This window comes from Mycobacterium simiae (genome assembly GCF_008370645.1).
Taxonomy (GTDB): Bacteria; Actinomycetota; Actinomycetes; order Mycobacteriales; family Mycobacteriaceae; genus Mycobacterium; species Mycobacterium simiae_A.
Map to the genome: position 1 here is coordinate 1 of NZ_VTZN01000024.1, position 45283 is coordinate 45283.

36 protein-coding genes and 2 pseudogenes are annotated in these 45283 nt (G+C 65.2%); 25 read left to right on the forward strand and 13 right to left on the reverse strand.

Annotated elements, in window-relative coordinates:
- The first annotated feature begins 325 nt into the window (after nucleotides 1-325).
- The 10 genes from F0Q45_RS06335 (at nucleotide 326) to proB (ending at nucleotide 12638) form a co-directional block, all read left to right on the forward strand.
- Entirely contained in the window at nucleotides 326-937 is a 612-nt protein-coding gene (locus tag F0Q45_RS06335; protein WP_149653136.1) for a LysM peptidoglycan-binding domain-containing protein, read from the forward strand.
- Nucleotides 938-1001: 64 nt separating this feature from the next.
- Nucleotides 1002-3665: a valine--tRNA ligase gene (locus F0Q45_RS06340; RefSeq protein WP_149653137.1), complete on the forward strand. Its 2664-nt coding sequence runs from the start codon at nucleotides 1002-1004 to the stop codon at nucleotides 3663-3665.
- Complete coding sequence (folC, locus tag F0Q45_RS06345) at nucleotides 3662-5104, forward strand: bifunctional tetrahydrofolate synthase/dihydrofolate synthase (protein ID WP_149653138.1); 1443 nt, start codon at nucleotides 3662-3664, stop codon at nucleotides 5102-5104. Before F0Q45_RS06340 ends, folC begins: the two co-directional genes overlap by 4 nt.
- The gene (locus tag F0Q45_RS06350; protein WP_149653139.1) at nucleotides 5101-5466 is read left to right on the forward strand and encodes a DUF4233 domain-containing protein; all 366 of its coding nucleotides are present in this window, start codon (nucleotides 5101-5103) and stop codon (nucleotides 5464-5466) included. Before folC ends, F0Q45_RS06350 begins: the two co-directional genes overlap by 4 nt.
- A 67-nt stretch (nucleotides 5467-5533) precedes the next feature.
- Complete coding sequence (gene ndk, locus F0Q45_RS06355) at nucleotides 5534-5944, forward strand: nucleoside-diphosphate kinase (protein WP_149653140.1); 411 nt, start codon at nucleotides 5534-5536, stop codon at nucleotides 5942-5944.
- A gap of 327 nt (nucleotides 5945-6271) precedes the next feature.
- Nucleotides 6272-9172 carry an Rne/Rng family ribonuclease gene (locus F0Q45_RS06360; protein ID WP_149653141.1) on the forward strand — a complete coding sequence of 967 codons (2901 nt, stop codon included), beginning with the start codon at nucleotides 6272-6274 and terminating at the stop codon, nucleotides 9170-9172.
- 177 nt (nucleotides 9173-9349) lie between these two features.
- Entirely contained in the window at nucleotides 9350-9661 is a 312-nt protein-coding gene (rplU, locus tag F0Q45_RS06365) for a 50S ribosomal protein L21 (RefSeq protein ID WP_149653142.1), read from the forward strand.
- 47 nt (nucleotides 9662-9708) lie between these two features.
- Nucleotides 9709-9975 carry a 50S ribosomal protein L27 gene (rpmA, locus tag F0Q45_RS06370; RefSeq protein WP_149653143.1) on the forward strand — a complete coding sequence of 89 codons (267 nt, stop codon included), beginning with the start codon at nucleotides 9709-9711 and terminating at the stop codon, nucleotides 9973-9975.
- Between the two features lie 105 nt (nucleotides 9976-10080).
- Nucleotides 10081-11535 (forward strand): GTPase ObgE, encoded by a 1455-nt coding sequence (gene obgE / locus F0Q45_RS06375; protein ID WP_149653144.1) that lies wholly within the window; start codon nucleotides 10081-10083, stop codon nucleotides 11533-11535.
- The gene (proB, locus tag F0Q45_RS06380) at nucleotides 11532-12638 is read left to right on the forward strand and encodes a glutamate 5-kinase (RefSeq protein WP_149653145.1); all 1107 of its coding nucleotides are present in this window, start codon (nucleotides 11532-11534) and stop codon (nucleotides 12636-12638) included. Before obgE ends, proB begins: the two co-directional genes overlap by 4 nt.
- A gap of 16 nt (nucleotides 12639-12654) precedes the next feature.
- Here the strand turns inward: proB and F0Q45_RS06385 are convergent, their stop codons facing one another.
- Nucleotides 12655-14676: a PE family protein gene (locus tag F0Q45_RS06385; protein WP_149653146.1), complete on the reverse strand. Its 2022-nt coding sequence runs from the start codon at nucleotides 14674-14676 to the stop codon at nucleotides 12655-12657.
- Between the two features lie 152 nt (nucleotides 14677-14828).
- Nucleotides 14829-15684: pseudogene (locus tag F0Q45_RS06390) on the reverse strand (Sir2 family NAD-dependent protein deacetylase).
- 72 nt (nucleotides 15685-15756) lie between these two features.
- Between F0Q45_RS06390 and F0Q45_RS06395 the strand changes: the two are divergent.
- Entirely contained in the window at nucleotides 15757-17799 is a 2043-nt protein-coding gene (locus tag F0Q45_RS06395; protein ID WP_149653147.1) for an NAD(+) synthase, read from the forward strand.
- Here F0Q45_RS06395 and F0Q45_RS06400 read toward each other — a convergent pair.
- Genes F0Q45_RS06400 through F0Q45_RS06410 form a run of 3 tightly spaced genes read right to left on the reverse strand, consistent with a single transcriptional unit; the run spans nucleotide 17796 to nucleotide 20418 of the window.
- Nucleotides 17796-18296 (reverse strand): LeuD/DmdB family oxidoreductase small subunit, encoded by a 501-nt coding sequence (locus F0Q45_RS06400; RefSeq protein WP_149653148.1) that lies wholly within the window; start codon nucleotides 18294-18296, stop codon nucleotides 17796-17798. The genes F0Q45_RS06395 and F0Q45_RS06400 overlap by 4 nt on opposite strands.
- Complete coding sequence (locus F0Q45_RS06405; RefSeq protein ID WP_149653149.1) at nucleotides 18293-19540, reverse strand: aconitase/3-isopropylmalate dehydratase large subunit family protein; 1248 nt, start codon at nucleotides 19538-19540, stop codon at nucleotides 18293-18295. Before F0Q45_RS06405 ends, F0Q45_RS06400 begins: the two co-directional genes overlap by 4 nt.
- Nucleotides 19531-20418, reverse strand: coding sequence for an isocitrate lyase/PEP mutase family protein (locus F0Q45_RS06410; RefSeq protein WP_149653150.1), 888 nt, complete (start codon nucleotides 20416-20418; stop codon nucleotides 19531-19533). Before F0Q45_RS06410 ends, F0Q45_RS06405 begins: the two co-directional genes overlap by 10 nt.
- A 92-nt stretch (nucleotides 20419-20510) precedes the next feature.
- Here F0Q45_RS06410 and F0Q45_RS06415 point away from each other — a divergent pair, with 92 nt between their 5' ends.
- Entirely contained in the window at nucleotides 20511-21311 is an 801-nt protein-coding gene (locus F0Q45_RS06415; RefSeq protein ID WP_262490891.1) for a GntR family transcriptional regulator, read from the forward strand.
- 91 nt (nucleotides 21312-21402) lie between these two features.
- Here the strand turns inward: F0Q45_RS06415 and F0Q45_RS06420 are convergent.
- Nucleotides 21403-21744: pseudogene (locus F0Q45_RS06420) on the reverse strand (PfkB family carbohydrate kinase); the annotation flags it as partial.
- Between the two features lie 118 nt (nucleotides 21745-21862).
- Between F0Q45_RS06420 and F0Q45_RS06425 the strand changes: the two are divergent.
- Together F0Q45_RS06425 and F0Q45_RS06430 are read left to right on the forward strand one after the other, a co-directional pair.
- The gene (locus tag F0Q45_RS06425) at nucleotides 21863-24055 is read left to right on the forward strand and encodes an adenylate/guanylate cyclase domain-containing protein (RefSeq protein ID WP_149653153.1); all 2193 of its coding nucleotides are present in this window, start codon (nucleotides 21863-21865) and stop codon (nucleotides 24053-24055) included.
- Nucleotides 24052-25455 carry a mechanosensitive ion channel domain-containing protein gene (locus tag F0Q45_RS06430; protein WP_149653154.1) on the forward strand — a complete coding sequence of 468 codons (1404 nt, stop codon included), beginning with the start codon at nucleotides 24052-24054 and terminating at the stop codon, nucleotides 25453-25455. The genes F0Q45_RS06425 and F0Q45_RS06430 overlap by 4 nt, the downstream gene beginning before the upstream one ends.
- Before the next feature lie 67 nt (nucleotides 25456-25522).
- Here F0Q45_RS06430 and F0Q45_RS06435 read toward each other — a convergent pair whose 3' ends face one another.
- Both F0Q45_RS06435 and F0Q45_RS06440 read right to left on the reverse strand, forming a co-directional pair.
- Nucleotides 25523-28684 (reverse strand): MFS transporter, encoded by a 3162-nt coding sequence (locus F0Q45_RS06435; RefSeq protein ID WP_373424931.1) that lies wholly within the window; start codon nucleotides 28682-28684, stop codon nucleotides 25523-25525.
- A gap of 132 nt (nucleotides 28685-28816) precedes the next feature.
- The gene (locus tag F0Q45_RS06440) at nucleotides 28817-29161 is read right to left on the reverse strand and encodes a hypothetical protein (RefSeq protein ID WP_188112815.1); all 345 of its coding nucleotides are present in this window, start codon (nucleotides 29159-29161) and stop codon (nucleotides 28817-28819) included.
- Nucleotides 29162-29167: 6 nt separating this feature from the next.
- Here F0Q45_RS06440 and F0Q45_RS06445 point away from each other — a divergent pair, with 6 nt between their 5' ends.
- Entirely contained in the window at nucleotides 29168-30541 is a 1374-nt protein-coding gene (locus F0Q45_RS06445; RefSeq protein WP_149653155.1) for an HNH endonuclease signature motif containing protein, read from the forward strand.
- Nucleotides 30542-30574: 33 nt separating this feature from the next.
- Here F0Q45_RS06445 and F0Q45_RS06450 read toward each other — a convergent pair whose 3' ends face one another.
- Nucleotides 30575-31261, reverse strand: a complete 687-nt coding sequence (locus tag F0Q45_RS06450) for an esterase (protein ID WP_149653156.1) — start codon at nucleotides 31259-31261, stop codon at nucleotides 30575-30577.
- Nucleotides 31262-31572: 311 nt separating this feature from the next.
- Between F0Q45_RS06450 and F0Q45_RS06455 the strand changes: the two genes are divergently transcribed.
- The 5 genes from F0Q45_RS06455 (at nucleotide 31573) to F0Q45_RS06475 (ending at nucleotide 38828) form a co-directional block, all read left to right on the forward strand.
- Nucleotides 31573-33756 (forward strand): adenylate/guanylate cyclase domain-containing protein, encoded by a 2184-nt coding sequence (locus tag F0Q45_RS06455; protein ID WP_262490892.1) that lies wholly within the window; start codon nucleotides 31573-31575, stop codon nucleotides 33754-33756.
- The gene (locus tag F0Q45_RS06460; RefSeq protein ID WP_149653157.1) at nucleotides 33753-35156 is read left to right on the forward strand and encodes a mechanosensitive ion channel domain-containing protein; all 1404 of its coding nucleotides are present in this window, start codon (nucleotides 33753-33755) and stop codon (nucleotides 35154-35156) included. The genes F0Q45_RS06455 and F0Q45_RS06460 overlap by 4 nt, the downstream gene beginning before the upstream one ends.
- Before the next feature lie 83 nt (nucleotides 35157-35239).
- Nucleotides 35240-36487, forward strand: a complete 1248-nt coding sequence (locus F0Q45_RS06465) for a glutamate-5-semialdehyde dehydrogenase (protein WP_149653158.1) — start codon at nucleotides 35240-35242, stop codon at nucleotides 36485-36487.
- Nucleotides 36488-36510: 23 nt separating this feature from the next.
- Entirely contained in the window at nucleotides 36511-37386 is an 876-nt protein-coding gene (locus F0Q45_RS06470) for an AAA family ATPase (RefSeq protein WP_149653159.1), read from the forward strand.
- Nucleotides 37386-38828: a vWA domain-containing protein gene (locus F0Q45_RS06475; protein WP_149653160.1), complete on the forward strand. Its 1443-nt coding sequence runs from the start codon at nucleotides 37386-37388 to the stop codon at nucleotides 38826-38828. Before F0Q45_RS06470 ends, F0Q45_RS06475 begins: the two co-directional genes overlap by 1 nt.
- Before the next feature lie 3 nt (nucleotides 38829-38831).
- Here F0Q45_RS06475 and F0Q45_RS06480 read toward each other — a convergent pair whose 3' ends face one another.
- From F0Q45_RS06480 to F0Q45_RS06490, 3 genes are all read right to left on the reverse strand, one after another.
- Entirely contained in the window at nucleotides 38832-39869 is a 1038-nt protein-coding gene (locus F0Q45_RS06480; protein WP_373424930.1) for a class I SAM-dependent methyltransferase, read from the reverse strand.
- A 141-nt stretch (nucleotides 39870-40010) separates the two neighbouring features.
- Entirely contained in the window at nucleotides 40011-40439 is a 429-nt protein-coding gene (locus tag F0Q45_RS06485; RefSeq protein WP_149653162.1) for a type II toxin-antitoxin system VapC family toxin, read from the reverse strand.
- Complete coding sequence (locus F0Q45_RS06490) at nucleotides 40423-40656, reverse strand: AbrB/MazE/SpoVT family DNA-binding domain-containing protein (RefSeq protein WP_149653163.1); 234 nt, start codon at nucleotides 40654-40656, stop codon at nucleotides 40423-40425. The genes F0Q45_RS06485 and F0Q45_RS06490 overlap by 17 nt, the downstream gene beginning before the upstream one ends.
- 78 nt (nucleotides 40657-40734) lie before the next feature.
- Here F0Q45_RS06490 and nadD point away from each other — a divergent pair, with 78 nt between their 5' ends.
- The 5 genes from nadD to F0Q45_RS06515 are packed head-to-tail and all read left to right on the forward strand — an operon-like array spanning nucleotide 40735 to nucleotide 44003.
- Complete coding sequence (gene nadD, locus F0Q45_RS06495) at nucleotides 40735-41400, forward strand: nicotinate-nucleotide adenylyltransferase (protein ID WP_149653164.1); 666 nt, start codon at nucleotides 40735-40737, stop codon at nucleotides 41398-41400.
- On the forward strand, nucleotides 41397-41774 hold the full coding sequence (gene rsfS / locus F0Q45_RS06500) for a ribosome silencing factor (RefSeq protein ID WP_149653165.1): 378 nt from the start codon (nucleotides 41397-41399) through the stop codon (nucleotides 41772-41774). Before nadD ends, rsfS begins: the two co-directional genes overlap by 4 nt.
- On the forward strand, nucleotides 41771-42442 hold the full coding sequence (gene gpgP, locus F0Q45_RS06505) for a glucosyl-3-phosphoglycerate phosphatase (protein WP_149653166.1): 672 nt from the start codon (nucleotides 41771-41773) through the stop codon (nucleotides 42440-42442). Before rsfS ends, gpgP begins: the two co-directional genes overlap by 4 nt.
- Entirely contained in the window at nucleotides 42432-43169 is a 738-nt protein-coding gene (gene octT / locus F0Q45_RS06510) for a diglucosylglycerate octanoyltransferase (RefSeq protein WP_149653167.1), read from the forward strand. Before gpgP ends, octT begins: the two co-directional genes overlap by 11 nt.
- Before the next feature lie 3 nt (nucleotides 43170-43172).
- A complete protein-coding gene (locus tag F0Q45_RS06515; RefSeq protein WP_149653168.1) occupies nucleotides 43173-44003 on the forward strand; it encodes a DegV family protein in 831 nt (276 codons plus the stop codon).
- Nucleotides 44004-44011: 8 nt separating this feature from the next.
- Here the strand turns inward: F0Q45_RS06515 and F0Q45_RS06520 are convergent.
- The coding region (locus F0Q45_RS06520; protein WP_188112816.1) for a PecA family PE domain-processing aspartic protease at nucleotides 44012-45283 on the reverse strand (1272 nt) is incomplete at its 5' end.

Here is a 45283-nt window from a genome sequence, read left to right on the forward strand (position 1 = left end):
CTACATGCATCCGCACTGGCTTCGGCATACGTCAATGCTACGAGATGAACTCACAAGCAAGTGGCATCAACACACCGAATTCACTGACTACACCAAACCGGAATAAGCAGCCGCCAATCCCTGCTCAACCACCAAAACCGACTACCCGACCGCACTTAACTTCGGGCTAACCGGCAAAAAATAGCTGGCGCCACAACGAGGTTACCTTGAGTGGAAGTCAATAGAGGCCACGCCACGAGCATGAGATTTGGGCACACGGTATCCGGAATGCCGGCCGGCATCAGTAGGCCGGCCTTGGAATCGAACGAGATCGAAAGGGAATTTCATGTCGGACACACTGACTGAGGGTCAGCAGCTGGTGCGGGGGGAATCGCTGGTTTCCGCCAACGGGGCCTACACACTCGCACTGCAGGAGGACGGCAACCTGGTGCTCGCCTCCCGTGGTAATCCGTTGTGGGCCACGGGGACTACCGGTCAAGATGTGGTGCGTGCGGAAGTGCAGCGCGACGGCAACTTCGTTCTCTACACGGCGGACAAGCCGATCTGGCACAGCGACACCAAGGGCAAGAAGAACGTCCGACGCGTGCTTCAGGATAATCGCAACCTGGTGCTGTACGCTGCTGACGGGCCGGCCTGGTCCACCAAGACGGAGACCGACTTCCTACCACCGCCCGGACCCGCTGCCGCGGAAGACACCTCTGCTTCGGAGCCAGCAGAGCCCATCGGTGAAGCCGCCGCAAACCCGGTCGCCGAAGTGCCGACAGAGCATGAGCCGGAGCCTGCCCCGCGGACGTACACCGTCGTGTCTGGCGACACCCTCTGGGCCATCGCCGGGCGTCTCTACGGCGACGGAAACCAGTACCAGGTGATCGCCGACGCCAGTAGCATTCCGAATCCCGACCTGATTTACCCGGGCCAGGTGCTCACGATTCCCTAATCGCAGCTCACCTAGACGTTTAGCCGCCTCAACGCCCGTTCGCGGCGGTTCCTAGAATTGACCGGTGACCGCCAGCGCCCGCTCTGACGCCGACCAGTTGCCCAAGTCGTGGGATCCGGGCGCGATGGAGGGCGCCATCTATCAGCAGTGGCTGGACGGCGGCTACTTCACCGCCGATCCGTCCAGCACCAAGCCCGCCTATTCGATTGTGCTGCCGCCGCCCAACGTGACCGGCAGCCTGCATATGGGTCACGCGTTGGAACACACCATGATGGACGCACTGACCCGCCGAAAACGGATGCAGGGCTACGAGGTGCTGTGGCAGCCAGGTACCGACCATGCCGGTATTGCCACTCAGAGCGTGGTGGAAAAGCAGCTCGCGGTCGACGGCAAGACCAAAGAGGACTTCGGCCGGGAACTGTTCGTCGAAAAGGTCTGGGACTGGAAGCGGGAATCGGGCGGGGCGATCGGCGGCCAGATGCGCCGGCTGGGCGACGGTGTGGACTGGAGCCGCGACCGGTTCACCATGGACGAGGGCCTGTCCCGGGCGGTGCGGACGATCTTCAAGAGGCTCTACGATGCCGGGCTGATCTATCAGGCCGAGCGGCTGGTCAACTGGTCGCCGGTGTTGCAGACGGCGATTTCCGACCTGGAGGTCAACTACCTGGATATCGAAGGCGAGCTGGTGTCGTTCCGGTACGGCTCTCTCGACGACTCCCAACCTCACATCGTGGTGGCCACTACCCGAGTTGAGACGATGCTGGGCGACACCGCGATCGCTGTGCACCCCGACGACCAGCGGTACCGCCATCTGGTCGGCACCAGCCTGCCGCACCCTTTTGTCGACCGGCAGCTGATCGTCGTCGCCGACGAGCATGTGGACCCCGAGTTCGGCACGGGCGCAGTCAAAGTCACGCCCGCACACGACCCGAACGACTTCGAGATCGGGATGCGGCACGGCCTGCCGATGCCCTCGATCATGGACACCAAGGGCCGGATCGCCGACACCGGAACGCGATTCGACGGCATGGACCGATTCGAAGCACGAATCGCGGTGCGGGAAGCGCTTGCGGCGCAGGGCCGCGTCGTGCAGGAGAAACGGCCGTACCTACACAGCGTCGGACACTCCGAGCGCAGTGGGGAGCCGATCGAACCCCGGTTGTCGTTGCAGTGGTGGGTGCGGGTGGAATCGCTGGCCAAAGCCGCCGGCGACGCGGTACGCACCGGCGCCACCGTCATTCACCCGGCCAGCTTGGAGCCGCGTTGGTTTTCTTGGGTCGACGACATGCACGACTGGTGCATCTCGCGGCAGCTGTGGTGGGGCCACCGCATCCCGATCTGGTACGGGCCCGACGGCGAGAAGGTGTGCGTCGGTCCGGACGAAACACCCCCGCAAGGCTGGGAGCAGGATCCCGACGTGTTGGATACCTGGTTCTCGTCCGCGCTGTGGCCGTTTTCGACGCTGGGCTGGCCGGATAAGACTGCGGAGTTGGAAAAGTTTTATCCGACCAGCGTATTGGTCACCGGCTATGACATCCTGTTCTTCTGGGTGGCCAGGATGATGATGTTCGGCACGTTCGTCGGCGACGACGACGCCATCACCCTTGACCGGCACCGCGGCCCCCAAGTGCCGTTCACCGACGTGTTCCTGCACGGGCTGATTCGTGATCAGTTCGGCCGCAAGATGAGCAAGTCCAAGGGCAATGTCGTCGATCCGCTGGACTGGATAGCTGAGTTCGGAGCCGATGCGTTGCGCTTCACGCTGGCCCGCGGCGCCAGTCCCGGCGGCGACTTGTCGGTAAGCGAGGATGCCGTGCGCGCGTCGCGCAATTTCGGCACCAAGCTCTTTAACGCGACCCGTTACGCGTTGCTCAATGGCGCTCGGCTGGCGCCGGTGCCGCCACCAGCCGAGCTGACCGATGCCGACCGCTGGATGTTGGGGCGCCTGGAAGAGGTTCGGGCCGAAGTAGATTCGGCCTTCGACAGCTACGAATTCAGCCGCGCCTGCGAGGCGCTTTATCACTTCGCCTGGGACGAGTTCTGCGACTGGTATCTTGAGCTGGCCAAAGTGCAGCTTGCCGAAGGGATTTCGCATACCACAGCCGTGCTGGCAGCGGGCTTGGACACGTTATTGCGGTTGCTGCATCCGGTGATCCCGTTTGTCACCGAAGCGCTCTGGCAGGCTTTGATAAACGGGGAGCCCGGCCTACAGTCGTTGGTAATCGCCGGCTGGCCGCAGCCTTCCACGATCGCTCCGAATCCCGTTGCTTCGCAACGAATCAGCCACATGCAGAAGTTAGTCACTGAGATCCGGCGGTTCCGCAGCGATCAGGGTCTGGCTGACCGGCAGAAGGTACCAGCCCGGTTGACCGGTCTCGACGATGCGGATCTGACCGGCCAGGTCGCCGCCGTAACATCGTTGGCCTGGCTCACCGCAGCAGATGATGATTTTGCGCCGTCAGTGTCCCTGGAGGTTCGGCTCAGCCGCGCGACCGTCGTCGTCGAACTCGACACGTCGGGTGCTATCGATGTGGCAGCCGAGCGTCGGCGGCTGGAGAAGGAACTGGCGGCAGCCCACAAAGAGCTCGCCGCAACCGGTGCCAAGTTAGCCAACGCGGACTTCCTGGCTAAGGCTCCGGAAGCCGTCGTCGATAAGATCCGTGACCGCCGGCGGCTGGCGTACGAGGAGAGCGACCGGATCACGGCCAGGCTAGCTGCGCTGCGATGAGCCTCGAGTCGCGAGATTGGCCGGCCAGCAGCGTGTCTCCCACCCCCGCCGAGATCGCGTCGCTGTTGCAGGTCGAGCACCTGCTGGACCAACGCTGGCCGGAAACACGCATCGAGCCGAGCCTGACCCGGATCAGCGCGTTGCTGGACCTGCTCGGTTCTCCGCAACTCAGCTACCCTTCAATCCACGTCGCCGGCACCAATGGCAAGACGTCGGTGGCGCGGATGATCGATGCGCTGGTCACCGCACTGCACCAGCGCACCGGCCGAAGCACCAGCCCGCACTTGCAGTCGGCGGTGGAACGCATCTCAATCGACGGAAAGCCGATCAGCCCGGCGCGGTATGTGTCGACCTACCGCGAGATCGAGCCGTTCGTGCAGCTGATCGATCAGCAGTCACTGGCGTCATCTTCTGGGGCTGGGCCGCGCCTGAGTAAGTTCGAGGTCCTCACCGCGATGGCGTTCGCTGCGTTTGCAGACGCGCCTGTCGACGTAGCGGTGATCGAGGTCGGTATGGGTGGACGCTGGGACGCCACCAATGTGATCAATGCGCCGGTGACGGTTATCACTCCGATCAGCCTGGACCATGTCGAGTACCTGGGTGGCGATATCGCCAGCATCGCCGGTGAAAAGGCGGGCATCATCAAGCGGGCCGCCGATGGCTCACCGGACACCGTTGCTGTCATCGCCCGTCAGCTGCCGGAGGCCATGGAGGTGCTGCTGAGCCAAGCGATGCGCGCCGACGCCGCGGTAGCCCGGGAGGGTTACGAGTTCGGCGTGCTGGGCCGCCAAGTCGCAGTCGGTGGCCAGATGCTGCAGCTGCAGGGCCTCGGCGGGGTGTACTCCGACATTTACCTGCCGCTGCACGGCGAACACCAGGCGCACAACGCGGCGGTGGCATTGGCCTCGGTCGAGGCCTTCTTCGGCGCGGGTGCCCAGCGTCAGCTTGACGTCGAGGCGGTGCGGGCGGGTTTTGCCGGTGCCAGCAGTCCGGGCCGGCTGGAGCGTTTGCGGAGCACACCTACGATGTTCATCGACGCTGCGCATAACCCGGCCGGGGCGGCCGCGCTGGCGCAGTCGCTGGCCGCCGAGTTCGACTTCCAGACGCTGGTCGGGGTGGTCAGCGTGTTGGCCGACAAGGACGTGGACGGCATTCTGCAAGCGTTGGAGCCCATACTCGATTCGGTCGTCGTGACCCACAACGGGTCACCGCGAGCGCTGGACGTCCCATCGCTGGCCGCGGCCGCTGAACAGCGATTCGGCCCTGAGCGGGTGATAACTGCCGACAACCTGCGCGATGCCATCGACACCGCGACCGCGCTGGTAGACGACGCGGCCGCGGAAAATGGTGGCGCGTTGTCGGGCGCCGGGATTGTCATCACCGGCTCGGTCGTCACCGCAGGGGCTGCTCGCACGCTGTTTGGTCGTGATCCAGAATGACCGGCCAGACCCCGGCGCCACCGGCGGACCCATGGAAAAGCTTCGGTGCGGTCATGGCCGCGACCCTGCTGCTCGAGGCGATCGTGGTGCTGCTGGCGATCCCGGTAGTGGGCGCGGTGGGCGGCGGGCTGAGTCCGGCGTCGCTGGGGTATTTGCTCGGATTGGCCGCACTGCTGGTCGTGCTGTCTGGGATACAGCGCAGACCCTGGGTGATTTGGGTGAACCTGGGGGTGCAGCTGGTGGTGCTGGCTGGCTTCGCAGTTTACCCGGGCATCGGATTCATCGGTGTGCTGTTCATGGGGGTATGGGTGCTGATCGCCTACTTTCGAGCAGAGGTCCGGCGCACAGAACGCCGGGGCTAGTCGCCGCCATCGTGTTATAGCCAGGCCTGTTTGGGCGTCCCCCGTCGGCCCTCTATTGTTGGGCACCGTGACCGAACGGACGCTGGTACTGATCAAACCTGACGGTGTCGAACGCCAGTTGATAGGCGAGATCATCAGCCGTATCGAGCGCAAAGGCCTCGCTATCGCAGCGTTGGAGCTCAGGACGGTCAGCCAGGAGCTGGCCAGCCGGCATTACGCCGAACACGAAGGCAAGCCGTTCTTCGGTTCGTTGCTGGAGTTCATTACCTCGGGTCCGGTGGTGGCGGCCGTGGTGGAGGGACCGCGAGCAATTGCCGCGTTTCGCCAGCTTGCCGGTGGCACTGACCCGGTGGACAAGGCCGCGCCCGGCAGCATCCGCGGCGACTTCGGCCTGGAAACCCAATTCAACCTGGTGCATGGCTCCGATTCGGCTGATTCGGCCCAGCGTGAAATCGGGCTTTGGTTTCCTGGCGCTTAGCGCAGGGACGCGGGCGTGCGACTCGATTTTCAGCAGTGCGTAGCTCGGACGAGGGTGACCGCGTTCCGTTATATGGGATACTGACTGCGGGTGAACGTCGCCGGACCGGCGTCCTACACCCGAATGAAGACTTAGACAAGCGCGACCATCGCCATTTCGCGATGCGGCGCGGCATGTCAAGCCGTCATTCAGCACGGCGCCGAGTGCGCTCGCCCTGAGCCGCTCGGAGCGAGACCATCACAAGTCCGGGAGAAGTGACCCGGGCACATAGCGAAGCCCTCGCGTGGCCGCGTCAAACTGACGCGCCCGGGGGCTTGAGGAGAACACGTGGTAGACGGTGCCCCACCTGCAGACCCAAGAGAGCCGACACAGCGTGAGGAACTGCCGGACCGCCTAAGAGTCCACTCGCTGGCGAGAACGCTGGGAACCAGCAGCCGGAAGGTGCTGGACGCGCTCAACGCGCTGGATGGGCGAATCCGCAGCGCCCATTCCAGCGTCGATCGCGTCGACGCCGTTCGGGTGCGTGACCTGCTGGCCGAGCGGTCCGGAGAAGAAGAAAGTGCTGCGCCCACTGTCGCCGAGACGGCTGGTCCGCCCGAGCAAGCCGATGTGCCTGCCGAACCCGAGTCCCGGCTGCTGCTGGAAACACAGGAGACGGTGCAGATCGTTGCGACCTGGGTCGAGCGACCGCACTACATGCCGTTGTTCGTCGCACCCCAGCCGATTTCCGAGCCGATCGGCACGGACGACGATGTCGATGATCAGGCTGCCGACGACCTAGACGATGGTGACGACGAAGAGCTGGCTGATCGGCCGACCAGTAAGCGACGACGGCGTGGCCGTCGCGGTCGCGGTCGCGGACGTGGCGAGCAGGGCGGATCCGACGGGCCGTCTGAGGGGGCGAGCCAAGCCGGTGACGACGCTGACGAGGCCGAACAGCAGCAGGCGGGTGCGGATTCCGCCGGGTCCGACGGCCCCGATGGCGAAGACTCCCTGGATGCCGAAGACATCGACAATGGCGAAGAAGACAATGGTTCATCCGAGAGCGGCAGCCGTCGGCGTCGGCGGCGTCGTCGACGGAAGTCAGGTGCGGGCGAGGACAGCGACGAAGGTCCGGCTCCGGATGATCCACCCAACACGGTCGTGCACGAGCGAGCGCCCAGAAACGGCGGCAGCTCCGGAGGCGATGACGCTGGCGGCAACGAAATCAAGGGCATTGACGGCTCGACCCGGTTGGAGGCCAAGCGCCAGCGCCGCCGCGACGGGCGCGATGCCGGGCGGCGGCGCCCGCCGGTTTTGACGGAGGCCGAATTCTTGGCTCGGCGCGAGGCCGTCGAGCGGGTAATGGTGGTCCGCGACAGGGTCCGCACTGAGCCACCGCACCCGGGCGTGCGCTACACCCAGATCGCGGTGCTTGAAGACGGCATCGTCGTTGAGCATTTCGTGACGTCAGCGGCGTCTGCCTCGTTGGTGGGCAACATGTACCTGGGCATTGTGCAAAACGTGCTGCCGTCGATGGAGGCGGCCTTTGTCGACATCGGTCGTGGCCGCAACGGTGTGCTTTACGCCGGTGAAGTCAACTGGGATGCAGCGGGCCTTAACGGGTCCGACCGCAAGATCGAGCAGGCCCTCAAGCCCGGCGACTACGTCGTCGTGCAGGTCAGCAAGGACCCGGTCGGTCACAAAGGCGCGCGGCTCACCACGCAAGTCTCGTTGGCCGGCCGCTACCTGGTTTATGTGCCGGGAGCGTCTTCGACCGGGATCAGCCGCAAACTGCCTGACACCGAACGCCAACGGCTCAAGGAGATCTTGCGGGACGTGGTGCCGCCCGACGCGGGTGTCATCATCCGCACCGCGTCCGAGGGCGTCAAAGAGGAGGACATTCGCGCCGACGTTGCCCGGCTGCAAGAACGCTGGAAGCAGATCGAGGCCAAGGCCGGCGAAGTCAAGCAGAAGGCCGCCGGAGCCGCGGTGGCGCTCTACGAAGAGCCCGATGTGCTGGTCAAGGTCATCCGCGATTTGTTCAACGAAGATTTCGCTGGGCTGATCGTCGCTGGCGACGACGCCTGGACCACGATCAACGAGTACGTGAATTCCGTTGCGCCCGATCTTGTTTCAAAATTGACGAAGTACGAGCCGGCTAACCTTGCTGCGGACCAGACGGCCCCGGACGTCTTTGCGGTGCATCGTATCGACGAGCAGCTGACCAAGGCGATGGACCGCAAGGTGTGGCTGCCCTCGGGCGGGACGTTGGTGATCGACCGCACTGAAGCGATGACGGTCATCGACGTCAACACCGGAAAGTTCACTGGCTCCGGGGGCAATCTGGAGCAGACGGTCACCAAGAACAACTTGGAAGCGGCCGAGGAGATCGTGCGTCAACTGCGGCTGCGGGACATCGGCGGCATCGTGGTTATCGACTTCATCGACATGGTGTTGGAGTCCAATCGAGACTTGGTGCTGCGTCGGCTGACCGAGGCGCTGGCCCGCGACCGCACCCGTCACCAGGTCTCCGAAGTGACGTCGTTGGGTTTGGTCCAACTCACCCGCAAGCGCCTGGGAACCGGCCTTATTGAGGCTTTCTCGACATCGTGCCCCGACTGCAGCGGTCGCGGGATTTTGCTGCACGCCGATCCGGTGGATTCGGCGTCCGCAACGGGACGAAAGTCGGAGTCGGGTGGTCGGCGCAGCAGGCGATCCAAGAAGAGCCGCGCCGAAGAGCCCAGTGAGCAAGGGCCGGTAGCCAAGGTTCCCGCGCACGCACCCGGCGAGCATCCGATGTTCAAGGCGATGGCCGCCGGCTCATCACCGGGTTCCGGTCGAGGTGACGGGGAATCCGCCGAGTCTGATGAGCAGCTCGACGCGCAGACCGATGAGCAGAACGCAGTCCGAGTGTCTGACGAGTTCGAAGACGCCGACGACTTCGAGGACGTCGACGAGACCGAAGAACGCGACGACATCGAGGACACCGACGAGGACGGGGAACTCGATGACGAGGAGCTCGACGAGGACGATGAACTCGACGACGATGAGGACCTCGACGACGATCTGGATGACGAGCTCGATGTCGATGACTCGGATACCGACGATGACAAGGATTTTGATTCCGAACCCGAGAGTGGTCTCGAAGAAGCGCAGCTGCCCATCGATGTCGGCTCGGTTCTCGAACGACCGCGCCGGCGGCGTGCGGCGGGTCGGCCGGCCGGTCCACCCATCCATCTGGGCTAGGTTGACCCACACCGGTTTGACCCTGTAGCTGCTGGTCACGTACCCTGGGTCAGTTGTCGCCTGGCTGCCATACCGTTTGGCCCGGCGACAGCGGGACAGCTGAGTCCGCAAACCAGACCCGCACGCGCAAGCAACCGGTGACGCGTGCCCATAACAGTAAACAGAGGTGCAACCACGATGGCGACCTACGCAATCGTCAAGACCGGCGGAAAGCAGTACAAGGTTGCCGTCGGAGACGTGGTCAAGGTCGAGAAGCTGGAGTCCGAGCCGGGTGCCCAGGTATCGCTGCCGGTGGCGCTGGTTGTCGATGGTGCCACCGTGACCACAGACGCCGGCGCCCTGGCCAAGGTCGCGGTGACGGGCGAGGTCCTCGAGCACACCAAGGGCCCCAAGATCCGGATCCACAAGTTCAAGAACAAGACCGGCTATCACAAGCGGCAGGGCCACCGTCAGCAGCTGACGGTCCTGAAAGTTACCGACATCGCGTGATGGGCCGTCAGGCGAAGAACAGACAACACTGAACGGAGGCGATGTACATGGCACACAAGAAGGGCGCTTCCAGCTCACGCAACGGTCGCGATTCCGCCGCGCAGCGGTTGGGTGTCAAGCGGTTTGGCGGCCAGGTCGTCAAGGCCGGTGAGATCCTCGTTCGCCAGCGAGGCACCAAGTTTCATCCCGGTGTCAACGTCGGCCGCGGCGGCGATGACACGTTGTTCGCCACCGCGGCTGGGGCGGTCGAGTTCGGTGTCAAGCGCGGCCGCAAGACCGTCAATATCGTCGCGGCGGCTATCCGGGAGGCCTAGCCGCGTCCATCACGCGTCCTACTCAGGCTCGAGATCGACGTTTTTGCAGCTGGGCTCTCGCGCAAACAGTGCAGAACGTAGATTTCGTCATGGAAAGGAAGCGCGATGCCTCGATTCGTCGATCGGGTCGTCATCCACGCGCGGGCGGGTTCCGGCGGTAACGGCTGCGCCTCGGTCCATCGTGAAAAATTCAAACCGCTGGGCGGTCCAGATGGCGGCAACGGTGGTCGCGGCGGCAGCATCATCTTCGTCGTCGACCCGCAGGTGCACACCCTGCTCGACTTCCATTTCCATCCCCATGTTTCCGCGCCGTCAGGCAAACCGGGCATGGGCAACAACCGCGACGGAGCCGCGGGCGCCGACCTGGAAGTCAAGGTGCCCGACGGTACTGTAGTGCTGGACGACCACGGCCGGCTGCTGGCCGACCTGGTTGGTGCGGGTACCCGATTTGCCGCCGCGGCTGGTGGCCGCGGCGGTTTGGGCAACGCCGCGCTCGCGTCGCGCGCCCGCAAGGCACCCGGCTTTGCTCTGCTGGGCGAGCCGGGCCAGACTCGTGACCTCACCTTAGAGCTCAAAACCGTCGCCGACGTCGGATTGATCGGTTTCCCGTCGGCCGGAAAGTCGTCTTTGGTATCAGTCATTTCGGCGGCAAAACCCAAGATCGCCGATTACCCGTTCACCACGCTGGTGCCTAATCTCGGCGTGGTATCAGCGGGCGAGCATTCGTTCACCGTCGCCGATGTGCCAGGTTTGATCCCGGGTGCATCGCGGGGCCGCGGCCTGGGGCTGGATTTTTTGCGACACATCGAGCGCTGCGCGGTGCTGGTGCACGTCGTCGACTGCGCCACCAACGAGCCGGGCCGCGATCCGATCTCCGACATCGACGCGCTGGAAGCCGAACTCGCGGCCTACACGCCCACGCTGCGCGGCGACGCAGTGCTCGGCGATCTCACCGAGCGGCCCCGCGCGGTTGTGCTTAACAAGATTGACGTGCCCGAGGCGCGTGAGCTGGCCGAGTTCTTACGCGACGAGATTGCCGAACGCGGCTGGCCGGTGTTCCTGGTATCGACGGTGAGCCGGGAAAACCTGCAGCCGTTGATCTTTGGGCTGTGGCAGCTGGTATCGCAATACAATGCAGCGCGGCCGCAGGCGGTGCCGCGACGGCCGGTGATCCGCCCGGTGCCGGTCGACGATAGCGGCTTTACGGTAGAGCCGGACGGGTACGGGGGATTTGTGGTGACCGGTGCCCGGCCCGAGCGCTGGATCGGCCAGACCAACTTCGACAACGACGAGGCTGTCGGCTACCTGGCCGACCGGCTGGCGCGGCTGGGTGTCGAAGAGGAGCTGCTGCGGTTGGGCGCCCAACCCGGGTGCGCGGTGACGATCGCTGACGTGACCTTCGAGTGGGAGCCGCAAACCCCCGCGGGCCATCATGTCGCCATGTCGGGCCGTGGCACCGATGCGCGACTGGACCGCAGCGAGCGAGTCGATGCCGCCGAGCGCAAGGCGGCCCGTCGGCAGCGACGTGAACGCGGTCCCCAGCACGGTGGAGTCCGATGACCACTTCGCACCGGGAAGCCATCCGAGCGGCGCGTAGCCTCGTCATCAAGGTCGGGACGACTGCGCTGACAACGCCGTCGGGGATGTTCGATGCCGGCCGGTTGGCCCAGCTCGCCGACGCGATCGAGGGGCGGATGAAGGCGGGCACCGACGTCGTCATTGTCTCGTCGGGCGCGATCGCGGCCGGTCTCGATCCGCTCGGATTAGCCTGTCGTCCAAAGGATTTGGCAACCAAGCAGGCTGCGGCCAGCGTCGGGCAGGTGGCGCTGGTGAACGCATGGAGCGCGGCGTTCGCGCGGTATGGGCGCACGGTCGGGCAGGTACTGTTGACGGCGCACGATATTTCGATGCGGGTGCAGCACACCAACGCCGCTCGCACCCTGGACCGGCTCCGGGCGTTGCATGCGGTGGCGATCGTCAACGAGAACGACACGGTGGCCACCAACGAGATTCGCTTCGGTGACAACGATCGGCTGTCGGCGCTGGTGGCCCACCTGGTCGGCGCGGAGGCTCTGGTGCTGCTGTCCGACATCGACGGCCTCTACGATTCGGATCCGCGAAAGTCGTTGGGGGCGAAGTTCATTCCTGAGGTGTCCGGGCCCGGCGACCTGGAAGGTGTGGTTGCCGGCCGCAGCAGTCACTTGGGCACCGGTGGGATGGCGTCCAAGATGTCGTCGGCATTGCTGGCCGCCGACGCGGGGGTGCCGGTGCTGCTGGCCGCCGCGGACGATGCCGCGACGGCGCTGACCGACGCCGCGGCCGGCACCGTGTTTGCGGCACGGCCCGAGCGGATGTCTGCGCGCCGGTTCTGGGTGCGGTATGCCGCCGAATCGGCCGGTGCGCTGACTATGGACGCAGGTGCAGTCAATGCTGTTGTGCGGCAGCGTCGTTCGCTGTTGCCAGCGGGTATCACGGCGGTATCGGGCAAGTTTTTCGGCGGCGATGTCGTCGAATTGTGCGGGCCTGACGCGACCATAGTGGCTCGTGGCGTAGTCGCCTACGACGCGACCGAACTGGCCACCATGATGGGCCGGTCCACCTCCGAGTTGCCCGGCGAGCTGCGCCGGCCCGCGGTGCACGCCGACGACCTGGTAGCGGTATAGCGGCTTGCCGGACGCGCTACCCGCTCTGACCAGAGTCGCCGGAGCCGCCCGCCTTGCCGTCCAATCCTGAGGCGCCGTCAGACGTCGACCCCTTGCCCCCGGCGCCTGCAGCGCCGAATCCGCCGCCGGCTGCGCCGGCACCACCGGTGCCGCCCTGTCCCGGGCCGCCGCTGGCGCCCGCCTCGCCCAACAAGAATCCGCCGGACCCACCGATGCCGCTGGCGCCGCTGGCGCCACCGTTGCCGCCATTGCCGCCCTTGCCGCCGTCGCCGCCGTCGCCGCCGGCACCACCATTGGTGGTGGCACTGCTGGTGGTTATAGCTTGCCCTCCAGGACCCGCGCTCGCGCCGGCGGCGCCGGTCCCGCCGGTGCCGCCCGCACCACCGATACCGGCGTTGCCGCCCTGGCCGCCGTTGCCGATCAGTAGCCCGCCGGCGCCGCCGGCACCGCCGATACCACCGGTGCCGCCGGTGCCTCCGTTGCCGCCGAGTCCACCGTCACCGCCGTTGCCTCCAGCGCCGCCGGACGCGTTCCCGGAGAAAGACTCGGCTTCCGCGCCGCTCCCGCCGATGGCACCCGCGCCGCCGACCGCGCCCGTGCCCCCGGTCCCGCCCGTTCCGCCGGTCCCGCCCTGGCCGCCGTTGCCGATGAGCAGCCCGCCGGCACCGCCGGCACCGCCGGCACCGCCGATACCGCCGATGCCTCCGTTGCCGCCGAGTCCACCGTCACCGCCATTGCCTCCGCCGCCGCCGGATGCGCTCCCGGTTATAGTCTCAGCTCGCCCGCCGTTTCCGGCGATGGCACCCGGGCCGCCGACCGCGCCCGATCCGCCGGTTCCGCCCGTTCCGCCGGTCCCGCCGGCACCACCATTGCCGATCAGGAGGCCAGCACGACCCCCGTTGCCGCCTGCGCCCCCAGTGCTGGCCACACCACCCGACGCGCCGGCGCCGCCGTCGCCGCCAATACCGCCACCACCCCCCGTGGCAGCACCACCACCCAAAGAGACGCTCGACCCGCCACTGCCGCCGGCACCGCCGGCACCTCCGGCCGCTATCCCCACAGTCCCGTTGCCCCCGGAACCCGCTATGGCATTTGACTCGGCCTGAGCGGCTCCGCCGTCACCGCCAGCACCCCCGATCCCGCCGACACCGCCGGCGCCGCCATTACCGGCGAAAGCACTGCCCGATGCGACGGCGTCGCCGCCGGAACCGCCGCTGCCCCCGATGGCGGCGAAGGCGCCGTCCGCGCCGCCTTGACCACTGCTGGCGACGGCATCGCCGCTGACGGCGGATACGCTCACTCCAGGGGTCCCGGTGGCGGCTTGGCCGCTGATCGTGGGGTTGACACCGTTGGCCCCGGTTAGCCCGCTACCCCCTTGCCCACCGGCGCCGCCGTCGCCGAACAGCAAGGCACTGCCGCCGTTGCCGCCAGCCGCGCCCGTCCCGCCCATCCCGCCGGCGCCGCCGTTGCCGAACAGCAACCCGCCGCTGCCCCCGTTGCCGCCGACCGCGCCGGCCCCACCCAATCCGCCATTGCCGCCGCTGCCGATCAGCCCGGCGCTGCCCCCGTTCCCGCCGGCCTGGCCGGCCACCCCATTTCCGCCATTGCCCCCATTGCCAAACAACAAACCCCCAGCTCCGCCGGGCTGGCCCGGGCCCCCGTTGGCCCCGTTGCCGATTAGCGGACGCCCCCACAGCGCCTCAGCGGGCGCGTTCACCACGCCCAATACACCCTGCTCAAGGCTTTGCAGCGGCGATGCGCTGGCGGCCTCAGCGCTCGCGTACCTACCGCTTGCGCTGCCCAATAACTGCGCAAACTGCGCATGAAATGCCAACATCTGCTTGCTGAGCGTTTGATAGGCCTGCCCGTGCTGAGAAAACAGCACCGCGATCGCCCCCGACACCTCGTCGCTGGCTGCAGCTAACACCTGCGTGGTCGGAGCCGCCGCCGAATTCGCTGCGCGCAGAACCCCTTCCAAGCTTTCCAAATCTCTTGCCGCTGAGGCCAACAACTCCGGGACCGCCACCAAGTACGACATTGCACTCCTAGCTGTCATTATCGCCGCGAGCGAGCAAATACCCCTTGAGGGCAGCTGACAGCGATCGTAGTGGGCCAACCAGATTCTGTTTGCCAAAAGATGAATTGCCCCAACTCAGCCGACTGCGGCGTCCCATGTCGAGCAATTCTGGGTCAGGAGCCCAGGCGAGAAGAGACGCCCGGCATGGGCTGCGCTTCGACCAACTCACCAGCCAGCAACACCAGCAGTTCGGAGCAGCCCCCGTCGACCTTTGACGTTAGCCAGACGGTCACCGCGGGTTGGGCCCCGATTGACGATCGCGATCGGCAAACCGAGGGCAGCGGCGTGGCGCGCGAACCGGTAGCCGGAGAACACCGTCAACGACGAGCCGGCCACCGGCAATGCCTCAGCTTGGGTAACCAACGAATATGCGTGGGCCACAACTTGCTTCGCAACGCTCTCGCCGAAGAAGACGATATCGGGCTTGAGCGTGCCGGCGCAGGCTGGACAGTCGAGGTAATGAAGCGACGCGGTATCGGTCACCGCGGCGATGACGGCGTCGGCATCGGGAGCCACCGCCAGGCCGCTGACCGCTTTGGCGCGTTCACTGAACCCGGGGTTGAGCGCTTCCAGCTGTTCGGCTCATGGTGTGGCCGCAACTCAGGCACGTCACCTGCGCATAGATGTCATGCAGATTGATCACAGCGCGGCTGCCGGCCTTGGTGTGCCGCAGATCGACGTTTTGGGTGATTACCCCGGTCACCACGCCGGCTCGCTCCAGCCTGGCCAGCGCCCGATGACCGGCGTTGGGCGAGGTGTCGTCCATGTGCCGCCAGCCAACGTGATTGCGGGCCCAGTAGCGCTGCCGAAACGCCGGGTCGGACGTGAACTGGCCGATCGTCATGGGATTGCTCGGCGGCGAGTCAGGTCCGCGGAATCGGGTATGCCGGAGTCGGTGCAAATCCCCGCACCCGCGCGGACCGCGATCCGGCGACCGGCCAGCAGCGTGACGAGCTTGGGGGACTCCACCCAACCGAGCGTAGGTAACGGCTGCCACCCCGTCACCCGTTCGTTACCGCGGTACCGGAACAATGGAAGGCAATGAGCTTCTATTCCGCATACCAGCACGGGTTCGTGCGCGTGGCCGCGTGCACGCACCACACCACCATTGGGGATCCGGCCGCCAACGCCGAGTCGGTTTTGGGCCTGGCCCGCCAGTGCCACGACGACGGTGTTGCGTTGGCGGTGTTTCCCGAGCTGACGCTGTCGGGTTACTCGATCGAAGACATCCTGCTGCAGGATGCCTTGCTCGACGCTGTCGAAGACGCGCTAGCAGACGTGGTGGCGCGCTCGACTGAGCTGTTGCCAGTGCTGGTTCTCGGCGCGCCGCTGCGGTATCGACATCGCATCTACAACACCGCGGTCATCATTCATCGCGGGGCGGTGCTGGGTGTGGCCCCGAAGTCCTACCTGCCCACGTATCGGGAGTTCTACGAGAGCCGTCAGGTCGCAGCCGGAGACGACGAGCGGGGCGCCATCCGGGTCGGTGGCGCCGACGTGCCGTTTGGCCCTGATCTGCTGTTCGCCGCGTCGGACCTGTCCGGGTTTGTGCTGCATGTGGAAATTTGCGAGGACATGTTCGTGCCGGTACCGCCCAGCGCGGAGGCGGCGCTGGCCGGGGCGACCGTGCTGGCCAACCTGTCAGGCAGCCCGATCACCATCGGGCGTGCCGAGGACCGCTGTCTGCTGGCCCGGTCGGCGTCGGCGCGGTGCCTGGCCGCCTATGTCTATGCGGCCGCCGGAGAAGGGGAGTCGACCACCGACCTGGCCTGGGACGGCCAGACGATGATCTGGGAGAACGGCTTGCTGCTGGCCGCCTCCGAGCGCTTCCCCAAGGGCGAGCGCCGGTCGGTGGCCGACGTCGACACCGAGTTGCTGCAGGCGGAGCGGCTGCGGATGGGCACCTTCGACGATAACCGACGCCACCACCGGGCGTCGGTGGAGTCGTTTCGGCGCATCGAATTTCGGCTGGATCCGCCGACTGACGACATCGGATTGCGGCGTGCGGTCGAGCGATTCCCGTTCGTCCCTGCCGATCCACAACGGCTGCAACAGGATTGCTACGAGGGTTACAGCATCCAGGTATCCGGCCTGGAGCAGCGGCTGCGGGCGCTGCACTACCCCAAGGTCGTCATCGGCGTGTCGGGCGGCCTGGACTCAACGCATGCGTTGATCGTCGCTGCCCGCGCGATGGATCGCGAAGAACGGCCGCGCAGCGACATTTTGGCGTTCACGCTACCGGGTTTCGCTACTGGCGAGCACACCAAAAACAACGCCGCGCGGCTGTGTCGTGCCCTCGGTGTCACCTTCGAGGAGATCGACATACGCGACACTGCTGCGCTGATGTTCAACGAGATGGGCCATCCGTTTGCGCGCGGCGAAAAGGTGTATGACGTCACCTTTGAAAATGTTCAAGCCGGTCTGCGCACCGATTATCTCTTCCGTTTGGCCAACCAGCGCGGCGGGATCGTGCTCGGCACCGGCGACCTGTCCGAACTGGCGTTGGGCTGGTCGACCTATGGCGTCGGCGACCAGATGTCGCACTACAACGTCAACGCCGGTGTACCGAAAACACTGATCCAGCATCTGATCCGCTGGGTCATTTCCTCGGGTCAGTTCGATCAGCAGGTGGGCGAGGTACTGCAGTCGGTACTGGACACCGAAATCACCCCCGAGCTAGTCCCGTCGGGCGAAGAAGAAGAACTGCAAAGCAGCGAAGCGAAGATCGGGCCCTTTGCACTGCAGGATTTTTCGCTGTTTCAAGTGTTGCGCTACGGATTTCGGCCGTCGAAAATCGCGTTTTTAGCCTGGCACGCGTGGAGTGACCCGCTGGGCGGCGCGTGGCCACCCGGCTATCCGGACGAGCAGCGCCCGTCCTATTCGCTGGCCGATATTCGGCACTGGCTGCAGGTCTTCGTCCAACGGTTCTACTCGTTCAGCCAGTTCAAACGCTCGGCATTGCCCAATGGCCCCAAGGTGTCACACGGGGGCGGTTTGTCCCCGCGTGGTGATTGGCGCGCTCCGTCGGACATGTCGGCGCGAATCTGGCTGGCCGAAATCGAACGTGAAGTGCCGCCAGACTAATTCGGCAGGTAACCCTGCGCCGCCAACCGGGGCAGGATGCCGCCGCTGGTGATGATGTCGAGGATCAGTGCGGGCAGGGTCGGGGCCGTCCCGCAGGCTCCGGTGGTGTCGTTGCGCCAGCGGCCTGCCGCGAGATCGAAGGTACCGCGGTCGCCTTCCCGGAAAAAGTTGGTGGCGTGCGGCACCGTCATCACCGGCAGACCGGCGTTGACCGCATTGCGGAAAAAGAGAGAGTTGAACTCTTCAGCGACGAGCCCGGCGATACCGAGTTCGATGAACAATGTCGCAACCGGCCGCGACGATCCAACCCCGAAGTTCTTGCCCGCCAACACGATATCGCCCGGCGACACCTGATCGGTCCAGCCTGGACGAAGTGCGTAGAAGATGTGCCGGGCCGCCTGCGGCGCATCCATCTTCATCGCGAAGGCGGGATACATCGCATCGGTGTTGAGGTCGTCTCCGAACACCCATACCTTGCCGCTGAGCATCACAGTCATGCCGCCACGCTCCTTGGGTCGGTGATGTAACCGGTCACTGCCGAAGCGGCGACCGTCGCCGGTGACGCCATGAAGATGTGCGCCGCGCTGCTGCCCATCCGCCCGGTGAAGTTGCGGGTGCTCGACGTGATGCACACTTCGCCGGGCCCGAGTACCCCCATGTGATAGCCAAAGCAGGCGCCGCAGGTGGAGTTGGTGACGACGGCCCCGGCATCGGCAATGTCTTGCAGGTAGCCCAACCGCATGGCATCGCGGTATACCGCTTGCGAAGCGGGTGTGACCAGCAGCCGCACCCCCGGCGCTAGGCTTTTGCCGCGCAGCACCTGCGCCGCGATTTCCAGGTCCTCGAGTTGCCCGTTGGCGCACGATCCGATGAACGCCTGATCGACCTTCTGCTTGCTGCATTGAGAGACGGGCAGCCCGTTGCGGCTGACCCCGCCGGGCAGTGCCACATAGGGCTCCAGTGTGGCTAGGTCGATGTGTCGCACTTCGTGGTAGCGTGCGTCGGGATCTGGTGTGGCAGGGTGGTATCCGGTGCTGCCCAGGCGGTCGAGAAGGCTCAGCAATGTATCGTCAGCCTCGAATATGCTGAAATCAGCCGAAAGTTCGGCCCCCTGCGTCGCGATGGTGCGCCTATCGTGCATGGGCACGGTGCCCAGGCCGCGGCCGCCGAACTCGAGGGTTAGGTTAGCTGCGTCGCCGTAGCGGCTGGCGATATGCAAGAAGATGTCCTTGCCGCTGACGGTCTTTGGTTTTACCCCGCCGAGCTCGTAGCGGATAGTTGGCGTGACGTGGTACCACGTTTGGCCGGTGCACATGATCGAGTACATCTCGGCGCCCCCCAGGCCGCGAGCCGCGGCGTTGTACGCGCCGCCGGCACAGGTATGGGAGTCGCTGCACGCCAGCACCTCTCCGGGCCGGGCCAGACCGTTCTCGGCAACGACTTGATGGCTGATGCCATGGCGGCCGACGTCGTAGAAGTGCCGCACGCCGAAGTCGGCAACGAACTTACGGGCACGCTGGGCGCCGGCAGCATCGTTGATCGACGGCGCCGGCACAGCGTGGTCGAGGACCACGGCCAGCTTGTCAGGGTCACAAATGCGGTTGGGCTGGACCCAGTTTCTGCAGAATTGAAGGTCGATCAAGACAGTCATGTCGACATCGACGACGACAGTTTCGCCAGGCGACACCGACTCACGGCCGGTCTTGCGGGCAAAAATCTTTTCGATGATGGTCATGCCCATGCGCCGGCCTCCGCAGAAGTGAACCTGGCCTCGATTTCAGACCACTCCGTCAAACCAACCAAAGTGAAGAAATCAGATGGTGTTTCGGTCCAGCCGGTTACCGCGTCAGTCCCGTTGAGTTCACACAGGACCCGCAGCATGCCGGCGGCGGCGCACCGCACTAGATGGCTCGGATGGATGGCCACCGCATAACCCAGCTCCTGCAGCCGTGTCAGCGGCACTTGCGGAGTCAGGCCGCCGATGACCAGATTAATCAGCAGAGGAGCTTGGACTTCTGTTGCGATGCGCCGGATTTCGCTGATGTGCCGCGGCGCCTCGACAAAGATGATGTCAGCGCCCGCGGCCGCATACCGGTTGGCGCGTTCAATGGCAGCGTCCAGGCCGAGCGGGGCGCGCGCGTCGGTGCGGGCCACGATGAGCAGGTCGTCGTCGGACCGGGTGTCGAGTGCGGCTGCCAGCGTCTGCTCGAATACCGCGGCGTCGACGACGCGTTTGTCCGGCAGGTGACCGCATCGCTTAGGAAAGACCTGGTCCTCCAACTGGATCGCCGCCACACCGGCGTTGTCGTAGGAACGGACGGTCCGCACCACGTTCTTGGTGTCGCCATAGCCGGTGTCGGCGTCGGCGATCAGCGGGATGTCGCCCAGCACTCCCACGACCATCCGGGCCCGCTCGGCCATTTCAGATGCCGTCACCAGGCCGATGTCCGGTAAACCGAAACCGGAAGCCGCCACGCCCGAGCCGGTCAGATACGCTGCGACGTGGCCGGTCCGCTTGGTGAGCTGAGCCGAGATTCCGTCGAAAACACCTGGTGCAATCACGAGTTCCCGGGTGTTGAGCAGGCTCCGCAACCGCTGGCGGGCTGGTGTCGTGGCCATGAATGACGCCCTTTCCTCGATCCCTAGTTGTTATACATATATAACAACTAGGGATCGATCGGGGCAAGCCCAGCTGTGTAACCATTGACTCCGTGCACCCAGGCAGCAAGACCGCCCCGGTCTCGGCCAGCGCCGGGGTACCGTTGCACCGGCAGCTCTTCCTGGTGCTACACGATGAGATTGAGCGCGGCGTGCTCGCTCCGGGAGCTGGCCTGCCCACCGAGCAGGCGCTGTGCCAACAATTCGGGGTTTCACGGATCACCGTACGCCGCGCCCTGGCGGACCTGGCCGAGCATGGATATATCGAGCGCAAGCACGGCGTCGGCTCCTTCGTGCGGGAGCGCGGCCCCGCCAACCAGCCCACCCCGAGCCGCTCATATCTGGACGGCTTGCGGCAGACCCAGTTCGAGACTGAGGTCGAAATCATCGAACTCGGGGTACGGCGAGCACCGCCCTCTGTGGCCGAAGCGCTCCAGACTTCTGCCGACCTACTGCACGTCGTGCGACTGCGCCGGCAACGCAGGACTGGCGAGCCATTGATCGTGAGCGACGTGTGGCTGCCGGCCACGCTGGCCGACGCGCTGACCGAGGCGACGCTGCGGCGCAAGCCGCTGTTCGAACTGTTGAAAGGCCAGGGCGTGACCGTGGACCGGGTACGGCATGAGATCACCGCCGAAATCGCTGGCCCGCGCAATGCGCAGCTCCTCGACATTGCGATTGGGGCCGCGCTGTTGCGGATCAATCGCTTGATATTCGCTGCGGGCGCGGCGCATCACTACCAGTCGGTGCTCTTGTCGCCGACTCGCAGCCGGGTGCTGCTTAGCCAGTCGTCGGATGAACTCGAGGCGGCCGACGGTCTGGCGATCGCACACGATGTACGCCCCGAGCCTTAGCGGATGAGCGCCGCCTCGATCGCGTCGGCATCCGGTGCGCGCTGCCCCGCACCTGGCGGCAATGTCGCGAGCGCACCAGCCGCGCAGGCCCGTTCGCTCCGCGAGCCACCACGATGGTGTTCTCGGCGCCGGCGTCGACCACGATGATCGCCGTTCCACTCGGCCCGGTGACCACGACGATTCCGTCGATGCCGACACCGTTGGTGAGCAAGTGGGCGCGTAGCCGGTCGCCGGCCGCATCGTCACCCACCGCGCCGATGAACTGGACTTGCCCTCCAGCGCGCGCTGCGGCCACCGCCTGATTGCCGCCCTCGCCTCCGGGCGAATAGTTCACTGCCGACGCCAGCACGGTCTGGCCAGGGCGGGGGAGGGCGGGGACTCCTAACGTCAAGTCCATGTTCACGCTGCCCACCACGCAGATTCGGGTCGTCATTTCGCCGACGTTGGTGGTCCTTTGTCGGCAAACGCCGTTCTGGCCGCATCCTTGGCGCTAGTCTGCCGTCAGACCAGTGGAGCGTGAGCAGTCCGTGGCATAGCAGAAGGGAAGCCGGTTGACGTCGGGCCAGGCAACACACTCGGCACCAGAAGCGGCAGCAGCCCCGGCCACCAAGAGCCCGAAGACCCAGAGCCGCCGCCGGCGGCTGTTTCGGGTAAGCATCCAGTCCAAACTTATGGTGCTGCTCCTGGTGTCGAGCGTCTTCTCGGTCGCCGCCATCGTCGTCGTCGGCTATCAGACCGGACGTGCTTCGCTGAAGGCGGCCGCCTACGAGCGGTTGACCGAGTTGCGGGAATCGCAGAAGCGGGCCGTGGAAACGCTGTTTTCCGATTTGACGAATTCGCTAGTCATCTATGCCCGTGGCTTGACGGTGGTCGATGCGGTCGCGCAGTTCACCGCCGGCTTCGATCAATTGGCCGACGCGACGATCAACCCTGCCCAGCAGCAAGCGATCGTCAATTACTACACCAACCAACTCATCAAGCCGGTCCGGCAAGCCACTGGTGAAACACTCGACATCGCCGCACTGTTGCCGACGTCCCCCGCCCAGAAGTATCTGCAGGCGTACTACACCGCGCCGTTCTCGTCGGACCAGGACTCGATGCGGTTCGACGACGCCGGCGACGGGAGCGCATGGTCGGCCGCCAACGCGCGGTTCAACGGCTATTTCCGGGAAATCGTCACCCGCTTCGATTACGACGACGCGGTCTTGCTGGATACCCGCGGCAATATCGTTTACACCCTCAGCAAAGACCCCGACCTCGGCACCAACATTCTCACGGGGCCCTATCGCGAGTCCAATCTGCACGATGCATACCTGAAAGCGTTGGGCGCCAACGCAGTCGACTTCACCTGGATCACCGACTTCAAGCCGTATCAGCCGCAATTGGACGTGCCGACCGCGTGGCTGGTGGCCCCGGTTCAGGTTGGCGGGAGGACGGAAGGTGTTATTGCGCTGCCGCTGCCGATCGCCAAGATCAATCGGATCATGACCGCCGATCGGCAATGGCAAGTTGCCGGCATGGGCCGCGGCACTGAGACCTATCTGGCCGGCCCGGACGGTTTGATGCGTTCGGACTCAAGGCTCTTCGCGGAAAAACCGGAGGAATACCGGCGGCAATCGGTGGCCGCCGGCACCCCGCCCGACGTGGTCAACCGAGCGATCCAGACCGGTGGCACTACGTTGCTGCAGCCGGTTGCCAGCGCGGGCTGGCGCGCCGCCCAACGCGGCCAGACTGGAACCATCACTGCCAAGGACTATACCGACAACCAAGAACTGGAGGCGTACGCGCCGCTGGACGTGCCGAACTCCGATCTGCACTGGTCGATTCTGGCGACCCGCGACAACTCCGAGGCGTTCGCGGCAGTTGCCGCATTCAGCAGGGCACTGGTGTTGGTTACGGTGGCCATGATCTTCGTTATCTGCGTGGCTTCGATGCTGATCGCCCAGGCAATGGTGCGGCCGATCCGGCGGCTCGAGACCGGCACCCAAAAAATCAGCTCCGGCGACTACGACGTCACCATTCCGGTCACTTCGCGCGACGAAATCGGCGACCTCACAGTGGCTTTCAATGAGATGAGCCGGAACCTGGAAATCAAAGAAGAACTGCTCAACGAGCAACGCAGGGAAAACGACCGGCTGTTGCTGTCGATGATGCCCGAGCCGGTGGTACAGCGCTACCGCGAGGGTGAGGAGACCATCGCTCAGGAGCACCAGGACGTCACCGTCATCTTCGCCGACATCCTTGGGCTGGATGAGATTTCCAGCGGCCTGTCGGGCAACGAGTTGGTCGGTATTGTCGACGACTTGTTCCGGCAATTCGACTCGGCCGCGGAATCCCATGGTGTGGAAAGGATTCGCACCTTGCACAACGGTTACTTAGCCAGCTGCGGGGTCACCACACCGCGGCTGGACAATATCGCCCGCACCATCGACTTCGCCCTGGAGATGCGGCGCATCGTCGAGCGGTTCAACCGGCAAACGGGCCACGAACTGCGCCTGCGGGCCGGAATCAATACCGGCAATGTCATCAGCGGGCTAGTGGGTCGATCCAGCGTTGTCTATGACATGTGGGGTGCCGCGGTCAGCATGGCTTACCAAACTCACAGTGGCTCACCCCAACCCGGCATCTACGTCACCTCGCAGGTCTACCAGGTGATGAGAGATGTTCGTCAGTTCACGCCGGCGGGCACGATTTCGGTCGGCGGGGCCGACGAGCCGATCTACCGATTGTCGCAGCGATCATGAACGTCTTCAGTGCGCCGTGGTTCTACTGGGCGCTCGGCATTGCGGTCGGATTGCCGGTCGGGCTGATCTTGCTCACCGAGCTGCACAATGCACTCGTCCGGCGAAAAAGTCACCTGGCCAGGCAGGTAAGCCTGCTGCGTAACTACTTGCTGCCGCTCGGTGCGCTGCTGCTGCTGCTGGTCAAAGCCTCTCAGATCCCAGCCGGAGATGGCATGGTGCGGGTCCTCACCACGCTGTTCGGCTTCATGGTGCTGGTGTTGCTATTGTCCGGGCTGAACGCCACGGTGTTTCAGGCTGCACCCGAAAGCAGTTGGCGCAAGCGGCTACCCACCATTTTCCTCGACGTCGCCCGGTTCGCGCTGATCGGTGTTGGCCTGGCGATGATCCTGTCCTACATCTGGGGCGTCCGGGTTGGTGGCTTGTTCACCGCGCTGGGCGTGACCTCGGTGGTCATCGGCCTGATGCTGCAGAATTCGGTCGGCCAGATTGTGTCGGGGTTGTTCATGCTCTTCGAGCAGCCTTTCCGGATCGACGACTGGCTGGACACGCCCACCGCGCGGGGACGGGTGGTGGAGGTGAACTGGCGTTCGGTACATATTGAGACCGGAACAGGGTTGCGGATCACGCCGAACTCGATGCTGGCAACCACGTCCTTCACCAATCTGTCCCGTCCGGGCGGCTCGCACAAATGCATGATCACAACCAAATTCGCCCTCGCCGACCCGCCGAACACGGTCTGTGCCATGTTGACCAGGTGTGCCAGTGCGCTGCCGCAGCTCAAACCTGGCGTCGCGCCGGTGACGGTCGCGCTGGGCGGGGGTGAGTACCGCACCACCGTCCGGCTCAAGTCACCCGCCGATGACGGCGCCACCCAGGCGACATTTCTGCCCTGGGTCTGGTATGCCGCCCGCCGGGAAGGGCTTCACCTCGACGAGGCCGATGACGAATTCTCGACGGCCGAACGGGTGCGTGACGCACTGCAAACGGTGGTGGGTCCGGAGCTGCGGTTGAGTCTTACCGATCAGCAGTCACTGGTCCCCTATGCGAAAGTGGTGCGGTACGGCGCCGACGAGATCGTGCAGCATGCGGGGCTGGTGCCCAACAGCATGACGTTCATCCTCGCCGGCAGTGTCCGTCTCACGGTGACGGCGGAGGACGGTTCTGTTGTTTCTATCGGCACGCTGCACGAGGGTGCATTTGTGGGGGTGACCGCGTTGACCCGCCAACCCAACCCCTCCGGCGCAGTTGCGCTGGAGGAGGTGACGGCCTTGGAGATTGACCGAGAACACCTCGAGCACGTGGTCATGAACAAGCCGACCCTGCTGCAAGAGCTGGGCCGGCTGATCGAGGAGCGGCAAACCAAGGCGCAGCGGGTAGGCCACCGAGAACGGGTCGGCTAGCCACAGTTCGACTCGTTCGATGCCGCGGCCGAGGTCGATCTCGGGAGGCGTGCCCGCATGGTCAAGCTCAGTGGCCCACCAAAGTCATAATTTGTGGCAGGGCTTCACGCGCCGCGATCCGGCCTGCCTCGCGGGCGCGATCGATCTGGTGGTACTCCATCAAACCGACGTCGATCGGGTTGGGCTTGATCACCACGTCGGCTTGCGCCAGTGCTGCCGTCGACGCCATCGCGCTGCTGATCGTCATGGTGCGCATGAGGGTGTCGACCATCCCGGGCACCCGGGGGCTCCGCCGGCGCCTCCCGCTGGAGCCGGAGCTTGGGTCAGCCCCGGCGGTGACGCTCACCGCGACGAGGGGTCCGTCTTGCCCCGCCAGCGTAGCGACGGGCACATTGTCTAGCACACCTCCGTCGACGTGCAGTGTGCCGTCATAGACCATCGGCGCATAAAGCACCGGCAGCCGCAGCGAACAGGCGAGGACGTCGGCGAGCTTACCTCGGCGGTGCACAACGGCCTGCCGTGCCAGCAGGTCGACGCTTACGCAGCGGAATTGGTGCGGCAGCTCCTCCACCAACTGCTCGCCGAAGGCGGCGCGCAGGGTGGCCATGGTGCGGTGTCCGCGGATGAGTCCCTTGCTCGGCACGGTGTAGTCGCCGTGGCTCCTGCGTACGAAGTACTCATAGATGTGCGCGTCCACACTGGCAGCGTCCAGACCGCCGGCGGCGAGTGCGGCGATCACCGCTCCCATGCTGGTGCCGGCGAACCGGTCGACCGTGATCCCGGCGGCCTCGAGCTCTTCCAGTACGCCGAGGTGGGCCAGCGCCCGCGCGCTCCCACCGCTGAGAACTAGCCCAACGGACCGGCCGGCGATGCGAGCTGCGAGCGGGCGCAGGTCGACTTTGCGACTTTGGGGGGCAAGCGTGTGCAGCGACCGCGGCGTGATCAATTGCTCCCACGCCCGAAGTTGATCGCGGTCGGGCGCCGGACCGGCCACCACTAGATCAGCGCCCTTGGTCCGCGCTGGTAGCGGAACTGACGGCGGGTTGGGGTCAGCTGCGACCACTACAACGCGATCGGCGACGCGCAAACAGAAGTCTCGCCACTGCGGGTCATTGATCGCCGCCTGCAACACCACCCGATCCGCGGCCTGCTCGGCGCGTTCTAGCCCGTCACGACTCACGAAGCCGGGGGCGACTACCCGTAGTCGATCCGACAGTGCTGCGCACAATTCGCTGGCCACCATCCCCACCGGCGCGTCAGGGCGGGCACCGATGACCGTGATCACCACCTCCGGCGTCGTCCGAAAGGCCACACGGGGAGTCTGGTGCTCGCGATAGGCCAGGACCCGCACCAGTGCCCCGAGTACGCGGGGGTCGGTGATGTCGTCGAAATCGGCCTTGGTCAGCCGGGTTAAGACCGAGTCCCGGACCGCTCGTACCGACGCCCAACGGGGCGCGCCGATCAACAACCCGCGCTCGCCGATCACTCCGCCGCGGCCCAACTCTGCGACTACGCCGTCGCTGTCGAGGACCTGTAGCCGGCCGTCCTGCACAACATAGAGCGAATCGGACGCATCGCCTGCGTGGAACAGGTACGAGCCGGCCTTGAACTCGACGTGCTCGCCGCGGCACTGCAGGTGGGCCAGGGTGATTGCGTCCAGCCCATCTAACAGCTGCCGAGCTTTCGGCCCGTCGGCGACTAGCGACACCGGTGGCGCCGGCGCGATGGATTCCGGTAGCTGTGATCTGGGCGGGTCGAGCGGCGCCGGCTCAGGTCCTTCGCCCTCGGCTAGGGCGGGGCGGGCGCGACCCAAAAATACTGCTCCCACGGCGACCGCGAAAAAACAGAGGGCTGCCATCACCCATCCGCGGCGCAGGGCCTCTTCGACTTCGCCCCGTGCCGGCGTGCCGATCAGAATCACCAGCACCGCGACACCGATCACGGCGCCGACCTGACGGATGGTGCCGGTCACTGCCGAAGCGGTGGCGTAACTGCCGCCTGCGACCAGCCCGGACAGCGCGGCGCTGCCGAGCAGCGGGAAGGTGGCGCCGACTCCGATGCCCTGCAGAATTTGGCCGGGCAGCCATTCACCGAGGAAATCAGGCTTGGAGCCGACGCATTCGAGACACCACAACAGGCTGCCGGCCCAGATCAGGGCGCCGGTGCCGACGATGAGGCGATAACCGCGCCGATCGGCGACCCGGCCAAGCACCGCCGCCACAACGGCGGCGACGAAGGCGGCGGGGGCGACCGCCAGGCCTGCCCCTAGCAGCGTGTAACCCCAGACGTAGTTGAGGAACAAGATGTGGGTCAGCAGGTAGGCGTAGAAACCGGCGGCGGAGACGGCGGTCAGTCCGGTGCCGACCACGAAGGATCGGATGCGCAGCAGCGCGGGGTCAACCAGAGGCGCCGAGTGATGCCGCGAGCTGGTCACGAAGCCGGCCATCGCAACGGCCGCGGCCGCCAATGATCCGATCGTTGGCAGAGTGGTCCAACCCCAGTCCGGACCCTTGATCATGCCGAGGGTCAGCAATCCCAGCGCGATAGCCAGCAGCAGCGCTCCACGCACATCGGGCACGCGCCGCCGTCCGGCGGCCCGGCTCTCCACCAGGGTGCGGCGAGCGGCGAGCACCGCCAAAATTCCCAGCGGAACGTTGACCAGAAACACCCACCGCCAGCCGGAGGCCTCAACCAGCGCGCCCCCGATTGGGGGGCCCAGACCCGCCGCGATTGCCCCCGCGGCGCCCCACAGCGCGACCCCGTGCGCGCGTCGCTTGGCTTCGAAACCCTCGACCACCAGCCCCAGCGATGCCGGCACCAGCACCGCTGCGGCGATACCCTGCAACACGCGGAACGCGATGAGCTGCCCGACGCTGTCGGCGACAGCGCATAGCCCGGACGCGGCCGTGAACAACACCACGCCGGAGATGAACATCCGTTTGCGCCCAAGCAGGTCAGCGAGCCGCCCAGCGGCCACCAGAAACGCCGCGAAGACGATGTTGTAGCCGTTGAGCACCCACGACAGGCTGCCGATGCCACTGTGGAAATACCTCTGGATGTCCGGGAACGCGACGTTGACGATCGTTGAGTCCAGAAAGGCCAGGAAGGCGCCAAATGCAGCCACCAACAGTATCAATGTCGACGGGGGCTGGCGGCGCTGGCGCAGTCGGTCGGGCTTGGCGGGTGGGGTTGACGACGCAGTCGGCCTTGGGATGGTGTGGACGGTAATCGCCGGCTCCAAATCGTATGATACTGATAATGTTGACTAGGTGTACGATTGGGTAGCATACGCGACTGCGGTGCCAGGCGCAGGGCGAGCAGGTATGACGCAACCCGGCCCGGGGTCCGCTTAGCCAATACTTCATTGGCGAAGTACTTCATTGGCGAAGTGCAAGCCAGTCGCCAAGACATCGACGGCTCCATCAGGATCGAGCCGGAACAAAGAGCCGCTACCACGGGCCTCGCTACCACGGGCCTCGCTACCGCGGGCCTCGGTGGCCGCGCCCTTGTGATACTCGTAGCCAGAGCTGTAGGTGGACTCAGTGAAAAACACTGTACCATCGCAGGATTCGACAACATTCGAACAGAACGTCAGCGGCCGGCCGACAACTTCGGCGACCAACGTCTCAAGGCGTCCGCTGACCGGGATTCCCACCCGGTTAGCTGTGAGCGCAAGGTCTTGGTTGTCGGCGAGCAGTGATAGCATTCGAACATGCGTTCGAGTAGTCGGGAAGAGATTGTTGCGGCGTTCGACGACCTCGACGCCGCGCTGGAGCGGGTCATGGCGCTCTCGTGCGACGTGCTGACCACCCCGGAATGCCTGGCGATGTTGCAGCGCTGCGAGAAGCTAAGGCGCCGGCTGCCCGCTGTCGAACACCCGTTGATCAACACACTCGCTGAACAGGCCGACCCCACCCAATTGGGCGGCAAACTCCCTTTCGCGCTGGCCCAGCGACTGTGCATCACCCGCGGCGAAGCCTCCCGCCGCGTCCACGAAGCCGCCGATCTCGGGCCGCGCCGCGCACTGACCGGCGAGCCCTTGCCGCCGCTGCTGACTGCCACCGCCGAAGCCCAACGCGCTGGTCACCTTGGCAGAGAACATGTTCAGGTCATCCGCAGCTTTCTGCGCCACCTGCCGAGCTTCGTTGACTTAGCGATGCGTGACAAAGCCGAAGCCGAACTGGCCACCCTCGGGCGTCGGCACCGTCCCGACCAGTTGGACAAGTTGGCCGCCAAGATGACCGACTGCCTCAACCCCGACGGCACCTTTACCGACGTCGACCGTGCCCGACGGCGTGGCGTCATGATCGGTAAACAGGGCCCCGACGGCATGTCCGCCATCAGCGGATACCTGACGCCCGAGGCCCGCGCCACCGTCGATGCCGTCCTGGCGAAACTGGGGGCTCCTGGCATGGCCAACCCTGCCGATGCCGCCCCGTGTCTCAGTGGCACCCCATCCCAAGGCGCGATCGACTCCGACACCCGAAGCGGCGGCCAACGACACCACGACGCGCTCCACGCTGCGCTGCGGGCCCTGCTGTGCTCGGGGGATCTGGGCCAACACAACGGGCTGCCCGCCACCATCATCGTCTCCACCAGCCTGGCCGAGCTGGAATCCGGCACTGGGCACGCGCTGACCGGCGGCGGCACGCTGTTGCCGATGCACGACGTGCTCCGGCTGGGGGCCCACGCTCATCACTACCTGCGCATCTTCACCACCGGGCGCGAGTTGGGCCTGTATCACACCAGACGCATCGCGACACCGGGGCAGCGACTAGTGCTGTACAACAAGGACCGCGGCTGCTCATTTCCCAACTGCGACGTGCCGGGCTATCTCACCGAGGTGCACCACTGCACCGACTTCGCAGATTGCAACGACACCAACATCGACGACCTCACTCTGGCCTGCGGCCCCCACCACAAACTCGTCACCTCAGGCGGCTGGACAACCCGCAAACTTACCAACGGCACCACCGAATGGATTCCGCCGACCCATCTCGACTTTGCTGGTTCCGAGGGACAACCCAGGATCAACACCTTCTTCCACCCCGAAAAGCTTCTGCACGACAACGAGGACGATCCGTGAGCATCAGCCAGGGTCGCCTGACGGGCGCGACTACTAGGCCAGCATCGAGTCGATTGCGGAGCGGGGAACCAATGCCTGGGTGGCCGCAGCGGGCTGGGGCAGCAGCTCGCCCGGATTGAAGAAGAACGTGATCCCGTCATTGGTAATGGCAAAGTTCTGGTAATTCGCGGGATCCAAACCCGCTGTGGGCGCTATCGACAACTGTTGTCCAGTCTGCTTTTGCAGCGCACTTTGCACGATGGGAAAGACGATCTGCAACGGATCAGTATTCGGCTGCCACAGCGTGTCGTAGGTGATCGGCTTGCGGTAGCCCTGATCCCAGTTGAAGGCCTTGTACCGGGTCGCCGGCTGCCCGGTGCCAACGTTCTGGACAACTGTCAGCACCAACGACTGGGTGCCACGAGGCGGGATCGCCGACTCGTAGTTGGACGAAGTGATCGTCAACTGATAGGGCGCCTCGCGAGGAGCAGACGAATGGGCAGTGCTGAGGAATTCGTCTCTGGTTTGGGCGACGTAGCTCTCCAGCGACTTCTGGTCGGGATAGGAGCTGGGGAGGCTGATATTGACGGAATACGCCGGATCCGAAATCTGAATCTCGCATACCTGTCCCACAGTGCTGCCTTTCAGCTCGTCACAGTAGGTCCTGGGCGCGGCCGCAGCGACCCCGTGACAGCCAAGAACCGCGGCGGCTAGGACAAGCAGAAAAACCTGGACTCTCATCGTGAAGCTCCACCGAGGCAGAGCGGCGGCACCCGGGCAGCAAAACAGTGCTCGGATGCCGTCGCAACCGAGTCGACGTCCAACCGAGCCAAGACAAGAGCGGCCATCGCTCGAGGATAAGGCCATATCAGCGGGCGATCGTGACATGGGCCGCCGTCGACCCCATCGCCTCGATGAGGCCAGCGCGCCGATCACGACGCGCTATGGCGGCTCCGGGGTAATGTTTGCCCCAAATCCCGTTTTCCTTGCCGTTTCGCGTTAGTCTGCTGCGTGATCTGCCGGTCTTGTCGCCGTCAGCGAAAGGAAGCGGATTGGAATCGGGGCAGCCAACCGAAACGGTGCTGGAAGACGAGCCGGTCCCAACCGGGAAACGTGGACGCCGGCTGCTGCGGTTGTTCCGGGTTGGCATCCAATCCAAGTTGCTGGTGACACTGCTGCTGTGCAGCATCATGTCGGTAGCGGTGGTCGGCCTCACCGGGTATGTGACCGGCCGCAACGCGTTGCAGCAAGTGGCTACCGAGCGGCTACTGGAGCTACGTGAGTCGCACAAACGGCAGTTGGAGGCGATGTTCGCGGAACTGGTCAATTCTCTGCTGGTCTACAGCAGCGGGTTCAGTGCCGTACAGGCGATCGAGGCGTTCACCGCCGGCTTTGCCCAGTTGGCCACTGCGACGATCAGCCCCGCGCAGCAGGAGTCGATCGTCAACTACTACGCCAATGCGGTGGTTCAACCGATCAATCAACTGACCGGTGACGAGCTCGACCCCAATGCATTGCTACCGACCTCCAACGCACAGAAGTATCTGCAGGCCTACTACAGTGCGCCGGTCGCCTCCGCCAGCGAGTCGATGCAGTCCAACGACGCCGGGGACGGCAGCGCCTGGTCGGCAGCTAATGCCCGCTACAACGACTTCTTCCGCGGCATAGTTACCCGCTTCGAGTATCGGGACGCTCTGCTGCTGGACCTGCAGGGCAACGTGGTCTATACCGTGACCAAGGGCCCCGACCTTGGTACCAATATTTTCACTGGACCGTACCGCGAGACAATTCTGCGCGACGCGTACCGAAAAGCATTGCGCTCCAACAATGTTAATTTCGTCTGGATCACTGATTTCCAACAGTATCAGCCGCAGCTCGACGCCCCCACCGCATGGGTGGTTTCGCCGATCGGTATGGACGGCAAGATCGAAGGCGTCATGGCCCTGCCACTACCCATCTCGAAGATCAACGACATCATGAACGCTCACAAGCATTGGGAAGCTGTTGGCATGGGCCGCTCGACCGAGACGTATCTGGCGGGCCCGGACAACTTGATGCGTTCGGATTCACGCCTCTTTCTGCAGGACAAAGAGAAGTATCGACGCGAGGCGGTGGCCGGCGGCACGCCGCCTGACGTCGTGGATCGAGCGATCCGGTTGGGCAGCACGGTGCTGGTGCAGCCGGTGCCGAGCAAGGGTCTTCGGGCCGCCCAACGCGGTCAGACCGGCGTCACGCACGACACCGACTACTTGGGCAATAGGGAGCTCGAAGCCTATGCGCCAGTGGATCTGCCCAACTCCGATCTGCACTGGTCGATATTGGCGACCCGCGACGACTGGGATGCCTATCAGCGGCTGTCCACCTTCGGCAAGACGCTGATGGTGGCGGTTGCGGGGATCACCTTGGCCATCTGCGTGGTGGCGATGCTGCTTGCCAAGCTACTCGTGCGGCCCATCCGACGGCTGGAGGCCGGCACCGAGCGGATCAGCTCAGGTGACTACGAAGTCACCGTTCCGGTCAGGTCACGCGACGAGCTCGGCGACCTCACTGCGGCCTTCAACGAGATGAGCCGCAACCTCAAGATCAAAGAGGAGCTGCTCACCGAGCAACGCAGGGAAAACGACCGGCTGCTGCTCTCGCTGATGCCCGAGCCGGTGGTACAGCGCTACCGAGAGGGGGCAAAGACTGTCGCGCAGGAGCATCAGGACGTCACCGTCATCTTCGCCGACATCGTGGGGCTCGACGACATGTCCGATGACCTGTCGGGTAACGAACTGGTCGCCATCGTCAACGACCTGTTCCGTCAGTTCGACTCTGCAGCCGAAGCTCTTGGCGTGGAAAGGATCCGCACCTTCCACAATGGCTATCTCGCCAGCTGCGGCGCTACCACACCACGACTGGACAACATCCACCGCAGTGTTGACTTCGCCATGGAGATCCAGCGCATCATCGACAGGTTCAACAGCCGATCAAGGCATCAGCTGCGATTGCGGGTCGGCATCAACACCGGGAAAGTCATCACCGGACTGGTCGGCCGCTCCAGCCTGGTCTACGACATGTGGGGCGGCGCGGTCAGCCTGGCGTGTCAAATGCACAGCGGCTCCCCGCAACCTGGGATCTATGTCACCTCGCAGGTACACGAAGCGATGCGCGATATCTGGAAATTCGTTGCTGCGGGCACGATTTCGGTGGGCGGAACAGAGCGGCAGATTTGGCAGCTGGCGGGCCGGCAATGAACATCTTTGGTGCGGCGTGGTTCTACTGGGCGACCGCGGTCGCCATTGGACTGCCCGTCCTGGTCGTCATTTTGACCGAGTTGCAGCACTCGCTGCGCCGCAGGCGAAGTCATCTTGCCCGGCAGGTCAGCTTACTGCGCAACTACGTGCTGCCGCTGGCTGCGCTGTTGCTGCTGATCGTGAATGCGGAGGGAGTTCCGGCCCGCGACAACGCAGTTCGGATTCTCACCACGGCATTCGGTTTCTTGGTGTTGGTGCTGCTGGTGTCCATGCTCAACGCAGCTGTTTTTGCGGGTGCACCGGAAGGGTCGTGGCGCCAACGACTCCCCGTGATCTTCCTCGACGTCGCCCGGTTTGTGCTGATTGGCGCCGGGCTGGCGGTAATTCTTTCCTACATCTGGGGTGTTCGGGTCGGGGGCCTGTTTACCGCACTGGGCGTGACCTCGGTCGTTATCGGCCTGATGCTGCAGAATTCGGTCGGCCAGATCGTGTCGGGCCTTTTCATGTTGTTCGAGCAGCCCTTCCGAATCGACGATTGGCTCGACTCGGCCACGGCACGCGGACGGATCGTCGAGGTGAATTGGCGCGCCGTCCACATCGACACCGGCAGCGGCCTGCGCATCACCCCCAACGCGGTGCTGGCCAGCACACCGTTTACCAACTTGAGCCGCCCGCCGGGCGCATACAAGTTGGCGATCACAACCACCTTCTCCGAGGCCGACGCGCCCGATCGAGTATGCGCGATGTTGTCGCGGGTCGCCGGAGAGCTGCCGCAGCTCTACAGCGGCTTCCTACCGGTCTCGGAGCCCGTCGGCGGGGCCGAGTACTGCACAACCATTTGCCTGCGGACGCCGGCCGACGAAAGTGCCGCCCGAGCAAACTTTTTGCGGTGGATCTGGTATGCGGCACGGCGGGAGGGACTGCATCTGGACGGCGCCGACGACGACTATTCGACGGCCGAACGTCTGGGGCAGGCGTTGCGCACGGTGGTGGGTCCGGCCTTGCGGCTCAACGATGCCGATCAGCAGTCGCTGATGTCCCATGCCAGACTGCTGCGCTACGGGGCGGGCGAGACCGTGCAGTACGCGGGCCAGGTGCCGGCGGCAATGCTGTTCCTCGTCGCTGGACGGGTGCGGATAACCGCTACGGCCGACGACGGATCGGTGGTGCCGATCTCGACGCTGGAGGCGGGCGGGTTTCTGGGGCTGACCGCGCTGACCCGGCAGCCGAATCTAGCCGACGCCTATGCGCTCGAAGAGGTCACTGCAGTGGAGATCGGCCGCGAGCATCTTGAGCATCTGGTGATGCGTCAACCATTGCTACTGCAGGACTTTGGCCACATCCTGGAGGAACGGCAGAGTCAGGTGCGCCAGAGCCTTCGTCGGGAATGGATGAACTGAGGCAGCTGCGCCGCCGCCGCAGTTCGGCCCGGCCAGAACCAGGTCGTCTGACTCGGCCGGCTAAGGCCCGTTACCCTGGGCTAATGAGTGTGCAAGCACCTTCGTTTCCCGACCTGCGTCAAGAGGTGCACGACGCCGCACGGCGCGCTCGGGTGGCCGCACGGGTGCTGGCGACGTTGCCGAGGGTGGTCAAAGACCGGGCGCTGCACGCCGCCGCCGCCGACATCTTGGCCCAGGCCGACCAGATTTTGGTCGCCAACGCCCAAGATTTGAACGCCGCGAGAAAAGCCGACACCCCCGCCGCAATGGTCGATCGGCTAGCCCTCAACCCGCAGCGCATCGACGGCATCGCCGCCGGGCTGCGCCAGGTTGCAGGCCTGCCGGACCCGGTCGGTGAAGTGCTGCGCGGCTACACCCTGCCCAACGGGCTGCAGCTGCGCCAGCAGCGCGTCCCGCTCGGCGTGGTCGGCATGATCTACGAGGGCCGCCCCAACGTCACCGTCGACGCCTTCGGGCTGACGCTCAAGTCCGGCAACGCCGCGCTGCTGCGCGGTAGCTCCTCGGCCGCGAGGTCCAACGCAGCCCTAGTCGCGGTATTGCGCACCGCGCTGGTTGGCCAGGACCTTCCCGCCGATGCCGTGCAGCTACTGTCGGCCGCCGACCGCGCCACCGTTACCCACCTGATCCAGGCGCGCGGCTTAGTCGATGTGGCGATACCGCGTGGTGGAGCGGGCCTGATCGACGCGGTGGTGCGCGACGCGCAGGTTCCCACCATCGAAACCGGAGTCGGCAATTGCCACGTCTACGTCCACGAAGCCGCCGATCTCGACGTCGCTGAGCGAATCCTGCTGAACTCCAAGACCCGCCGGCCCAGCGTCTGCAACGCGGCCGAGACGCTGCTGGTCGATGCCGGGATCGCCGAACATGCGCTGCCGCGACTGCTGGGCGCCCTGCAAGACGCGGGTGTCACCGTGCATCTCGACCCCGACGAGGACGGCCTGCGTCGCGAATACCTGGCCATGGAGATCGCGGTCGCTGTGGTCGACGGTGTCGACGCCGCCATCGCCCACGTCAACGAATACGGCACCGGGCACACCGAAGCCATCGTGACCACCAACCTTGCTGCAGCCCAACGGTTTACCGAACGGGTTGACGCCGCAGCGGTGATGGTCAACGCGTCGACGGCGTTCACCGACGGTGAGCAGTTTGGGTTCGGCGCCGAAATCGGCATTTCCACGCAGAAACTGCATGCCCGCGGTCCGATGGGACTGCCGGAATTGACGTCTACTAAATGGATCGTGTGGGGGGACGGCCAGACCCGCCCGGCCTGACGCCCGGTTAAGGAGAGTTGATCGTGACCGTACCCGCTCGGCCTGCGCCGTTGTTCGCTGACATCGCTGACGTCTCGCGGCGGTTGGCTGAGACCGGCTACCTGCCCGACACTGCCACTGCGACGGCGGTGTTTCTTGCCGACCGGCTCGGCAAGCCGCTGCTGGTGGAAGGCCCTGCCGGCGTCGGCAAGACCGAGCTGGCCCGCGCCGTGGCCCAGGCCACCGGCTCCGGGCTGGTTCGGCTGCAATGCTACGAGGGCGTCGACGAGGCACGCGCCCTCTACGAGTGGAATCACGCCAAGCAGATCCTGCGGATCCAGTCCGGCTCGGGTGACTGGGAAGCGACGAAAACAGACGTGTTCAGCGAGGAATTCCTGCTGCAGCGCCCGTTGCTGACGGCTATCCGACGTACCGAGCCGACGGTGCTGCTGATCGACGAAACCGACAAGGCTGACATCGAGATTGAGGGCCTGCTCTTGGAGGTGTTGTCGGACTTTGCGGTGACGGTCCCAGAGTTGGGCACGCTCACCGCCGAGCGGGCGCCGTTTGTCGTGCTGACCTCCAACGCGACCCGGGAGTTGTCTGAGGCGCTCAAGCGTCGTTGCCTGTTCCTGCACATCGACTTCCCGACACCCGAGTTGGAACGCCGCATCCTGCTGTCCCGAGTGCCTGAGTTGCCCGAGCACCTCGCCCAGGAACTGGTGCGCATTATCGGCGTGCTGCGGGCAATGCAGCTCAAGAAGGTGCCGTCGATCGCCGAGACCATCGATTGGGGTCGTACGGTGCTGGCGTTGGGGCTCGACACCATTGACGACGGCGTGGTAGCGGCCACGCTGGGGGTGGTCCTCAAACATCAGTCCGACCAGCAACGCGCGGCCGGGGAACTCAGGCTCAACTGATGGCGACGCGTCGTATTCGCCCAACCTATCCGCTGGCACCGCACGGATTGCCCGGCCATTTGGTCGGCTTCGTGGAAGCGCTTCGAGGCAGCGGGATTTCGGTGGGCCCATCGGAGACGGTGGACGCCGGTCGGGTGATGGCCACCCTCGGGCTGGGCGATCGGGAGGTGCTGCGCGAGGGCATCGCCTGCGCGGTGCTGCGCCGGCCCGATCACCGCGACACCTATGACGCCATGTTCGACCTGTGGTTCCCCGTCGCTCTGGGTGCTCGCGCGGTGGTCCTCGAGGACGAAAGTGCCGGCGGGACCGAATCTTTGGCGTTCGACGACGTCGACGCGATGCGGCAGCTGCTGCTGGAGCTGCTCACCGACAACCCCGACCTGGCCGAGATGGACGAGCGGCTGGTGGCGCTCATCGCGCGCATCGTCGAAACCTATGGAAAATACAGTTCCAGCCGCGGCCCGTCCTTTTCGTCCTATCAGGCGCTCAAAGCGATGGCGCTAGACGAGCTGGAAGGCAAATTGCTTGCCGGGCTGCTTGCCCCCTACGGTGACCAGCTCACACCCACCCAGGAGCAAATCGCTAAAGCGGTTGCTGCTCAACGGATCGCGCAACTACGCAAGATGGTCGACGCCGAGACCAAACGGCGCACGGCAGAGCAGCTTGGCCGCGACCATGTCCAGATGTACGGCATTCCACAGCTTTCCGAGAACGTGGAGTTTCTGCGAGCCTCTGGTGAGCAGCTACGCCAGATGCGCCGGGTGGTGGCCCCGCTGGCCCGCACGCTGGCGACCCGGCTGGCGGCCCGGCGCCGGCGCGCCCGTGCGGGGTCGATCGACCTGCGCAAGACGTTGCGCAAGTCGATGTCCACCGGCGGAGTGCCGATCGACGTGGTGTTGCGCCGGCCGCGTCCGGCGCGCCCGGAACTGGTGGTGCTGTGCGACGTCTCTGGTTCTGTCGCCGGGTTCAGCCATTTCACCCTGCTGCTGGTTCACGCCTTGCGTCAACAGTTTTCGCGGGTTCGGGTGTTCGCCTTCATCGACACCACCGACGAGGTCACGCACATGTTCGGCCCCGAAGCCGATCTGGCGGTCGCGATCCAGCGGATCACCCGGGAAGCCGGCGTCTACAACCGCGACGGTCATTCCGACTACGGCAACGTGTTCGTCTCGTTCCTGCAGGCCTTCCCGAATGTGTTGTCGCCGCGCAGCTCGTTGTTGGTGCTCGGCGACGGGCGCACCAACTACCGCAACCCGGCCGTCGACGTGCTATCCGACATGGTGACCGCCAGCCGGCATGCGCACTGGCTTAACCCGGAGCCCAAAAACCTTTGGGGCAGCGGCGATTCGGCGGTTCCGCGCTACCAAGAGGTAATCGCCATGCACGAATGCCGGTCGGCCAAACAGTTAGCCGAGGTGATCGACCGGCTGCTGCCGGTGTGACCGTCAGCGCGTCTTCTGAAAGACGAGCCAGCGCATCGGGATTGGGCTCATCTCCCGCTCGACGGGGAACACGTCAAGCCCGCTGACCCAATTGGCGTACCAGCTGGTGGGCGGCCAGGCGCCCGGCGGCAGGTGAGCCTGTTCATAGTCGTATACGGAGTCGTCAGCGATCAGCTCGAGGGGTAGCCCAGCTGTCGCGGCTGACATCTCGGGCCGGGTGAAGATGCCGGTGTAGACCTGTTGCCCGAACTCTCGCGTGGCTTGGTCGATCGGGTAGTCCAGGTCCGCCAGGAAGGTGTTGAACACCAAACGTCCGCCGGGAATCAGGCAATGCGCCGCTAGTTCGAACAAGCCGCGCAACTGCTGTGTTGACCGGAAGTCAGGCACCACCTCAGAGAGCACGATCAGCTGATAGTCGCGGCGCAGGTCATCGATGCTGGCGAAGACGTCGCGCACGATGACGTGCACGTCGAGGGATTCCCGTTGGGCATCGGCGCGAATGATGTCGGCAAACTTCGGTGTCATCTCCACCACATCGACCGGGTGGCCGCGTCGCGCCAACGCCAGGGCGTTTCGGCCGGTTCCTGCCCCGATCTCCAGCACCCGATGCGTGGTTGGCTCGGCTGCCTCATTGGCTAGCGCCCAGACGCGCGCGTCGGGTTCGGTGCCGAACAGCGGAGGCTCGCGGGTGCTGATCCAGTTCTCGTACTCCTGCGCCACGGTGCGCCATTGGGGCCGGACTTGATAGTGCAACGTGGGGCCGACGGGAGCGTTGTAGGAGATGACGATGCTCGAGCGTTGCGAGGCCGCGTACGCCGCTGCCAGCTGCTCTTCGAGCACCTTTCTGACGTGGGCAATCTCGTCGGCGGAAAATTCGCGACCCACAGTCGCGAAGAGCTTGGCGCACATCGCCACGTACTCGTCGATCATGCTCGGAACGGCCGGCAGCGTGATTTCGCCGGTGACCTGAGATCGGCTATAGAACCGCCGGGTCATCGACTCCTGCAGTGGCGGTGTCGGCTGGTCTGAGGTGAGCGGCATGTTGTCCACAGACACCTTTTACACGACTGAGCGCACTATTACCCGCGCATTGGCGTATTGGCTTGCGACCTGCTGAGAACTTTGCGGATGAGCAGCGCCGGCCCGGACGCCGCGGAGCCGGCTCCGAAGACTCGGTGCGGCTCACGTCAGCAACTCGACATCGATGTCGAGGGCGCGATAGACGTCCAGCGTGCGCCGATCGCGGGTTGCGAGGGGTAGTTGATGCTCCTTCGCAGCGGCACCCACCAGCGCGTCGTAGACGGCGCCCCCGGCGATCTCGGCTGCTCCGATTTGGGCCAGTAGCAGCGTGGTGGCCCCAGCGCCGAGGAACCTGGTCGCCGGGAAGGTGTGGGAGAGCAATTTCGCGACGGTCGCGGGAGTTCTGCGGGCAGGCGGCGGCAGGCGGGTGAGGACAGAGAAGGTCTCAAACGCAGCGTGCCCGGCGAGACCGAGGGTGCGGCCGGCCAATGCGCGAAACGTCTGCTCATGGTGGTCGTGGTCGGCCACCACCAGGGCGACCGCCACGCTGGTGTCGACCAATACCACCCCTGCGTTACCGCTGGCCAGCATCGCGCAGCGTCCGCACGACCGCGTCGTCAACCTCAGCCCCGCCCGCGGGTATCACCAGACGATCATCTCGCTCGACCAGCGAGTCACCGGCTAGTGGTTCAATGCGCAGTCCAGCCCCGTCGGCGGTCACCTCGACCTCACCTGCTCGCAGACCGAGGTGATCACGCAGTGGCTTAGGAATAACCAATCGCCCCGCCTTATCGATGGTTGCGCGCATGCCAGAACAATACCAATTCTCCTGGCGCGCAGTCGCCACCCGGTGCGATGCGAAGCTGCTCCAGTAAGCTGGCAAACCGTGCATGAGCACCGTCGCAGACTGGGGGTGATGGGTGGGACATTCGACCCCATCCATTACGGACACCTGGTTGCTGCCAGCGAGGTGGCCGACCTGTTCCAGCTCGACGAAGTGGTATTCGTGCCCAGCGGCCAGCCCTGGCAAAAAAGCCGGCATGTTTCCGCCGCCGAGGATCGGTACCTGATGACGGTCATCGCTACCGCCTCCAATCCGCGCTTTTCGGTGAGCCGGGTCGACATCGACCGCGGCGGGCCCACCTATACCAAGGACACCCTGCGCGATCTGCGTGCCGGCAACCCGGACTCCGAGCTGTACTTCATCACCGGCGCCGACGCGTTGGCCTCCATCCTGACTTGGCAAGGATGGACGGAGGTGTTTGAGCTGGCGCGGTTCATCGGGGTCAGCCGGCCGGGCTATGAGCTACGCCGCGATCACATCACCGGCGTCTTGGGTGGGCTGGCCCAGGACGCGGTCACCCTGGTGGAAGTTCCGGCGTTGGCGATCTCGTCGACCGACTGCCGCCAACGCGCCTATCAGTCCCGGCCGCTGTGGTACTTGATGCCCGATGGCGTGGTGCAGTACGTCTCCAAGCGCCGGCTGTACCGCGAGCCTGAGGGCACCGCCGGCCCGACGATCCCGAGCCTATCCGCCGGGAACAGCACATGACGGCCAACCAGGACGCCATCGACATGGCGACGGTCGCGGCCGGGGCCGCCGCCGCCAAGCTTGCCGACGACGTCGTCGTCATCGACGTCTCCGGGCAGCTGGTGATTACGGACTGCTTCGTGATCGCCTCGGCATCCAACGAGCGGCAGGTCAATGCCATTGTCGACGAGGTCGAGGAGAAGATGCGCCGGGCCGGCTATAGGCTGGCGCGCCGTGAGGGCGCCCGCGAAGGCCGCTGGACATTGCTGGACTACCGCGACATCGTGGTGCACGTTCAGCACCAGGACGACCGAAATTTCTATGCGCTGGACCGGCTGTGGGGCGACTGTCCGGTGGTGCCGGTGAAATTGGCGTCGGATGCGGGCGCACCATGAGAGTCCGGCGCCTGGTGATGCTGCGGCACGGGCAGACCCACTTCAACCTCGGCAGCCGAATGCAAGGGCAGCTGGACACCGAGCTCAGTGAGCTGGGCCGCGCCCAGGCCGTGGCCGCCGCGGAGGTGCTGGGCAAGCTGCAGCCGTTGCTGATCGTGTCATCCGACCTGCGCCGCGCCCATGACACCGCGATCAAGTTGGGTGAGCGTACCGGGCTGAAGGTCTGGGTGGACGACCGGTTGCGGGAGACCCGTCTTGGCGACTGGCAGGGTCTGACCCACGCCCAGATCGACGTCGCGGCCCCGGGGGCACGGCTGGCTTGGCGCGAAGACGCGACATGGGCACCCCATGGCGGGGAAAGCAGGGTCGACGTGGCAGCACGCAGCGTGCCGGTGGTCGCCGAGCTGTTCTCCGGTGAGCCCGAGTGGGGCGATCCCAATCAACCGGATCGACCGATCATCCTAGTAACCCATGGCGGCCTGATCGCTGCCTTGTCCGCTGCGCTGCTGAAGCTGCCGGTGGCCAACTGGCCGGTCTTGGGTGGCATGGGCAATGCCAGTTGGGTGCAGCTCTCGGGCCATTCCGAGGAGTCGGCCGACTTCGACCGCATCCGCTGGCGCCTGGACGTATGGAACGCGTCGGCTCAGGTCCCCAACGATGTCCTCTGATTTCCGCCCGGTGCTGCTGGTCTTCGCCGACTCGCTGGCTTACTACGGCCCGAGCGGCGGCTTACCCGCCGATGACCCTCGTATATGGCCGAGCCTTGTTGCTGCACAGTTGGATTGGGACCTTGAGCTGATCGGCCGCATCGGCTGGACCTGCCGTGACGTCTGGTGGGCGGCAACCCAGGACCCGCGGGCCTGGGCGGCGCTACCCAGGGCCGGCGCTGTTGTCTTTGCCACCAGTGGGATGGATTCGCTGCCATCGGTGTTGCCGACGGCGCTGCGGGAACTGATTCGCTATGTGCGGCCGCCCCTGCTGCGGCGGTGGGTCCGCGACGGCTACGGCTGGGTGCAGCCCCGGCTGTCACCGTGGGCCAGGTCCGCTTTGCCGCCGCACTTGACCGCCGAATACCTCGAACAGACCCGCGGTGCAATCGATTTCAATCGCCCTGGCATCCCGATTGTGGCGTCCTTGCCGTCGGTGCACATTGCGCAGACATACGGCAAGGCGCACCATGGCCGCGCGGGCACCGTGGCGGCGATCACCCAATGGGCGCAGCGCCACGATATTCCGTTGGTGGACCTGAAAGCCGCTGTGGCCGAACAGGTTATGAGCGGACGGGGCAATCCCGACGGCATTCATTGGAACTTCGAAGCCCATCAGACGGTGGCGGAGCTGATACTCAAGGCGCTCGCCGAAGCCGGCGTGCCGAACGAGAAGCCGTGTTGCTGAACTATGACCGTCATCGTGGTGACCGATACATCGTCGCGCCTGCCGGCCGAGTTGCGGGCGAGGTGGTCGATCCGCGAGGTCCCGCTGCACATCTTGCTCGATAGCGCCGACCTGCGTGACGGCGTGGACGAGGTCCCTGATGACATCTACAAACGCCATGCCACCACCGCCGCGGCCACTCCGGCCGAGCTGTGCGCCGCCTATCGGCGGGCTTTGGCCGACAGTGGTGGCGACGGGGTAGTGGCGGTGCACATTTCGTCGGGACTGTCGGGAATCTATCGCGCCGCCGAGCTGACCGCGGCCGAGTTGGGAACGGCCGTAAGGGTTATCGACTCGAAGTCGTCAGCGATGGGCACCGGTTTCGTCGCGCTGGCTGCCGCGCGGGCCGCGGCCGACGGCGCTGATCTGGACACCGTCGCGAGTGCCGCGGGAGCCGCGGTGGGCCGCACGCATGCGTTTATCGTCGTCCACCGATTGGACAACCTGCGCCGCAGCGGGCGGATCGGCGGCGCCAAGGCGTGGCTGGGTACCGCGCTGGCGTTGAAACCACTTTTGCGTGTCGATGACGGCCAACTCGTTTTGGCCCAACGGGTTCGGACGGCCAGAGGCGCGATCACCGCGATGGTCGACCAGGTCTGCGAGGTGGTGGGGGAGCGCCCCGCCGCGCTCGCGGTGCACCACGTCGTCAACCCGGATGGGGCCAACGATGTGGTGGCGGCGCTGGCGCAGCGGCTACCGGCGTGCAAGCCGGCGATCATTGCTCCGATGGGGCCCGTGCTGGCACTGCACGTCGGCGCCGGTGCCGTCGCGGTTTGCCTGCAATTAGCCGAGTAAGACGCAGATCAGATCAGCCTGTCAAAGATTGTCGTCCCTACAGCGTCGTTGTTCGCGACATAGATCGGTATGACTGAGAAGGGGTAATTCCCGGTATTGAACACGTAGTATGCGTCTTGGCCCGGCACGGCGTTTGGCGGTGCGGACGCCACAACACGCGGGTTGTTGGCCGCGGTGACCGTCTGCGTGTAGAGGTGGACACCATTGATCGTGTAGACCGAGATGGTTGTTCCCTCGGGAAGGCGATTACCGATACTAAGGCCCGGCACCAACGATTGTGGGATAGTCCCCCCCACACCACCGGAATCGACGAATACGCCTACAGTCTGCGGTAGTTCGTTGTTGATCTGTACCTGCACCACTGTTCTTGGAGCTCCATCCATCTCCACATGCGGAGGCAGCGAGTTGGGACCGAACTCCAGCAAACCGCGAGGCATGTTGATCAACACGCCCTGATTCATATTGCCCGGTAGCGTCGCGTTGATGGGGTCGGAGAAGGGAAAATCGTTGTTCGGGCCGACGCCCAGAAAGGCGGGTAACAACGAAAGGTCGTTGATAGGGTTCGCTGGCGTACCCAGATATGCGGAGGTAGCGACACCAACGGTGGTCGAGCCGGTGACGATGCCGTTTCCAAAATTCACGGTCGTTTGATAGATCTCGTAGTCGACGAAAAGGGTACCGCCGTAGCTGACGGAACCCGTCGTCCCGGTGGGTGTGAGGTTCGCGCCAGTGACGTAATGCGGTGGAACCACAAGACCGGAGGCGCCGGAGTCGACGATGGCGGGCGAATTCGGTCCGCCGCCCACCGAGATGTTCAACAGCGGGTTGCCGAATTGATCTACATAGATAAGCACCTGGCTGGGCGAAAGGAGTGTGCTTATCCCCGCGGTCCCGGGTTGTCCCAACAGGCCCGCGTGACCGCCTACACCTCCGACGCCTCCGGGCCCGCTGGCCCCGCCCGTACCGCCATCGCCGATCAGCAGGCCCCCGCGCCCGCCGGTACCTCCGGGCATTCCGCCGTAAACGCTCTTGCCGCCGGTGCCGCCGTCGCCGATCAGACCCGCGGGCCCGCCGGCACCCCCAGGCACTCCGGCGCGGGTGCTGGTGCCACCGGTCCCGCCGTCGCCGTACAACCACCCGCCGGCCCCGCCGGCCGTGCCCACACCTTGAGCGTTGGTGTATCCGTTGGCGCCGTCGCCGATGAGCGGGCGGCCGGTCAGCTCTACGAAGGGCTCATTGACCGGGCCAGCCGCGATCAACACGAGCTGTCTGATGTTGGC

Bases quoted from the DNA above. Each gene is read 5' to 3' on its own strand.
- F0Q45_RS06335 (WP_149653136.1), top strand. From the start codon at position 326: ATGTCGGACACACTGACTGAGGGTCAGCAGCTGGTGCGGGGGGAATCG.
- folC (WP_149653138.1), top strand. From the start codon at position 3,662: ATGAGCCTCGAGTCGCGAGATTGGCCGGCCAGCAGCGTGTCTCCCACC.
- F0Q45_RS06350 (WP_149653139.1), top strand. From the start codon at position 5,101: ATGACCGGCCAGACCCCGGCGCCACCGGCGGACCCATGGAAAAGCTTC.
- rplU (WP_149653142.1), top strand. From the start codon at position 9,350: ATGGCGACCTACGCAATCGTCAAGACCGGCGGAAAGCAGTACAAGGTT.
- rpmA (WP_149653143.1), top strand. From the start codon at position 9,709: ATGGCACACAAGAAGGGCGCTTCCAGCTCACGCAACGGTCGCGATTCC.
- obgE (WP_149653144.1), top strand. From the start codon at position 10,081: ATGCCTCGATTCGTCGATCGGGTCGTCATCCACGCGCGGGCGGGTTCC.
- proB (WP_149653145.1), top strand. From the start codon at position 11,532: ATGACCACTTCGCACCGGGAAGCCATCCGAGCGGCGCGTAGCCTCGTC.
- F0Q45_RS06385 (WP_149653146.1), bottom strand. From the start codon at position 14,676: ATGTCGTACTTGGTGGCGGTCCCGGAGTTGTTGGCCTCAGCGGCAAGA.
- F0Q45_RS06395 (WP_149653147.1), top strand. From the start codon at position 15,757: ATGAGCTTCTATTCCGCATACCAGCACGGGTTCGTGCGCGTGGCCGCG.
- F0Q45_RS06400 (WP_149653148.1), bottom strand. From the start codon at position 18,296: ATGACTGTGATGCTCAGCGGCAAGGTATGGGTGTTCGGAGACGACCTC.
- F0Q45_RS06405 (WP_149653149.1), bottom strand. From the start codon at position 19,540: ATGGGCATGACCATCATCGAAAAGATTTTTGCCCGCAAGACCGGCCGT.
- F0Q45_RS06410 (WP_149653150.1), bottom strand. From the start codon at position 20,418: ATGGCCACGACACCAGCCCGCCAGCGGTTGCGGAGCCTGCTCAACACC.
- F0Q45_RS06430 (WP_149653154.1), top strand. From the start codon at position 24,052: ATGAACGTCTTCAGTGCGCCGTGGTTCTACTGGGCGCTCGGCATTGCG.
- F0Q45_RS06440 (WP_188112815.1), bottom strand. From the start codon at position 29,161: ATGCTATCACTGCTCGCCGACAACCAAGACCTTGCGCTCACAGCTAAC.
- F0Q45_RS06445 (WP_149653155.1), top strand. From the start codon at position 29,168: ATGCGTTCGAGTAGTCGGGAAGAGATTGTTGCGGCGTTCGACGACCTC.
- F0Q45_RS06450 (WP_149653156.1), bottom strand. From the start codon at position 31,261: ATGAGAGTCCAGGTTTTTCTGCTTGTCCTAGCCGCCGCGGTTCTTGGC.
- F0Q45_RS06460 (WP_149653157.1), top strand. From the start codon at position 33,753: ATGAACATCTTTGGTGCGGCGTGGTTCTACTGGGCGACCGCGGTCGCC.
- F0Q45_RS06465 (WP_149653158.1), top strand. From the start codon at position 35,240: ATGAGTGTGCAAGCACCTTCGTTTCCCGACCTGCGTCAAGAGGTGCAC.
- F0Q45_RS06475 (WP_149653160.1), top strand. From the start codon at position 37,386: ATGGCGACGCGTCGTATTCGCCCAACCTATCCGCTGGCACCGCACGGA.
- F0Q45_RS06480 (WP_373424930.1), bottom strand. From the start codon at position 39,869: ATGCCGCTCACCTCAGACCAGCCGACACCGCCACTGCAGGAGTCGATG.
- F0Q45_RS06485 (WP_149653162.1), bottom strand. From the start codon at position 40,439: ATGCTGGCCAGCGGTAACGCAGGGGTGGTATTGGTCGACACCAGCGTG.
- F0Q45_RS06490 (WP_149653163.1), bottom strand. From the start codon at position 40,656: ATGCGCGCAACCATCGATAAGGCGGGGCGATTGGTTATTCCTAAGCCA.
- rsfS (WP_149653165.1), top strand. From the start codon at position 41,397: ATGACGGCCAACCAGGACGCCATCGACATGGCGACGGTCGCGGCCGGG.
- gpgP (WP_149653166.1), top strand. From the start codon at position 41,771: ATGAGAGTCCGGCGCCTGGTGATGCTGCGGCACGGGCAGACCCACTTC.
- octT (WP_149653167.1), top strand. From the start codon at position 42,432: ATGTCCTCTGATTTCCGCCCGGTGCTGCTGGTCTTCGCCGACTCGCTG.
- F0Q45_RS06515 (WP_149653168.1), top strand. From the start codon at position 43,173: ATGACCGTCATCGTGGTGACCGATACATCGTCGCGCCTGCCGGCCGAG.